This window comes from Amycolatopsis sp. NPDC051061 (genome assembly GCF_040682935.1).
Taxonomy (GTDB): domain Bacteria; phylum Actinomycetota; class Actinomycetes; order Mycobacteriales; family Pseudonocardiaceae; genus Amycolatopsis.
Window position 1 is genome coordinate 65,653 of sequence record NZ_JBFBBZ010000021.1, and the last position, 57,671, is coordinate 123,323.

The 57,671-nt window shown below is 72.1% G+C and carries 51 protein-coding genes and 2 pseudogenes (2 of these 53 only partly in view); 34 read left to right on the forward strand and 19 right to left on the reverse strand.

All coding sequences use genetic code 11. The features are described from left to right. A protein-coding gene (locus AB0N03_RS26975; protein ID WP_364377197.1) for a hypothetical protein crosses the window boundary here: on the forward strand, positions 1–587 show its 3' portion. The gene continues 28 nt to the left of window position 1, outside the view; only the last 587 of its 615 coding nucleotides appear in the window; its start codon lies off the left edge, out of view; it ends in the stop codon at positions 585–587. A 2-nt stretch (positions 588–589) separates the two neighbouring features. Here the strand turns inward: AB0N03_RS26975 and AB0N03_RS26980 are convergent, their stop codons facing one another. Continuing rightward, positions 590–1,609, reverse strand: coding sequence for a DNA polymerase domain-containing protein (locus AB0N03_RS26980; RefSeq protein ID WP_364377199.1), 1,020 nt, complete (start codon positions 1,607–1,609; stop codon positions 590–592). Positions 1,610–1,760: 151 nt separating this feature from the next. On the opposite strand from AB0N03_RS26980, the gene AB0N03_RS26985 reads away from it, so the two are divergent. The 8 genes from AB0N03_RS26985 to AB0N03_RS27020 all read left to right on the forward strand — a co-directional run bounded on the left by AB0N03_RS26985 (position 1,761) and on the right by AB0N03_RS27020 (position 8,107). Next, positions 1,761–2,483 carry a TVP38/TMEM64 family protein gene (locus tag AB0N03_RS26985; protein WP_364377201.1) on the forward strand — a complete coding sequence of 241 codons (723 nt, stop codon included), beginning with the start codon at positions 1,761–1,763 and terminating at the stop codon, positions 2,481–2,483. A gap of 57 nt (positions 2,484–2,540) precedes the next feature. Then, entirely contained in the window at positions 2,541–4,190 is a 1,650-nt protein-coding gene (locus AB0N03_RS26990; RefSeq protein WP_364377364.1) for a protein kinase, read from the forward strand. A gap of 53 nt (positions 4,191–4,243) precedes the next feature. After that, positions 4,244–4,549 (forward strand): hypothetical protein, encoded by a 306-nt coding sequence (locus AB0N03_RS26995; protein ID WP_284745289.1) that lies wholly within the window; start codon positions 4,244–4,246, stop codon positions 4,547–4,549. A 19-nt stretch (positions 4,550–4,568) separates the two neighbouring features. After that, on the forward strand, positions 4,569–4,991 hold the full coding sequence (msrB, locus tag AB0N03_RS27000; protein WP_364377203.1) for a peptide-methionine (R)-S-oxide reductase MsrB: 423 nt from the start codon (positions 4,569–4,571) through the stop codon (positions 4,989–4,991). Between the two features lie 89 nt (positions 4,992–5,080). Next, positions 5,081–5,989, forward strand: a complete 909-nt coding sequence (locus tag AB0N03_RS27005) for a TIGR04222 domain-containing membrane protein (RefSeq protein WP_364377205.1) — start codon at positions 5,081–5,083, stop codon at positions 5,987–5,989. A gap of 66 nt (positions 5,990–6,055) precedes the next feature. Then, complete coding sequence (locus tag AB0N03_RS27010) at positions 6,056–6,979, forward strand: TIGR04222 domain-containing membrane protein (RefSeq protein WP_364377207.1); 924 nt, start codon at positions 6,056–6,058, stop codon at positions 6,977–6,979. Continuing rightward, the gene (locus AB0N03_RS27015) at positions 6,972–7,772 is read left to right on the forward strand and encodes a DUF692 domain-containing protein (RefSeq protein ID WP_364377209.1); all 801 of its coding nucleotides are present in this window, start codon (positions 6,972–6,974) and stop codon (positions 7,770–7,772) included. Before AB0N03_RS27010 ends, AB0N03_RS27015 begins: the two co-directional genes overlap by 8 nt. Continuing rightward, a complete protein-coding gene (locus AB0N03_RS27020) occupies positions 7,769–8,107 on the forward strand; it encodes a hypothetical protein (RefSeq protein WP_364377211.1) in 339 nt (112 codons plus the stop codon). The genes AB0N03_RS27015 and AB0N03_RS27020 overlap by 4 nt, the downstream gene beginning before the upstream one ends. Before the next feature lie 337 nt (positions 8,108–8,444). Here the strand turns inward: AB0N03_RS27020 and AB0N03_RS27025 are convergent, their stop codons facing one another. From AB0N03_RS27025 to hemE, 4 genes are all read right to left on the reverse strand, one after another. Continuing rightward, a complete protein-coding gene (locus AB0N03_RS27025; RefSeq protein ID WP_364377213.1) occupies positions 8,445–9,788 on the reverse strand; it encodes a CoA transferase in 1,344 nt (447 codons plus the stop codon). Then, complete coding sequence (gene hemQ / locus AB0N03_RS27030; protein ID WP_364377215.1) at positions 9,788–10,480, reverse strand: hydrogen peroxide-dependent heme synthase; 693 nt, start codon at positions 10,478–10,480, stop codon at positions 9,788–9,790. Before hemQ ends, AB0N03_RS27025 begins: the two co-directional genes overlap by 1 nt. Positions 10,481–10,630: 150 nt before the next feature. Continuing rightward, positions 10,631–12,031, reverse strand: coding sequence for a protoporphyrinogen oxidase (hemG, locus tag AB0N03_RS27035; protein ID WP_364377217.1), 1,401 nt, complete (start codon positions 12,029–12,031; stop codon positions 10,631–10,633). Beyond that, complete coding sequence (hemE, locus tag AB0N03_RS27040; protein ID WP_364377219.1) at positions 12,028–13,098, reverse strand: uroporphyrinogen decarboxylase; 1,071 nt, start codon at positions 13,096–13,098, stop codon at positions 12,028–12,030. Before hemE ends, hemG begins: the two co-directional genes overlap by 4 nt. Positions 13,099–13,186: 88 nt before the next feature. On the opposite strand from hemE, the gene AB0N03_RS27045 reads away from it, so the two are divergent. The 4 genes from AB0N03_RS27045 (at position 13,187) to AB0N03_RS27060 (ending at position 17,958) form a co-directional block, all read left to right on the forward strand. Then, a complete protein-coding gene (locus AB0N03_RS27045) occupies positions 13,187–13,750 on the forward strand; it encodes a DUF3000 domain-containing protein (protein WP_364377221.1) in 564 nt (187 codons plus the stop codon). A gap of 873 nt (positions 13,751–14,623) precedes the next feature. Next, positions 14,624–15,340, forward strand: coding sequence for a response regulator transcription factor (locus AB0N03_RS27050; protein ID WP_364377222.1), 717 nt, complete (start codon positions 14,624–14,626; stop codon positions 15,338–15,340). Between the two features lie 68 nt (positions 15,341–15,408). Next, positions 15,409–16,659: a ribonuclease D gene (locus tag AB0N03_RS27055; protein ID WP_364377224.1), complete on the forward strand. Its 1,251-nt coding sequence runs from the start codon at positions 15,409–15,411 to the stop codon at positions 16,657–16,659. A gap of 108 nt (positions 16,660–16,767) precedes the next feature. After that, positions 16,768–17,958, forward strand: a complete 1,191-nt coding sequence (locus tag AB0N03_RS27060; RefSeq protein ID WP_364377226.1) for a toll/interleukin-1 receptor domain-containing protein — start codon at positions 16,768–16,770, stop codon at positions 17,956–17,958. Positions 17,959–18,015: 57 nt separating this feature from the next. Here the strand turns inward: AB0N03_RS27060 and AB0N03_RS27065 are convergent, their stop codons facing one another. Beyond that, the gene (locus AB0N03_RS27065; RefSeq protein WP_364377228.1) at positions 18,016–18,681 is read right to left on the reverse strand and encodes a helix-turn-helix domain-containing protein; all 666 of its coding nucleotides are present in this window, start codon (positions 18,679–18,681) and stop codon (positions 18,016–18,018) included. A gap of 180 nt (positions 18,682–18,861) precedes the next feature. Between AB0N03_RS27065 and AB0N03_RS27070 the strand changes: the two genes are divergently transcribed. From AB0N03_RS27070 to AB0N03_RS27105, 8 genes are all read left to right on the forward strand, one after another. Next, entirely contained in the window at positions 18,862–20,331 is a 1,470-nt protein-coding gene (locus AB0N03_RS27070; RefSeq protein ID WP_364377230.1) for an amino acid permease, read from the forward strand. Between the two features lie 10 nt (positions 20,332–20,341). Further along, the gene (locus tag AB0N03_RS27075) at positions 20,342–21,175 is read left to right on the forward strand and encodes an urea amidolyase associated protein UAAP1 (RefSeq protein ID WP_364377232.1); all 834 of its coding nucleotides are present in this window, start codon (positions 20,342–20,344) and stop codon (positions 21,173–21,175) included. After that, complete coding sequence (locus AB0N03_RS27080) at positions 21,172–21,807, forward strand: urea amidolyase associated protein UAAP2 (RefSeq protein ID WP_364377234.1); 636 nt, start codon at positions 21,172–21,174, stop codon at positions 21,805–21,807. The genes AB0N03_RS27075 and AB0N03_RS27080 overlap by 4 nt, the downstream gene beginning before the upstream one ends. After that, positions 21,804–25,331, forward strand: coding sequence for an urea carboxylase (gene uca, locus AB0N03_RS27085; RefSeq protein ID WP_364377236.1), 3,528 nt, complete (start codon positions 21,804–21,806; stop codon positions 25,329–25,331). The genes AB0N03_RS27080 and uca overlap by 4 nt, the downstream gene beginning before the upstream one ends. Next, positions 25,328–26,923, forward strand: coding sequence for an allophanate hydrolase (locus AB0N03_RS27090; RefSeq protein WP_364377238.1), 1,596 nt, complete (start codon positions 25,328–25,330; stop codon positions 26,921–26,923). Before uca ends, AB0N03_RS27090 begins: the two co-directional genes overlap by 4 nt. Before the next feature lie 99 nt (positions 26,924–27,022). Beyond that, complete coding sequence (locus AB0N03_RS27095; RefSeq protein WP_364377240.1) at positions 27,023–27,643, forward strand: DUF998 domain-containing protein; 621 nt, start codon at positions 27,023–27,025, stop codon at positions 27,641–27,643. 166 nt (positions 27,644–27,809) lie between these two features. Continuing rightward, positions 27,810–29,000, forward strand: coding sequence for a thiolase family protein (locus tag AB0N03_RS27100; protein WP_364377366.1), 1,191 nt, complete (start codon positions 27,810–27,812; stop codon positions 28,998–29,000). Further along, positions 29,000–31,111, forward strand: a complete 2,112-nt coding sequence (locus AB0N03_RS27105; protein ID WP_364377242.1) for a 3-hydroxyacyl-CoA dehydrogenase NAD-binding domain-containing protein — start codon at positions 29,000–29,002, stop codon at positions 31,109–31,111. Before AB0N03_RS27100 ends, AB0N03_RS27105 begins: the two co-directional genes overlap by 1 nt. On the opposite strand, the gene AB0N03_RS27110 is transcribed toward AB0N03_RS27105, so the two are convergent. After that, positions 31,108–31,536: a hypothetical protein gene (locus AB0N03_RS27110; RefSeq protein WP_364377244.1), complete on the reverse strand. Its 429-nt coding sequence runs from the start codon at positions 31,534–31,536 to the stop codon at positions 31,108–31,110. The genes AB0N03_RS27105 and AB0N03_RS27110 overlap by 4 nt on opposite strands. 138 nt (positions 31,537–31,674) lie before the next feature. Between AB0N03_RS27110 and AB0N03_RS27115 the strand changes: the two genes are divergently transcribed. Further along, entirely contained in the window at positions 31,675–32,736 is a 1,062-nt protein-coding gene (locus tag AB0N03_RS27115; RefSeq protein ID WP_364377246.1) for an alpha/beta hydrolase, read from the forward strand. Positions 32,737–32,741: 5 nt separating this feature from the next. On the opposite strand, the gene AB0N03_RS27120 is transcribed toward AB0N03_RS27115, so the two are convergent. Genes AB0N03_RS27120 through AB0N03_RS27130 form a run of 3 tightly spaced genes read right to left on the reverse strand, consistent with a single transcriptional unit; the run spans position 32,742 to position 36,075 of the window. Continuing rightward, positions 32,742–33,866 carry a HAMP domain-containing sensor histidine kinase gene (locus AB0N03_RS27120; protein WP_364377248.1) on the reverse strand — a complete coding sequence of 375 codons (1,125 nt, stop codon included), beginning with the start codon at positions 33,864–33,866 and terminating at the stop codon, positions 32,742–32,744. Then, positions 33,863–34,540: a response regulator transcription factor gene (locus AB0N03_RS27125; protein WP_163046732.1), complete on the reverse strand. Its 678-nt coding sequence runs from the start codon at positions 34,538–34,540 to the stop codon at positions 33,863–33,865. Before AB0N03_RS27125 ends, AB0N03_RS27120 begins: the two co-directional genes overlap by 4 nt. Positions 34,541–34,575: 35 nt before the next feature. After that, positions 34,576–36,075, reverse strand: coding sequence for a PucR family transcriptional regulator (locus AB0N03_RS27130; RefSeq protein ID WP_364377250.1), 1,500 nt, complete (start codon positions 36,073–36,075; stop codon positions 34,576–34,578). Between the two features lie 123 nt (positions 36,076–36,198). Between AB0N03_RS27130 and AB0N03_RS27135 the strand changes: the two genes are divergently transcribed. From AB0N03_RS27135 to AB0N03_RS27150, 4 genes and pseudogenes are all read left to right on the forward strand, one after another. Then, positions 36,199–37,644, forward strand: coding sequence for a sodium:solute symporter (locus AB0N03_RS27135; protein ID WP_364377252.1), 1,446 nt, complete (start codon positions 36,199–36,201; stop codon positions 37,642–37,644). After that, the gene (speB, locus tag AB0N03_RS27140) at positions 37,637–38,581 is read left to right on the forward strand and encodes an agmatinase (protein WP_364377253.1); all 945 of its coding nucleotides are present in this window, start codon (positions 37,637–37,639) and stop codon (positions 38,579–38,581) included. The genes AB0N03_RS27135 and speB overlap by 8 nt, the downstream gene beginning before the upstream one ends. After that, positions 38,578–40,230 (forward strand): thiamine pyrophosphate-binding protein, encoded by a 1,653-nt coding sequence (locus AB0N03_RS27145; RefSeq protein WP_364377255.1) that lies wholly within the window; start codon positions 38,578–38,580, stop codon positions 40,228–40,230. The genes speB and AB0N03_RS27145 overlap by 4 nt, the downstream gene beginning before the upstream one ends. Beyond that, a pseudogene (locus AB0N03_RS27150) lies at positions 40,227–40,634 on the forward strand (aldehyde dehydrogenase family protein); the annotation flags it as partial. The gene AB0N03_RS27145 and the pseudogene AB0N03_RS27150, both read left to right, overlap by 4 nt. 22 nt (positions 40,635–40,656) lie before the next feature. Here the strand turns inward: AB0N03_RS27150 and dxs are convergent. After that, entirely contained in the window at positions 40,657–42,570 is a 1,914-nt protein-coding gene (gene dxs, locus AB0N03_RS27155) for a 1-deoxy-D-xylulose-5-phosphate synthase (RefSeq protein ID WP_364377257.1), read from the reverse strand. A gap of 185 nt (positions 42,571–42,755) precedes the next feature. On the opposite strand from dxs, the gene AB0N03_RS27160 reads away from it, so the two are divergent. After that, positions 42,756–44,225, forward strand: a complete 1,470-nt coding sequence (locus AB0N03_RS27160; RefSeq protein WP_364377259.1) for an aldehyde dehydrogenase family protein — start codon at positions 42,756–42,758, stop codon at positions 44,223–44,225. A gap of 158 nt (positions 44,226–44,383) precedes the next feature. Here the strand turns inward: AB0N03_RS27160 and AB0N03_RS27165 are convergent, their stop codons facing one another. Then, positions 44,384–45,571: a TRAM domain-containing protein gene (locus AB0N03_RS27165; protein WP_364377261.1), complete on the reverse strand. Its 1,188-nt coding sequence runs from the start codon at positions 45,569–45,571 to the stop codon at positions 44,384–44,386. Then, the gene (locus AB0N03_RS27170; RefSeq protein ID WP_364377263.1) at positions 45,568–47,601 is read right to left on the reverse strand and encodes an APC family permease; all 2,034 of its coding nucleotides are present in this window, start codon (positions 47,599–47,601) and stop codon (positions 45,568–45,570) included. The genes AB0N03_RS27165 and AB0N03_RS27170 overlap by 4 nt, the downstream gene beginning before the upstream one ends. 84 nt (positions 47,602–47,685) lie before the next feature. Here AB0N03_RS27170 and AB0N03_RS27175 point away from each other — a divergent pair. Both AB0N03_RS27175 and AB0N03_RS27180 read left to right on the forward strand, forming a co-directional pair. Further along, positions 47,686–48,360: pseudogene (locus tag AB0N03_RS27175) on the forward strand (TrkA family potassium uptake protein); the annotation flags it as partial. Beyond that, positions 48,360–49,016, forward strand: a complete 657-nt coding sequence (locus tag AB0N03_RS27180; RefSeq protein WP_364377265.1) for a TrkA family potassium uptake protein — start codon at positions 48,360–48,362, stop codon at positions 49,014–49,016. The pseudogene AB0N03_RS27175 and the gene AB0N03_RS27180, both read left to right, overlap by 1 nt. Positions 49,017–49,472: 456 nt before the next feature. On the opposite strand, the gene AB0N03_RS27185 is transcribed toward AB0N03_RS27180, so the two are convergent. Together AB0N03_RS27185 and AB0N03_RS27190 are read right to left on the reverse strand one after the other, a co-directional pair. Continuing rightward, on the reverse strand, positions 49,473–50,198 hold the full coding sequence (locus tag AB0N03_RS27185; protein ID WP_364377267.1) for a DUF3159 domain-containing protein: 726 nt from the start codon (positions 50,196–50,198) through the stop codon (positions 49,473–49,475). Between the two features lie 9 nt (positions 50,199–50,207). Beyond that, on the reverse strand, positions 50,208–50,588 hold the full coding sequence (locus tag AB0N03_RS27190; RefSeq protein WP_072480405.1) for an OB-fold nucleic acid binding domain-containing protein: 381 nt from the start codon (positions 50,586–50,588) through the stop codon (positions 50,208–50,210). A gap of 134 nt (positions 50,589–50,722) precedes the next feature. On the opposite strand from AB0N03_RS27190, the gene AB0N03_RS27195 reads away from it, so the two are divergent. Then, positions 50,723–51,406, forward strand: coding sequence for an alpha/beta hydrolase (locus tag AB0N03_RS27195; RefSeq protein ID WP_364377368.1), 684 nt, complete (start codon positions 50,723–50,725; stop codon positions 51,404–51,406). Between the two features lie 54 nt (positions 51,407–51,460). On the opposite strand, the gene AB0N03_RS27200 is transcribed toward AB0N03_RS27195, so the two are convergent. Both AB0N03_RS27200 and dut read right to left on the reverse strand, forming a co-directional pair. Beyond that, positions 51,461–52,111, reverse strand: coding sequence for a DUF3710 domain-containing protein (locus AB0N03_RS27200; RefSeq protein WP_364377269.1), 651 nt, complete (start codon positions 52,109–52,111; stop codon positions 51,461–51,463). Beyond that, entirely contained in the window at positions 52,111–52,614 is a 504-nt protein-coding gene (gene dut / locus AB0N03_RS27205) for a dUTP diphosphatase (RefSeq protein ID WP_364377271.1), read from the reverse strand. Before dut ends, AB0N03_RS27200 begins: the two co-directional genes overlap by 1 nt. 24 nt (positions 52,615–52,638) lie before the next feature. Here dut and AB0N03_RS27210 point away from each other — a divergent pair, with 24 nt between their 5' ends. Next, entirely contained in the window at positions 52,639–53,121 is a 483-nt protein-coding gene (locus AB0N03_RS27210; RefSeq protein WP_364377272.1) for a DUF3093 domain-containing protein, read from the forward strand. Between the two features lie 179 nt (positions 53,122–53,300). Here the strand turns inward: AB0N03_RS27210 and AB0N03_RS27215 are convergent, their stop codons facing one another. Further along, a complete protein-coding gene (locus AB0N03_RS27215) occupies positions 53,301–53,609 on the reverse strand; it encodes a DUF4193 domain-containing protein (RefSeq protein ID WP_086676737.1) in 309 nt (102 codons plus the stop codon). 516 nt (positions 53,610–54,125) lie between these two features. On the opposite strand from AB0N03_RS27215, the gene cei reads away from it, so the two are divergent. Further along, the gene (gene cei / locus AB0N03_RS27220; RefSeq protein ID WP_364377274.1) at positions 54,126–54,809 is read left to right on the forward strand and encodes an envelope integrity protein Cei; all 684 of its coding nucleotides are present in this window, start codon (positions 54,126–54,128) and stop codon (positions 54,807–54,809) included. A gap of 125 nt (positions 54,810–54,934) precedes the next feature. Here the strand turns inward: cei and AB0N03_RS27225 are convergent, their stop codons facing one another. After that, complete coding sequence (locus tag AB0N03_RS27225; protein WP_364377276.1) at positions 54,935–55,753, reverse strand: inositol monophosphatase family protein; 819 nt, start codon at positions 55,751–55,753, stop codon at positions 54,935–54,937. A 67-nt stretch (positions 55,754–55,820) separates the two neighbouring features. On the opposite strand from AB0N03_RS27225, the gene ppgK reads away from it, so the two are divergent. Both ppgK and AB0N03_RS27235 read left to right on the forward strand, forming a co-directional pair. Beyond that, complete coding sequence (ppgK, locus tag AB0N03_RS27230; protein ID WP_364377370.1) at positions 55,821–56,585, forward strand: polyphosphate--glucose phosphotransferase; 765 nt, start codon at positions 55,821–55,823, stop codon at positions 56,583–56,585. 198 nt (positions 56,586–56,783) lie between these two features. After that, on the forward strand, positions 56,784–57,671 hold the 5' portion of the coding sequence (locus AB0N03_RS27235; RefSeq protein ID WP_364377278.1) for an RNA polymerase sigma factor. Its footprint extends 507 nt past the window's final position; 888 of the gene's 1,395 nt are visible here — the first part of the coding sequence; it begins with the start codon at positions 56,784–56,786; its stop codon lies off the right edge, out of view.

A 57,671-nucleotide genomic window follows, 5' to 3' on the forward strand; every position in this document is an offset into this window, starting at 1 on the left:
ACCTCCCGCCGGTCACCGCCCCGCCGAAGCGCCGGAAGTGGCCGTGGGTCGTCGGCGTGGCGCTGGTGATCCCCGCCCTCGCGGTGGGCGTCGTGCTGGCGATCGCCTTCGGCAAGGCGACTTCGAGCCCGTGCCTGGACAAGTCCCAAGCAGTCCCCTGCGTCGGCCCCGGCGGGACCTGGGTCGCCGCCGACGGCGGGGTCCGGCCTCGCGACGCCGCCGCGCCCGCCACCAGCAGTCCCTCGATTCCGGCTCTCGTCGCGCCGACCACGACCGTGCCCGCGCTTCCCGAGCCCACGGCGAAGGACTACTCCGTCGATCTGGCGGTCGTCTCCAAGCAGTGCTTCGGTTCGGCGGGGTGCAACGTCGTCGTCGAGCCGAAGCTGGCCTTCCTCGGCGCGAGCACCCTGCTCTGGGAGTGCGACATCACCTACAGCATCTCGGGAGACAGCTCCGGGGAGCTGATCGAGACCGCCTACGCGCAGGGCGGCTCGTCCTACCGCGTCGACCGCACCGTCGTGAGTACCAAAACCACCAAGGTCGCGCCCAAGGCGAGCGTGACAGCGGTCAGCTGCCGGAAGCCGTGAGGTCACTCCTCCGGCCGCGCCTTGCTGGGCTGGACCCGCTTCGGCTCCCCCGGCATCTTCGGATAGTCCGGCGGGTAGGGCATGTCCCCCAGCCCGTGGTCCCGCAGGTCGCGCTCGTACCACTCCAGCGCCTTCTCCAGCCCGAACGCCTCCTCGTCCATCGCCGCGTGCAGGTCGCCGTGCTCGGACAAGAACGCCGGGATCGTCAGCACGTCGAAGTCGTCCGCGTCGACTTCCGGCAGCAGGTCCCACGTCAGGGGCGTCGACACCGTCGCCCGCGGGGTGCCGCGGACCGACCAGCTCGACGCCACCGTGCGGTCGCGCGCCGCCTGGTTGTAGTCCAGGAACACCCGGCCGCCGCGCTCCTCCTTCCACCACGCGATCGTCGCCTTCTCGGGAATCCGCCGCGAAACCTCGCGGCCCAGCGCGATGACCGCGTGGCGGACCTCGACGAAGTCCCACTCCGGCCGGATGCGGACCAGCACGTGCACCCCGCGGCCGCCGGACGTCTTCGGGTAGCCCGTCAGCCCCGCGTCGGCGAGCACCTCGCGGACCACCTGAGCGACCTCGACCGCGTCGGCGAACCCGGCCCGGTCCGGCGGGTCGACGTCGATGCGCAGCTCGTCCGGGTGGTCCACGTCGGCGCGGCGGACCGGCCACGGGTGGAAGTCGAACGTGCCGAGGTTGGCCGCCCAGGCGAAGACGGCGGGCTCGGTCGGGCACACCTCGGCGGCCTTGCGGCCCGACGGGAAGGTGATCTCGGCGGTCTCCAGCCACTCCGGCGCGCCCTTGGGCACGCGCTTGGCGTAGAACCACTCGCCCTCGACGCCGTCGACGTAGCGCTTCAGCGTGGTCGGCCGCTCGCCGATGGCGCGCAGCAGCGGCCCGCCGACGGCGACGTAGTGCTCGACGACCTGCCGCTTGGTGATGCCGCGCTGGGGGAAGTACACCTTGTCCGGGCTCGAGACGCGGACGGTGCGCCCGCCCACCTCGTACTCGACCGGGTCACCGTGCTTGGGCATGCGGCCACGCTAGCGGTGATCGCGCTCCCGGGCCCTCGCGAAACCGCCCGCCGGACGTCATGAACGACTCTTTCACGTCGTCGGACGCGGTGAACGAGTCGTTCACGGCGTCCGGGGAGCCCGCGGCACCCCGGCCGGTAGGCTCGAACAGGTGTCCGGCCGCACCAAGCTGATCGTCGCGCTCGCCGTGGTCGCCCTCTTCGTGGCCGCCGCGGTGCTGCTGCCGATCCCCGGTCCCGCCGATCTCCGGGCCTGGGCCGCCGCCACCGGGCCCGCCACCCCGGTCGTGCTGCTCGTCGCCTACTCGCTGCTCACCGTCGTGCCGATTCCGCGGACCGTCTTCAACCTGGCCGCCGGCCTGCTGGTCGGCACCGCGGCCGGGATCACCATCGGCCTGGTCGCCACCACCATCGCGGCCGGCCTGTCCTTCGGGCTGGCCCGGCTGCTCGGCCGCGACCTGGTCACCCGGCACCTGCACCGGTCCGCCGTCCGGACGGTCAACGACCGGCTCTCCAGCGGCGGCGTCCTCGCCATCACCTCGCTGCGGCTGATCCCGGTGGTGCCGTTCGCGCCGTTCAGCTACCTCTGCGGCGTGTCCTCGGTGCGGCTCGCCCCCTACCTCGCCGGTACGCTCCTCGGCAGCGTGCCCGGCACCGTCGCCGTGGTCGTCCTCGGCGACGCCCTGACCGGCGACACGCCGCCCGCGCTGCTCGCCTGCTACGGCGCGTTCGCGCTGGCCGGGGCGATCGGGCTGGTCAAGGTGTTCAAGAAGCGGGCACCGGCCGGACCCGTCCCGCCGGACCGGCTGGCTGACGCGAACAGCACCGGACCGACCGCTACACTCGATCGGGTGCGCGAAGCGGAAACGCGCTGAGCAGGGCCACCATCACCGGGAATTTCGTCAGGAGCAGTCGCCATCGACACCGGTCAGCTGATCGCGGGGCACTACCGCCTCGTCGAGCACATTGGTAGCGGTGCCATGGGAGTCGTGTGGCGCGCCACTGACGTGCGCCTCGAGCGCGACGTCGCGATCAAGCAGATCCTCCCCCAGCCGGGCGTCTCCGAGACCGAGCGCGACAACATGCGCCAGCGCGCCATGCGCGAGGCGAAGAACGCGGCCCGGTTCCAGCACCCGAACGCGATCGTGGTGTTCGACATCGCCGAGCACAACGGCGACCCGTGCCTGGTGATGGAGTACCTGAACGGGCCCAGCCTCTCCACGATCCTCTCCCAGGACGGCACGCTGCCGCTCGGCCGGATCGCCCGGATCGGCGAGCAGGTCGCGTCCGCGCTGGTGGCCGCGCACCGCGCCGGGATCGTCCACCGCGACGTCAAGCCCGGCAACATCCTCATCGACGAGACCGGCACCGCGAAGATCACCGACTTCGGCATCTCGCGCGCGGCCGGCGACATGACGCTCACGGCGACCGGCCTGATCGGCGGCACCCCCGCCTACCTGGCGCCGGAGCTGGCCCGCGGCGCGGACCCGGTGCCCAGCTCCGACGTCTTCGCCCTCGGCGCGACCCTCTACCAGGCGATCGAGGGCACCACGCCGTACGGCAACACCACCAACCAGCTCGCGCTGCTCTACGCGGCCGCGAACGGCCAGATCAACCCGCCGGTGCAGGCGGGCGCGGCCACCGCGCTGCTGATGAGCCTCCTGCGCAGCGAGCCGGGCGAGCGGCCCAGCATGGCCGAGGCCCGGGAGCGGCTGGCCGCACTGGCCCGCACCGAGCCCGGCGGCGCGATGGCGTCGCCGCCGCTGCTCTCCGGTGGCGGGGGCCGCAAGCCGGCCGGACCCGCCGAGAGCGGCGACCGCCCGCCGTGGCAGCGCACCGACCAGCCCGCACCGCAGTCGCCGCCGGTCGGCACGCCGGTGCCGGCGGCCAAGGCGTCGAACCCGCCGCGCCCGACCGCAGCGTTCATGCCGATGCGGTCCCCGGCCGCGCCGCCGAACACGCCGCCCAGACCGATGCCCGCGGCCGCGCCGACGGCCAGGGCCCCGCAGTACTCGTCGAACCCCCCGAAGCCGGACAACAAGCGCAAGTACGCGATCTTCGCCGGCGCGGGTGCCGCGGTCGTCGTGCTCGCGGTGATCGTGTTCCTGGTGGTCAACTCCGGTGGCGGCGGCGGCAACGGCGGCACCACGAACGCCCAGTCGCCGAGCCGGCCCACCGCCGGGCAGTCGACCCCGAAGACCAGCAGCTCGGACGACGCCCCCGCGTCCGCCGAACTGGGCAAGACGCCGTCCGAGGGCAGGATCACGGACTACGGCCAGGCGGGGCGGCTGCTCACCGACAGCTACTACCCGAACCCGGGCTCCGGCTGGGGTTATCTGACGCCGGCCGCGCAGGCGGTCTACGGCTCGCAGGCCGAGTACCAGTCTTACTGGAACGACCACAAGGGCGACCTCAGCGGCTGGAAGCAGGCCAAGGCGGCGGGCAACGGGAACGACGGTTCGCTGGACATCACGATGGAACTCAACGGCGCCCGCCGGAAGTACCACATCGTGCAGCTGAACGGTCAGCTGATGATCGACAGCAACACCAAGCTCGACGCGAACCCCGACACCGGCCTCTGAGACGTAACGCGCCGCTGGTGGGCTGACGGGCGCCGATGGCCTACCGTGGAGCCATGGCCGACAACGGAGCTTCGCTGCCGGGCCAGAATCCTCGCTTCCACGAGGACCTGGTCGGCCTGGATCCGTACGACCCGGAGGCGCTCGCGTTCGCCGAGCACCTCGACCGGATAGAGCGCTCCGGACCCAACTACACGATCGAGGCCGCGCTGGACGGCGTGTCCGACTTCGCCGACTCCAGCAACCGCCTCGGCGGCCTGCGGTACTGGGTGTCGGCCCTGATCGTGGTCCTCATCGTGCTCGGCGTGATAGTCGCCGCATGGGACATCGTGGTGCACGCCCTGGCGTGGCTCGCGGCGTAACGTGGACCGGGTGAAAGGTATGAAACCCGTTGTCGGCGCCACCCCGCGCGTCGTGAAGTCCGAGCAGGAATGGCGCGAGCAGCTGGGCGCGGAGGAGTACGCCGTGCTCCGCCAGGCCGGCACCGAACGGCCGTTCGTCGGGGAGTACACCGACACCAAGACCACCGGCGTCTACGAGTGCCGCGCCTGCGGTGCCGAGCTGTTCCGCAGCGACACGAAGTTCGAGAGCCACTGCGGCTGGCCGTCGTTCTACGACCCCGCCGACTCCGACGCCGTGCTGCTGCGCGAAGACCGTGCCATGGGCATGAAGCGGATCGAGGTGCTCTGCGGCTCCTGCCACAGCCACCTCGGGCACGTCTTCGAGGGCGAGGGGTACGCGACCCCGACCGACCAGCGCTACTGCATCAACTCGATCTCGCTGAAACTGGTACCCCAGTCGTAGAACTCCCTGGCCTAAATCCTCCTTAAGCCGACAACCCCCCGCCCTTCCTCGAACGTAGTCTCCGCACACGGACGAGGGAGGGCGGCGTCATGACCGACACCTGGGGCATTTCCGGACCGCTGTTCACGGGCCTCTACCTGGCCCTGCTGCTCCTGCCCGCGGGGTACGCCGCGGTGCGGACCCGGCTGCAGCGGCGCGGCCGCGCGGGCGGCGCGCCGGACCGGGGCGAAGAACTCGCCCTGTTGACCGGCGGCCGCACACGTGCCGGCGAATTCGTCGTCGCGCGGCTGCTGGACCGCCAGATCATCCGGATGGACGGCACCGGCCGCGTGCACCGCGTCCGGGGCAGCGCGCCGGACGACCTGGGCCGCGCCGCGCTGGTGCGGATCAGCAAGACCGGCACCGCCGTCGCCTCGGTGAGCCGCGAGGTGTGGCACCACCCGGCGCTGGTCGGCCTGGAGCACGGGCTGATCGCGCGCGGCCTGCTCGTCGACGCCCGGAAAGTCCGCCGGACCTGGGTGTTCACCGCCATCGCCTACTGGGCGCTCGTCGTGCTCGGCGTGGTCCGGCTGATCGCGGGCAGCTCGAGCGGGCACCCCGTCGGCTTCCTGCTGGGCTTGCTGGTACTGGGCACGGTGGCGGCCATCTTCGTCACGACCCGCGCCGCGAACGCGCCCGAGATCAAGGCCACCGCGGCCGGGCGGGCCGCGGCCGGCGAGGCCGAGCGCGCCGGCTCGCTGGCGTCCGGCCCGGCGGGCGCGGTCGCCGCGGGCGGGTTCGCCAGCCACCCCGACAAGGACGTCCGGCTGGCCGTCAGCCGCTCCACGGTGGTGTCGGCCACCCGCACCCACCGCCGCCGAGGCGCGTGGACGGGGGCGAGCGGCGGCGCCGCCGTCGGCTACTACGGCGGCAGCTCGTGCAGTGGCGGCGGCAGCAGCTCCTGCGGGGGCGGGGGCGGCGGCTGCGGAGGTGGCGGCGGCGGGGGCTGCGGCGGTTGAAACGCCGACGCGAGCGCTTGCGTCTCACAGCTACGGTAACCGCAACTCAGTGAGGGGAGACGGGCGATGGACGACCCGTGGGGCATCTCCGGACCGGATTTCGTGGTCCTCTACATCGCACTGCTCGGCGCGGCCCTGCTGATCCGGGTCATCGTGTCCGGGGTCGTCACGAGCCGCGCGCTGCGGGCGGACCACGTCCGGCCCGGGCCGCCGCCGACCGTTTACCAGCTCGCGTTCCTCGCGGGCGGCCCCGACCGGGCCACCGACGCGGCGATCGCGGCGCTGGTGGAGCGCGGTCAGCTGCGCGTCAACAGCTACAAGCAGATCACCCAGGCCGGGACGCGGCCGGGCGAGCCGCTGGAGCAGGCCGTCTTCGACGCGGCGCAGCTGAAGACGACGGCGACGCTGCGGGGCTACGCCCGCCGGTCGGCGGCGATGCGCGCCCTGGAGGACGGTCTCGACCAGCGGGGCCTGCTGGCGTCGGCGGCCGCGAAGCAGCAGGCCCGGACGTTCGGGCTCGTCCTGCAGCTGGCCGTGCTGGTGCTCGGTGTCGTGCGGCTGGTCAACGGCATCTCGCTCGGCCGCCCGGTCGGGGTCCTGGTGTTCCTGGTGCTGATCGCGGCGGTGCTGACGGTCGTGGCCGCGGTCCGGCGGTCGAAGACGGGGGCCCGGCAGCCGTCGGCCGCGGGACACCGCCTGCTCGGTCAGGCGCGGGCCGCGGCCGGCGGCCCGGTACCGGCCGGGATGCTCGCGGGCGGCGTGCTGCTCGGCGGCGCCGTGGCCGCGGTCGCCCTCGGCGGCTGGGCGATGTACCCGGACGAGGAGCTGAGCGCGGCACTGATGCCGCCCGCGGGTTCCTTCGGCGGCGGCGGTTCGTCGTCGGGCGGGTCATCGTGCTCGAGTTCGTCGTGCAGCAGCGGGTCTTCGTGCAGCAGCGGATCTTCCTGTGGCGGCGGCTCGTCGTGCGGCGGAGGTGGGTGCGGTGGGTGAGCTCGGCATCGGGATCGGCTGGCGGCACGAGCTCGACCTGTCCATCGCCCGCCTGCCGGGCGTCGACTGGGTGGAGGTGGTCGCCGAGAACCTGCACGCCGACCACCTCCCCGAGACGCTCGTGGCGTTGCGCAAGCGGGGAATGCCGGTGCTGCCGCACGCCGTCTCGCTGTCCCTCGGCGGCGCGGAACCGCTCGACACCGGGCGCGTCCAGCACCTCGCGGAGATCGCGCGGGCCGTGGACGCGCCGCTGGTCAGCGACCACGTGTGCTTCGTGCGCGCGGGCGGGCTGGACTCGGGTCACCTGATGCCGCTGCCCCGCACCCGCGAGGCCCTGGACGTGCTGGTGGCCAACGTCCGACTCGCGCAGTCCATCGTGGACGTCCCGTTCGCGCTGGAGAACATCGCCGCGGTGCTCGACTGGCCGTCCTCGGAGCTGACCGAAGCGCAGTTCCTCACCGAGCTGACCGAGCGGACGGACTGCCGGCTGATCATCGACGTCGCGAACCTGTACGCGAACGCCCGCAACATCGGCACGGATCCGGAGGCGTTCCTCGACGGGATTCCCTGGGAGCGCCTGGCGTACGTGCACATGGCGGGCGGCATCGAGCGCGACGGCGTCTACCACGACACCCACGCCCACCCGGTGCTGCCGGAGGTCCTTTCGCTGCTCACCGAGTTGCGCCGCCGGACGGATCCGCCCGGCGTGCTGCTGGAACGCGACGACGACTACCCGACGGACGACGAGCTGGCCGCGGAGCTGGCGGCGTTGCGGGCGGCGGTGACGCTGTGAGCCGCTCGGACCTGGCGGCCCAGCAGGCCTCATTGCTCCGGGCGTTGCTGGCCGACGGCCCGGCTCCGGCGGGTTTCGACGCTTCGCGGTTGCGGGTGGAGGCTCAGGTCCTGCGCCGGAAGCACGGACGGGTGCTGGCTCATCAGCGGCCCGAGCTGGCGGAGGCGCTCGGGGACCGGTTCGGGCCGCTGTTCACGGAGTTCAACGCCGGCCGGCCGAAGCGGGACACCGAACGGTCGGGGGCTTATGCGGATGCGTTCGTGGAGTGGTTGATCGCGGGCGGGCAGTTGGCGAAGCCCAAGCGGGGCTTGGTTTCCCGCCTTCGGCGCCGGTAGGCCGAGCGGGGCTTGGTTTCCCGCCTTCGGCGCCGGCAGTCCACAGGGGGCGCCGTGATGTGGACAGGTGGGCTCGGACCAGGCCTTTTGTCGGGGGGCGCCGGTAAACTGGGTGCGGGGGCATCCCCCGGGAAGGGCGGGCTGCGTCCGGGCGAACTGCGCCGGGCAGGCCGCGCCCTGGCTGGGGGTACAAACCGAAGCGGGGCCGGGTTCTCGCCTCCGGCGCCGCTAGTCCACAGGCCCTGCGTGATGTGGACAACCGCGCTCGGGCCAGCCGTTTGTCGGGCACCGCCAGTAAACTGGGTGCGGGGGCATCCCCCGGGAAGGGCGGGCTGCGTCAGGGGGTCCAGGTCGGTTTGTCGACACCCGGCAGTCGCGTCCCGAAGTCCCAGTGCGGTTCCGCTCCCGGCAACCCGCCGGCCATCCGGACCCGCGTCAGCCGGCCGTAGCCGCTATCCGTCTCCTCCAGCAAGTCACTGAAATCGACGGAAGCCGCCGCGGAATCCTTGCGCCCCAGGGAATCCAGCCAGTGGCCCGTGCCCGCGAGGGACAGCCGGACCCGCCACGTGCCGCCGTCCGTCACCTGGCGGCGTAGCGCCGTCATCACCGCCGCCGCCGCTAGCCAGCCCGTTCCGTGGTCCAGCGCCTGGACCGGCAGTGGCGCTGGGTCGCCATCGGCGCCGAAAGCCATGCCGTTCGACATCTGGACCAGGCTGTCGAACCCGCGGCGGCGCGCCCACGGACCCTCCCAGCCGTACGCGCTCAAGTCCGCGATCACGAGCCCCGGCCTCAGCGCGGCCAGCTCCGCAGGTCCGAACCCGATCCGCTCCAAAGCGCCCGGCCGGAACGACTGCACCAGCACGTCCGCCCGGCTGATCAGCTTCTTCAGCCGCGCGCGGCCGCCCTCGGTGTCCAAGGCGACGAACGCCGACCGCTTGCCCTGACCGGTGTCGCGCACCAAAGTCTCGACGCGCGGGAGGTGCGCCGCGCCGACGTGCAGGACGTCGGCGCCGTGCGCGGCCAGGACCCGGCCGGCCACCGGGCCGGCGAGGACGTGCGTCAGCTCCAGGATCCGGATGCCGCCCAGCGGACGGTCCGAGTAGAACAACGTCCGCTTCGACGCCTCGCCGATCGGCGCCAAGTCGACCAGGGGCAGCGAAGCCACCGCTGACCCCTGCGGGTGCGCCGCCCAGTCCTCGGGCGAACGCAGCTGCGCTGCCGCTCCCCCGGCCGATACGACGGCGTGCTCGACCTCGCGCGCGCCGCGCCCGGCGACCGCCTTGGTCACCGCGTCCCGGCTGCCGGGAACGCCGAGCCCCCAGCACACCGCCGCTTCGTGGCGCGGGTAGTTGCAGTGCAGGCGCACCCAGCCGTCGGCCGTGCGGTAGTTGCCCGACAGCGGCGCCCACACCGACTCCGGCGAAGTGCCCTCGACGCGCGAGAGCCCTTCGCTCGCGAAAGCCGCCGCCGCGTGCCGTGTGTCCGCCGTGACGACGCCGGGCTCGATTTCGCGCAGCTTCAGCATTTCGCCGGCCGCCAGGGTCGCGGCCGCGACGGAAGCCTGCGCCGCGGCCGCCACCCGGTACGGGCCGGGCAGCACGTCTTCGGCGCCGGTCAGCTCGACCGGTCCCGGCGCTTCCCCGGTGAGGGCGTGCCAGACGCCGTCCAGGATCTCGGGCACTAGGGCAGGGCCGCGACGAGCTCGGCGGGCGGCACGCGCGTACCGGTGTAGAACGGGACCTCTTCGCGCACGTGCAGCCGCGCCTCGGTGCCGCGCAGGTGGCGCATCAGGTCGACGATCCGGTGCAGCTCGTCGGCCTCGAAGGCGAGGATCCACTCGTAGTCGCCCAGCGCGAACGACGCGACGGTGTTGGCGCGCACGTCCGGGTAGTCGCGGGCTTCCTTGCCGTGGTCGGCGAGCATCTTGCGGCGGTCGGCGTCCGGCAGCAGGTACCACTCGTAGGACCGCACGAACGGGTAGACGCAGATGAACTTGCGCGCCTCTTCACCGGCCATGAAGGCCGGGACGTGGCTCTTGTTGAACTCCGCGGGCCGGTGCAGCGCGGTCTGGCTCCAGACCGGGGTCGACGCGCGGCCGAGCGGGGTCCGGCGGAACCCGGTGTAGGCCGCCTGGACCTGCTCGATCTCCTCGGCGTGCCACCAGATCATGAAGTCGGCGTCGGCGCGCAGCCCGGAGAGGTCGTAGACCCCGCGGACGGTGACGCCCTTGGCCTCGAGGCCATCCAGGTACTCGGTCGTCTCGCGACCCGCGGCCCCGCGATCCTCACCCAGCCGGCCGGGCTCGATCCGGAAGACCGACCAGGTGGTGTAGCGGATGCTGTCGTTGAGCTCGTTGTGATTGACCCGCGCCATGGTTCCATCCTGTCACCGCGCCGGCGCGGCCGCTGCCACGGGTCGGGTGAGAGCACTCACGAAGAGAGCTGCCGACCACGCGGACGTCTTGAATGACTCATTCAGGTTTTCGGAGGTCCTGAATGACATTCAAGACACCTCGGGCGAGCCCTACGCGGTCAGGTGCGCGGCGATCCGCTGGGCGGCGGCCTCGGCCGTCGCCACGCACGCCGGCAGCCCCACACCGTGCAGCGTCGCCCCGGCCACCGCCAGCCCGGGCACCCCGGCGATCGCCTTCTCGATCCGCTCCACGCGCTCGAGGTGGCCCGTGCCGTACTGCGGCAGCCCGCCACCCCAGCGCGTCACCAGTGTCTCGACCGGCGCCGCCGTCACGCCCGTCAGCCGCGCGAGGTCGTCGCGGACCACGCGGACCAGCTCGACGTCGTCCGCCTGCAGCGCCCCCAGCTCGCCGAAGCGCCCGACCGAACCGCGGACCAGCACCGGGCCGGAGCCGAAGTGCGCCCACTTGCGCGAAGAGAACGTGAACGCCTTCGCCGCGTACGGCACGCCCGAAGCGTCCCGTTCGCCCTGACCGATGAGGATCCCCGACGCGTCGGGCAGCCGCGTGCCGGGCGGCAACGCCAGCGCCACCACGGCCATCGACGCCAGCTCGACCTCGCCGAACGCCGCCGACGCCGCGGGCACCAGCTCGGCCAGCAGCCGCCGGGCCGACGGCGCGGGCACCGCGAGCACGACCGCGTCGGCCTCGACCGTGTTGTCCGCGGGCGCGTGCGCGGTCGGGTTCGCGCCGATCCGCAGCCGCCAGCCGGGGCCGTGCCGGGTGATGTCGCAGACCGGCAGCCCGGTCCGCAGCTCGGCGCCGGACAGCTCGGCGAGCCGGTCGACCAGCGTGCCCAGGCCGCCCGGGACCGTGCCGAACACCGGCGCCGAACCGGGCGAAGCGGGCAGCTGTGCCTTCGCCGCCGCCGTCAGCGAGCCGGCACCCGCGGCCACCGCCGCGGCCAGGCCGGGCATGGTCGCGCGCAGGCCGAGGCCGTCGGCGCCGCCGGCGTAGACGCCGCCGAGCAGCGGGTCGACGAGCCGATCGACCAGCTCGTCGCCGAACCGCTCGCGCAGCAGCGGCCCCAGCGGCAGGTCCCCGCCCGGCAGCCGCAGCTCGGGCAGCGACGGCTCGGCCTCGACGGCCCGCCGTCCCGCTTCCGAGAGCACCCCGGCCACCGACTCCGCCGACGCCGGAACGCCCATGACGGTGCCCGGCGGCAGCCCGGTCACGGTGCCGCCGGCGTGGATCTTCGCGCGCGCCTTCGTCGGGTTCACGACGTCGAGGCCGAGCTCGCGGGCCAGCCCGAGCATCTCGGGACGGCGGACGAGGAAGGCCTCCGCGCCGACGTCGTAGGGGACGCCCGCCAGCTCGGCCGTGCGCAGCTTCCCGCCCGGCGTCTTCGTCTTCTCGAACACGACGATCTCGGCGGTTTCGCCGAGCAGCCGCCGCAGCCGGTACGCCGCGGTCAGCCCGGACACGCCCCCGCCGACGACGGCGACGCGCTTCACAGCTCGTGCACCAGCCCGGCCACGCGGGTCAGCACGTCGGGGTCGACGCCCGGCAGCACGCCGTGGCCGAGGTTGAAGATGTGGCCGTCGGCCGCACGCCCTTCTTCGACGATGCGCCGGACCTCGCGTTCGAGGACCGGCCACGACGCGTGCAGCAGCGCGGGATCGAGGTTGCCTTGGACCACCGCGTGGCCGCCGAGCCGCCGCACCGCTTCGTCCAGGGGGATGCGCCAGTCGACGCCGACGACGTCCGCGCCCGCGTCGCGCATGGCGGCGAGGAGCTCGCCGGTGCCGACGCCGAAGTGGATCCGTGGCACGCCGTACGCGGCGACGCCGTCGAGGACCTTCGCCGAGTGCGGCAGCACGAACTCGCGGTAGTCCCGCTCGGAGAGCGCGCCCGCCCAGGAGTCGAACAGCTGGACCGCGTCGACGCCGGCGTCGAGCTGCGCGCGCAGGAACGTCAGCGCGGTGTCGGCCAGGCCGCCGGCCAGCTCGTGCCACAACGCCGGCTCGGAGTACATCAGCGCCTTGGTGTGCTCGTGGTTGCGGCTCGGCCCGCCCTCGATGAGGTAGCTGGCCAGCGTGAACGGTGCGCCGGCGAAGCCGATCAGCGGTGTCCCGCCGAGGCGCTCGACGAGCAGCTTGACGCCGTCGGCCACCTTCGCGACCTGATCCGGCTCCAGCACCGGCAGCGCCTTCACGGCGGCGAGGTCGCGCACCGGCGCCTCGACCACCGGACCGGTGCCGGGGACGATGTCGATGTCGACCCCGGCGGCCTTGAGCGGAACGACGATGTCGCTGAACAGGATGGCCGCGTCGACGTCGTGCCGCCGGACCGGCTGCAGCGTGATCTCGGCGAGCATCTCGGGGTCGAAACAGGCGTCGAGCATCGGCACGCCCTCGCGCAGCGCGCGGTACTCGGGCAGCGAGCGGCCGGCCTGGCGCATGAACCAGACGGGCGTGCGGGCCGGGCGTTCGCCGCGCGCGGCGGCCAGGAACGGGGCTTCGGGCAGCTCGCGGCGGCCGGACGGAGCGGCTCGCTGCGGCAGGGGCGTGGTCGGTGACATCACCGTCAATCGTGCCACGAGCTGGGGACGGTGGTTCCATCGGCGCGCCTGCGCCCGCAACGGGGCGTGCCCGCCCTAAAGTCGAAGAGTGACCGCGATGACGCCAGTGCCCGAACTCTTCCGCGAAGCAGTTGTGGCGCTGCAGTCCGTCCGGCCCCGCCGGGAGGTGCTGCTGGAGCCGATGCGGGCGCCGCAGCGGCTCGCGCCGTGGTCGTACGCGGTCAGCTGCGAGGTCGCCGGGCCCGCGGACGTGCTGGCTTCGGGCCGCCTGGTCCTGCTGCACGACCCGGAGGGTCAGGAAGGCTGGGACGGCGTGCTGCGGCTGGTCCTGTACGTGCGCGCGGAGCTGGACCGGGAGCTGGCGACCGACCCGTTCCTGCCGGGGGTCGGCTGGTCCTGGCTGACGGACGCGCTGGAGGTGTCGGGCGCGAGCTGGACGGCCCTGGGCGGCACGGTGACGGAGACGTCGTCGGCCCGCTTCGGCGACATCTCCGGCCCGGCGCGGACCGACGACTTGGAGCTGCGGGCGTCGTGGACGCCGACGGACGCGGGGCTGCTGCCGCACGGGCAGGCGTTCTGCCAGGTCATGGCGAGTGTCGTGGGCCTGCCGCCGGTCGGCGTGACGCTCTTCGGGCAGCGCCAGAGCTCCTGACCCGGGTTCCCGCGGGTCGCACCACGGGCACCCCTCGCCGAGACCCGGCTGCCGACGTCATGAACGAGTCGTTCATGACGCCCCACGACCTGAACGAGTCGTTCATGACGTGCGCCGAGGCCGGACCCGCGGCCGTCCGGGCGATCATCCGCAACGAATCGGCAACGGCCGCCCTCCCCCTGGCCCCTCCCCACACCGCCCCTTGTACGGATGTGAGCAAATTTCACGTCCGCTGAACGCCGTCCAAACCAACGGGAACACCCGGACGGCCCCCTCGGCGCGCCACTGACGGGCGGAATGGTGAGGACAACAGCCCGAGACCCGGGCCGACCATTCCGACGTTCCTGAGGCCGTTTCACGTCTTCCCCGATGCCCCCGTTAGTGACACACCACGGTCACGCACCGCAACAAGATCAACTTGCGGCACGCGGGCCGGAGATCGCCCGCGAGGGCCACGGACAGTCACCGTTCGGCCGCCCGGAAAGGTCCCTGAAGCCGATTCACGAAGTTGATCAAGCCCCGGCCGGAGCCACATTTCGGCCCTCCGAGGCGCCCATCCGGACCCCCGCCACTACGCGCACCGGCAGCTGCACGCCTCATCTGCACGGCCATTTGGGCGCCGGTAACTTCTTTGCATCGTGATCGCTGGGCTATCCGTTAGCAACCGGCCGTGTACTAGCCCGATCGTGTTACTACGAACCCGCTGAGTGACTGTTCGTTTGAGATAGATACCCATTCGATCCCCCCGTGAAGGGCCCAGGGCGGCTACAGTGCCTTCGACGACACCACTTTCGGTCTAAAGCTGGCGCGGCTGAACGGCCGAAGGTCCCGGTGCCGGTCGGGGGGCACGACCGACTCCAGGGAGGTAGTGACGTGGCTACCGTCGGCATTTCTCAGGCCGTCCGATCCACGCCAGCCGGCACTTTGCCGGCGAGCATGGTTCCGCACCCGCGGGAAGAGCTTTTTTCGGTACTGGTGGTCGATGACCACCCGCTGTTGAGGGAGGCAATCGCAGCAAGACTCGCACAGATGGGTGCGGGGACCGTCCACGAAGCCGCCACGGTGGCCGAAGCGAGGGCGCGAGCACAGGCCACTGGGCCTTGTGACCTGGCGATCCTCGATCTCGGACTGCCGGACGGCAGCGGCATCGAGCTGGTTACGGAACTCCGTAGCCACGGCTGGCCGCGCGTGGTCGTACTCGCATCCTCGGACGACCCGTACGCGGTCCGCTCGGCCTTCCAGGCCGGGGCCCAGGCGTACCTGCTGAAGTCCGCGTCACCGGTCGTCGTGACCGATGGCGTGCGGCGTGTGCTCGAGGGCGGCGTTTACGCCGACCCGAGCGTGGCTCCGGTGCTGGCCACCGGGACCCGCGTCGCGGGCACCGACAACACCCCGCGCGAGCTTTCCGCTCGTGAGGTGGAGGTGCTCCAGCTGGTCGCCGACGGACAGTCCAACAAGGAGATCGGCGAGGAGCTTTCGCTCTCCGCTCTCACCGTCAAGTCCCACCTGTCCCGGATCGGGCGCAAGCTCGGCACGGGCGACCGGGCTCAGATGGTGGCGCTGGCCATGCGGGCCGGCGTGATCCGCTGACACAGGCGAACCTCCCTGCGGGGCGGGCGGACCAGGCGCGGTACGCCCGTCCCGTAGGGTCGTCGCTTATGGGAAGTGCAGAGGCCGAGGACACCGGGATGGAGATCGAGTCCACGGGCGGCCCTGTGCTGCTACGCGAGCCCGTAGAGGGCACACCTCCGGTGGTCGCAGACCAGTCCGCGCTGGCCGAAGCCTGCGCGCGGCTCGCCGCGGGCACCGGCGCCGTCGCCGTCGACACCGAGCGCGCGTCCGGCTACCGGTACTGGCCCAGGGCCTACCTCGTCCAGCTGCGGCGCGAGGGTTCCGGCACGGTCCTGATCGACCCGACCGAGCTGGACGACCTCACCCCGCTGCGCAACGTCCTCAACTCCCTGGAGTGGGTGCTGCACGCCGCCTCCCAGGACCTCCCCTGCCTCGCCGAGCTGGACCTGCACCCGGCGGCGCTCTTCGACACCGAGCTGGCCGGCCGGCTGGCGGGCTACGAGCGCGTCGCGCTGGGGACGCTCGTCGAGCTGCTGCTCGGCTACACCCTCGAGAAGGGGCACAGCGCGGCCGACTGGTCGAAGCGGCCGCTGCCCGTCGACTGGCTCAACTACGCGGCCCTCGACGTCGAGCTGCTCATCCAGCTGCGCGAAAAGCTGGAAGCGGAGCTGGGCGCCCAGGACAAGCTGGAGTGGGCGCAGCAGGAGTTCGAGTTCGTGCGGACGGCCCCGCCGCCGGGCCCGCGGGCCGAGCCGTGGCGCCGGACGTCCGGCGTGCACAAGATCCGCAACCCGCGCGGCCTCGCGGCGGTTCGCGAGCTGTGGCAGGCGCGCGACGAGCTGGCCCGCAAACGCGACCGCGCGCCCAGCCGGATCCTGCCGGACAGCGCGATCATCAACGCCGTGACGGCGGACCCGAAGACGGTCGAGGAGCTCCAGGCGCTGCCGGTGTTCAGCGGCCGCGTCCAGCGCAAGTACACGGCGAGCTGGCTGCGGCACCTGCAGGCGGCCAAGGCGCTGCCGGCGAGCGAGCTGCCGTCCCCGTCCCAGCCGACGGACGGCCCGCCCCCGGTGAACCGCTGGGCGGACAAGGATCCGGACGCGGCGGCCCGGTTGTCGGCCGCGCGCGCGGCGCTGACGGCGATCGCCGAGGACCGGCGGCTGCCGGTGGAGAACCTGCTGCTGCCGGACCTGGTGCGCCGCACGTGCTGGCGTCCCCCGGCGGAGACGGACGAAGAGTCGGTGGCCGAAGTCCTCCGCGCGGGCGGCGCGCGGCCGTGGCAGATCGGGTTGACGGCCGCGGCGTTGAGCAAGGCTCTCCAGACGACGGCTTCCTGAACGGACAGATCCAGGACACTTCCGGAGCACCTGCCGAAAGGGCCCGGGCCCGGTCTCCCCCTGCTCTAGGCTGCGCCGGAAAACGCCGCGACGCCGCCGAAGGTACCGATGACCGATTTCCTGGCCGATCAGCCCGCCGTCCAGTGCTTCCTCAGTTTCACGCACGAAGACGACAGTTTCCTCAATTTCGTCACGCCGCTGAAGAATTCGCTGGAGAAGTTCTGCGCCTCCGCGCACGGGCGCAAGATCGAAGTGTTCGTGGACCGCGAGAGCATCGGCTGGGGCGAGGACTGGCGGACCAAGATCCAGGACGGCATCAACGCCGCGATGGTGTTCATCCCGGTTATTTCGATGAACTACTTCTACGAGAGCGCCGACTGCCGCGAAGAGCTCACCGCGTTCTACGCCAAGGCCAACGAACTCGGCCTCACGCAACTGATCCTGCCTCTGATCGTGCTGGGCCACGAGCTCATCACCGGACAGAGCGACGACGCCAACATCCGGATCATCGAGAAGCTCCAGTACCTCGACATCAAGGACGCCGTCCTCGCCGGATCCGGGACCGCCGAGTGGCGGCGGGCGATGGCCGCGGTCGCGGACAAGCTGATCAAGGCGATCCGTTCCGCGGAGGCCGCCCTGGAACAGCTGAAGAAATGCGACCAGCTCCTCCTCGACGGTTTCGCGCCGGACGAGGACGGGCCCGGACTGCAGGAATACAAAGAAAACCTCACGAAGATCGGCGAGCTCCTGGAACGGCAGTTCGACGCGATCAGCCACTCGCTGGACGAACTGGCGGAGGAAATGCGCCACGTGACCGGGGAGGTGGCCGGCATGACGCCCGAAGCCCTCAAAGCGCGGGTCGTCCGGGCGGCCGACACCATCAAACCGATGGCGGTCAAGATCCAGCAGGTCGGCACCGACTTCGAAGCCACCGTCGCCGAAACCGATTCCACGATCCGCTCGTACATGCGCCTGATGGACTCACACATGACGGCGGAGCTGCTGGACCGGGCCCGCCGGGAATACGACGAGTTCGTCGAAATGCTGAGCGGCCTGATGGAGCTGGAATCCCGGATCACCGAGTTCCTCACCCAGATCCGGCCCCTGGAAGCGTTCAACGCACCCCTGCGCGCGGCGATCCGGCCGCTGCGCGTCGGTGCCCAGTCGATCCAGCTGGGGATGCGCACGATGCGCGAGCTGTCCCGGATCATCAGCAGCCTGCTGGCCAACAGCCCGGTCCAGCCGGTGCCCGGCGAACGTCCACAGTGCGAGCGCGGATGTCTCCACGGTCGCGAATGACTCATTCGCGACGCCGGAGGTCCCCAATGACTCATTCGCGACGCGCGAGGCCCGCGTCTAGGCGGTGAGCGTCGCCAACAGCGTGTGCGCCTCGGCGCGCAGCTCCTCCGTCGGCTCCGGCAGCCCCACCAGGCGGACGACGCCGTCCGCGCCTTCGCGGACATGGGCCTCGACGTCCAGCCGGGGGTCGTCACGGCGGATGACCGCGATGCTCTCCACCAGGCCGAACACCAGGTCCGCGCGGATCGCCACCGCCTCCGGCGCGACACCGGACGCCGCCACCAGCCGGCCGTACGCCGCCTTCAGTTCCGCGCGCTCGGCGCGGAAGCGGGCCAGGTTCGCCGAACCGACCTCCGGCAGCAGGTACAGCGCGCCCAGGTTGTGGCGGGCGCCGCCGAGGAGGCCGATGTCCGCGTACGCCAGCGCCCACAACCGGACCGCCGCCGCGGACGGATCCGCGACGAGCCGGGCGGCCAGGTCCAGTGACGGGCGGACCGTCTCGGCCAGCAGCGCCGCGAGGATGTCTTCCTTCGCCGGGAAGTGGTAGTAGAGCGACGCCTGGCGCAGCCCCGCGCGTTCGGCGATGGCCCGCGTCGTCGTTGCCGCGTAGCCGGCTCCGGTGAACAGCTCGCCCGCCGCGTCGAGCACGGCCTGACGCGCGTCCGGCCGGTTCGCCGCCGCGCCGCTCGCCCTGGGCCTGCCGACCCCCGCCCCTTTGACCACGCCGGTGATCTTGCCAGGTCCGCGGTCCGGGCGCCCGCACCGAGGTGCGGTTACCCCCACATGTCGCCGTTGACAGGCTGTCGGCCCGGCCGTTAACGAGCCGCTAACGCGCCGGAGATCATCACGTCGTGCCCGGCACCTAGTTTCTGTCAAGCGATCGAAACCAGGTCAGGAGCGCGCATGCCCCCATCCGACGAACTCGCCGCCTTCGGTTACCGCCAAGAGCTTCGCCGGTCGCTGGGCGGGTTTTCCGCCTTCGCCGCCGGCTTCTCGTTCGTCTCGATCCTCACGACCGTCTTCCAGCTGTTCGGCTTCGGCTACACCTTCGGCGGCCCGCTCTTCTTCTGGACGTGGCCGGTGGTCCTCGCCGGCCAGCTGCTCGTGGCCCTGACCTTCGCCGAGCTCGCCGCGCGCTACCCGCTCGCCGGATCCGTGTACCAGTGGGCGAAACAGCTCACCAAGGGCTTCCTCGGCTGGCTCGCCGGCTGGATGATGCTGCTCGGCTGCGTCGTCGCCCTCGCCGCCGCGGCGATCGCGCTGCAGATCGTGCTGCCGTCGGTGTGGGACGGCTTCCAGCTCGTCGGCGGCGACCCCGCGGTGACGTCGCCGTCGGGTGCGGCCAACGCCGTAGTGCTCGGCGCCCTGCTGCTGGTCTTCACCACCGCGGTCAACGCCGGCGGGGTCCGGCTGATCGCGCGGATCAACGACGTCGGGGTCGCGGCCGAGCTGCTCGGCGTCGTCGTCCTGATCTCCGGCCTCGCCCTGTTCGCGGTCCGCGGGCCGCAGGTGGTGCTGCACGACGCTCCCGGCACGAGCGCCGGCATCGGCGGTGTGCTCGCGTCGGCGCTCATGGCCGCGTACGTCCTCTACGGCTTCGACACCGCCGCGTCGGTCGCGGAGGAGACGAAGAACGCGCGAAGGACGGCTCCGCGCGCGGTGTTGCGAGCCGTGCTCGTGTCCGGGATCGGCGGGCTGGCCGTGGTCCTCACGGCGCTGATGGCCGCGCCGAGCCTGACCGACGGGCAGCTCGCCGGCCACGGCCTGCCGTACGTGATCACCGCCGTCTTCGGCGACACCCTCGGCCGCGTCTTCCTCGCGGACGTCGCGATCGCCGTGGTCGTCTGCACCCTCACGATCCAGACCGGCACCGTCCGGCTGATCTACGCGATGGCCCGCGACCGCGCGCTCCCGGCGTCCACCCGACTTTCGTCCGTGAGTTCGCGCACGGGGACACCGGTCGCGCCCGCCCTGCTCTCGGGCGGGCTCGCGATCGGGCTGCTGCTGCTCAACCTCGGCAACCCGACGCTGTTCAGCACGATCACCGGGACGTCGGTGGTCGTCGTCTACCTGGCGTACCTGCTGGTCACCGGACCCTTGCTGGTGAACCGGCTGCGCGGGCGCTTCCCCGCCGAGCCCGGGCGGTTCTCCCTCGGCCGCTGGGGCGTTCCGGTGAACGGAGCGGCCGTCGTCTACGGCGCCGCCATGATCGTGAACATCGCTTGGCCACGCCCGGAGGTGTACGACGTGACCGGTTCGGGCGCCCCCTGGATGCTCTTGTTCCCGATAGAGTTCATCGGCGGCGCACTGGTGATCGGCCGGCTCTGCTGGCTGCGCCTGCGCCCCGCTCCCGCCCTCGAACCCGCGATCTGAGAGGACGTTCATGAGCACCACCGCCACCACCCACGGCGCCCGCGACCACGCCCGGGCCCAGGCCGGCACCGTGGTCGAAACGATGCCGTCGATCCCGGCGAGCACGTGGCCGGCACCGCCGCCCGAAGTCGCGCCCGAGGCGCTGACCTGGGCCGAGACGGTGGCCGGGGGCGGCTACACGCACAAGGTGCTCGCCCGGGGCACGCGGCTGCGGCTCACCGACGTCGACGGCGACGCCTGCGCGCACCTGCTGCTCTTCAACGCCGAGGGGCCGTGGGAGCGGCTGAACGTCGCGGACACGGTGAAGGTGCAGTGGAACGCCTACCTCGGCGCGAAGGTGGCACTGCTGTCGGACCAGGCCCGGGTGCTCGCGACGATCGTCGCGGACTCGAGCGGGCGGCACGACGCCCTGTGCGGGACGTCCACTGTGGACGGCAACGTCGAGCGCTACGGCGACGGCGCCCCGCAGGGCCCCTCCCCCGCCGGGCTGCCGTTGTTCACCTTGGCGGCGGCCAAGAACGGCCTCGGGCCGCGGGACCTGCCACCGAGCCTGTCGTTCTTCCAGGGAGTGCGCGTCCAGTCCGGCGGTGGCCTGGACTTCACCGGGTCGGCGGGCGCGGGCCGGGCCGTCGAGCTCCGGATCGAGCTCCCGGCGATCGTGCTCATCGCCAACGTCGCGCACCCGGTCGACCCGCGGCCGGACTACACCGTGACGAACCTCGAAGTCCTCGCCTGGCGCGACCGCCCGTCCACTCCGGACAGTCCGGAGTGGACGCACTCGCCGGAGGCGCAGCGGGCCTTCGAGAACACCGCCGACTACCTGACCGCCCGGGGGATCGCATGAGCACGGCGTACCAGTCCCAGCTGACGCTGACGTTCGACGTCGCCGCGCGCGCGCCGTTCTCGACCGTACTCCAGCGCGGGCAGGAGCTGGCGATCATCGACCTCGGCGGCAACCAGGCCGTCGACTTCCTCTGCTACGACGCGAACGACACAGCGAAGCGCTACAGCGCGGCGGCAACGGTCGCGGCGCAGCGCAGCATCTTCTTGACCACGGGGAGTGTGCTGCGCACCCAGGAAGGCGCGCCGCTGCTGACCGTCGTCGCCGACACGTGCGGGCGCCACGACACGCTCGGCGGCGCGTGCAGCAAGGAGTCCAACAGCCTCCGCTACGGCCAGCACACCCGCTTTCAGCACGCCTGCGTCGAGAACTTCCTCACCGAGGGCGCGAAGTGGGGGCTGGGCAAGCGCGACCTGGTCAGCAACGTCAACTGGTACATGAACGTGCCGGTCGAGGAGGACGGCACCCTCGGCATCGTCGACGGGATTTCCGCGCCGGGCCTCGAAGTCCGGCTGCGCGCCGAGACCGACGTCCTCGTGCTCGTGTCGAACTGCCCGCAGATCAACAACCCCTGCAACGGGTTCGACCCGACGCCGGTGCGCCTGGTCGTGACCTCCCCCGGAGGCGGCGCGTGAGGCTGCTCGTCGCCAACCGCGGCGAGATCGCGGTCCGGATCCTGCGCACCGCCAAGGAACTGGGTCTCGAGACCGTCGCGGTGTACTCCGACGCCGACCGCCTCGCCCCGCACGTGCGGCTCGCCGACCGGGCCGTGCGGCTCGGCCCGGCGCCCGCCGCGGAGAGCTACCTGCGGGCCGGCGCGATCGTGGCGGCCGCGCTCGACACCAGCTGTGACGCGGTCCACCCCGGCTACGGGTTCCTCTCCGAGGACGCGGCGTTCGCGCGGGCCTGCGAGGACGCCGGCCTCGCGTTCGCCGGGCCGTCGCCCGGGCACCTGGAAGTGTTCGGCAGCAAGCACACCGCCCGCGAGGCGGCGGTCTCCGCGGGCGTGCCGCTGCTGGCCGGCACCGGCCTGCTGGCCGATGTGGACGAAGCGGTGGCCCGCGCCGCGGAAATCGGCTACCCGGTGATGCTGAAGGCGACCGGGGGCGGCGGCGGGATCGGGATGCGCGCGTGTGCGTCGCCAGGCGAGCTGCGCGACGCGTGGGAGACCGTGCGGAGTGTCGCGGCCAAGAGCTTCGCGAATTCCGGGGTGTTCCTGGAGCGGCTGGTGCGCCGGGCCCGGCACGTCGAGGTCCAGGTGTTCGGCGACGGCTTCGGCGAGGTCCTGGCCCTGGGCACCCGCGACTGCTCGCTGCAGCGGCGCAACCAGAAGGTCGTGGAGGAGTGCCCGGCGCCGGACCTGCCCGAGGCCGTCCGGAAGCAGCTGGTCGACTCGGCCGTCGCGCTCTGCTCGTCGGTGCGGTACCGCTCGGCGGGCACGGTCGAGTACGTCTACGATCCCGAACGCGAAGAGGCGGCGTTCCTCGAGGTCAACACCCGGCTGCAGGTCGAGCACCCGGTGACCGAAGCGGTGTACGGCGTCGACCTGGTCGCCTGGATGCTCCGGCTCGCGCAAGGCGACCGCGCGATGTTCCGCGCGGTGCCGATCGCCCGGGGGCACGCCGTGGAAGCACGGGTGTACGCCGAGGACCCGAGCGCCGGGCACCGGCCGAGCGCCGGACTCGTCACCCGGGTCACGCTGCCCCCGGCCGCGCGCGTGGACACCTGGGTCGAGCCGGGCACGACCGTCACCACGCACTACGACCCGTTGCTGGCCAAGGTGATCTGCACCGGCACCGACCGCACCGAGGCGCTCACGCACCTGCGGGACGCGCTCGCCACCACCCGCGTCGACGGGGTGCGCACCAACCTCGGGCAGCTGCGGGCGGCGGCGGCCGACGCGGCGTTCGGCACGGTCACCCACGACACGTCCACTTTGGACGGAATCGATGACGGGGAGCCCCGGATCGAGGTCGTGCGCGGCGGGACGATGACGACCGTGCAGGACTGGCCGGGCCGCACCGGCTTCTGGCACGTCGGCGTGCCGCCGAGCGGGCCGATGGACGACCTGTCGCTGCGGCTGGGCAACGTCGCCCTCGGCAACCCCGAAGGCGCGCCCGGCCTGGAGTGCACTGTGGACGGTGTGACGCTGCGGTTCTCCCACGCCACCGAGGTGTGCGTCACCGGCGCACCGACGGCCGTGCTCGTCGACGGCGCCGAAGTTCCCTTGTGGACACCGGTCGAAGTACCCGCCGGATCCACCCTGGACGTCCGCGCGTGCACGGCCGGGCTGCGCAGCTACGTGCTCGTCCGCGGCGGCGTCGACGTCCCGGCGTTCCTCGGCAGCGCGGCGACCTTCACCCTGGGCCGGTTCGGCGGGCACGCCGGCCGCGCGCTGGCGGCCGGCGACGTCCTGGCTCCGGGCCCGCTGCCCGCGGACCCCGTCGTCGGCCCGGTGACCGACCGTCCGGGCTTCGGGTCGCACTGGACGATCGGAGCACTCGAAGGACCCCATGCGGCACCGGAGTTCTTCACGCCCGAAGACGTCGACACGTTCTACGCCACCGACTGGCAGGTGCACTTCAACTCCGCCCGCACCGGCGTCCGGCTCGTCGGGCCGCGACCGGCGTGGGCGCGCGCAGACGGCGGCGAGGCGGGCCTGCACCCGTCGAACATCCACGACACGCCGTATGCGATCGGCGCCGTCGACTACACCGGCGACCTGCCGATCCTGCTCGGCCCGGACGGCCCCAGCCTGGGCGGGTTCGTCTGCCCGGCGACGGTCGCCACCGGCGAGCGCTGGAAGCTCGGGCAGCTGCGCCCGGGCGACACCGTGCGGTTCGTGCCGATCGACACCGACCACGCGGCCGTGCTGCGACGGCGACCGGCCACCGCGGTGACGTCCACGAGGGACGCCCGGCACGACGGCGGTGTCCTCGGGCGACAGTCCTCTTCGGACGAAGAGCCGTCCGTCACGTACCGGCGCAGCGGGGACGACAACCTGCTCGTCGAGTACGGCGAGATGAAGCTCGACCTGGCGCTGCGGATGCGGGTGCACGCGCTCGGGGAACGGCTCGCCGCCGAGGGCGTACCGGGGATCGTCGACCTGACGCCGGGCATCCGGTCGCTGCAGGTGCACGTCGACCCGGACGCGCTGCCCGTCGAAAAGGCGCTCGGCCTGGTGCGCGAGCTGGAGCGGGCCCTGCCGCCGACCGCCGACCTCGAGGTGCCGAGCCGCAGCGTCCGGCTGCCGCTGTCGTGGGACGACCCGGCCACGCGCGAAGCGATCGAGCGGTACATGACCGGCGTGCGCGACGACGCGCCGTGGTGCCCGTGGAACATCGAGTTCATCCGGCGCGTCAACGGCCTGGCAGGCGTGGACGACGTCTACCGCACGGTGTTCGACGCCGAGTACCTCGTGCTCGGGCTCGGCGACGTCTACCTGGGCGCGCCGGTCGCGACGCCCCTGGATCCGCGCCACCGGCTGGTGACGACGAAGTACAACCCGGCGCGGACGTGGACCGCGGAGAACTCCGTCGGCATCGGCGGCGCCTACCTCTGCATCTACGGCATGGAGGGGCCGGGCGGCTACCAGTTCGTCGGCCGGACCGTGCAGGTGTGGAACAGCTGGCACGGCGGGGACAAGCCGTGGTGCCTGCGGTTCTTCGACCGGATCTCGTGGTACCCCGTGTCCGCGGACGAACTGCTGGAGCTGCGGGCGCAGAGCTCGTCCGGGCAGCTGCGACTCGACACGACCGACGGCACCTTCAAGCTGGCCGAGTACCAGGAGTTCCTGGCGGACAACGCGGACGGCATCGCCGGGTTCCGGGCGACGCAGGCGGCGGCGTTCGAGGCGGAACGCCGGGCGTGGGCCGCGGCGGGCGAGTTCGACCCGAAGCCGGAACCGGTGACGCGGCCGCCGAAGCGGGTCGAGGCGCCGCCGGGCGGGCACGTCGTCGAGGCGCCGTTCGCGGCGACGGTGTGGCGAGTCGACGTCGCGGCGGGCGAGCGCGTCGAGGACGCGCAGTCGCTGGTGACGCTGGAAGCGATGAAGACGGAGGCGCGGATCCCCGCGCCGGCCGGCGGCGAGGTGGTCGAAGTGCTCGTGTCCCCCGGCGACCAGGTCGCCCCGGGCACACCGCTGGTGGTGCTGGGATGAGCGCGGTCGTGGAACGAGTACGGGCCGCGTACCGGCGGATCGAGCAGGTCGACCGGCCGGAGATCTGGATCGACCTGCGGCCGGAAGCCGAGGTGCTGGCCGAAGCCGAAGCGTTGGTGGAACGCGGGTTGCCGCTCTACGGCAAGCTCGTCGCGGTCAAGGGCAACATCGACGTCGCGGGACTGCCGACGACCGCGGGCTGCCCGGCGTACGCGTACCGGCCCGAGGCCGACGCGCCGGTCGTCGCGCGGTTGCGGGCGGCCGGGGCGCTGGTGCTCGGCACGACCAACCTCGACCAGTTCGCGACCGGGCTGGTCGGGACGCGCAGCCCGTACGGCGCGGTGCGGGGCGCCCTCGACCCGGCGTACGTCTCCGGCGGCTCCAGCTCGGGTTCGGCGGTAGCTGTCGCTTTGGGGATCGTCGATCTGGCGCTGGGCACGGACACCGCGGGCTCCGGACGGGTGCCGGCGGCGTTCAACGGGATCGTCGGGCTCAAGCCGACGCCCGGGCTGCTGCCGACCGAGGGCGTCGTCCCCGCGTGCGCGAGCATCGACTGCGTCTCGCTGTTCGCGCGGACGGTCGAGGAGGCGACGTTCGCGTTGACCTGCCTGGCCGAACCCGCGCAAGTCCACCCGGGACGGTTCCGGCTCGGCGTGCCCGATCAGCTGGGCCCGCTGGCGCCCGGCTGGGCGGCGGCGTTCGAGGCCACCGTCGAGGAGTACGCCGCGGCCGGCGCCGAAGTGACCACTGTGGACATGTCGGCTTTCCTGGAAGCGGCGCGGCTGCTCTACGGCGGCGCGTTCGTCGCCGAGCGCTACACCGCCGTCGGCGAGTTCCTGGACGCGCACCCGGACGCCGTGGACCCGGTGGTGCACTCGATCATCACCGGTGCCCGCGACATCCCCGCGCACCGCCTGTTCGCCGACCAGCGGACCCTGGCCGGGCTCCGGACCGAGGCCCTCGCGGTGCTGGCCGGCGTCGACGCGCTCCTGACGCCGACGACGACCGAGCACCCCACGATCGCCGCGGTGGCCGCGGATCCGGTCGCGGTCAACGCGCGCCTGGGGCGGTTCACCAACTCCACCAACCTGTTCGGGTTGTCGGCGCTGGCGGTCCCGGCGGGCACGGTGGCCGGGCGCCCGTTCGGCGTGATGCTGGTCGGCGCCCCGCACGACGACCTGAAGCTGGCCGCGCTGGCCGGGTTGCGCGGCGAGCGGGTTCAGCTCGTGGTCGTCGGCGCGCACCTGCGGGGGCAGCCGCTGAACCACGAGCTGACGTCCCGGGGCGGACGCTTCGTCTCTTCGGTCTCCACGTCGGCGTCCTACCGGTTGTACGCGCTGGACACGGTGCCCCCGAAGCCCGGACTGGTCCGGGTCGCGTCCGGGGGTGTGGCGATCGCGGCGGAGGTGTGGGACCTGCCGGTGCGCGGGTTCGGGGAGTTCGTGGCGCGGGTGCCGGCGCCGCTGGCGATCGGCAAGGTCGAGCTGGCGGACGGCTCTTCGGTGCCGGGCTTCCTGTGCGAACCGGCGGCGACCGACGGCGCGACGGACATCTCGGCGAAGGGTGGCTGGCTGGCGCACGTCGGCGCATAACGATCAGTCGAGGATCTGGGCACCTCTCGGATAACAAGACTCGAAAGTGGGCACTGAACCGCCGATGACCTTGGTGAGGAACCCTCCCGGAGGCGGCCCATGACCACGGCGACCCGTGCCCCACTCGTCCATTCGTACCTCTACCTCCGGCGCGCGATCGGGCTCATCGGCCTGGCGTTGCCGGTGGTGCTGATCGTCGGCAAGCAGATCGTCCAGGGCGGCGACCTCATCGGGTCGCTCAGCGGCTACTACTACACCGAACTCGGGAACGTCTTCGTCGGCGCGATGTGCGCGGCGGGGGTGTTCCTGCTGGCGTACTACGGCCACGACTTCATCGACAACGTGGCGAGCACGGTGGCCGGCCTCGGCGCGATCGGGCTGGCGCTGTTCCCGACGACCCCGGACCGCGACGTGTCTTCGGGGGCCCGGACGTCCGGCGTGCTGCACCTGGTGTTCGCGGCGATGTTCTTCCTGATGCTGGCGTACTTCTGCCTGCGCCTGTTCCCGCACGACGGCGAGCAGCCGCCCGGAACGGGTGTCGTCTACCGCGTGTGCGGCGTGGTGATCCTGGCCTCGCTCGTGCTCATCGCGCTGGCGAGCTGGCTGCGGCTGGTCCCGGAATGGCACCCGGCGCTGTGGCTGGAGAGCGTCGCGGTGTGGGCGTTCGGCGTCGCCTGGCTGATGAAGGGGCAGACGCTGACGCCCAAGAGTGTGCCGTAGCCCACTCGACCGGGCCACACCACTGGTTACCGACGGGTAACAAGGGCTATCGTGCGGCTAGCAGTAACAACCTGGGGGCTCCGCCACCCGGAACCCCCGAAAACGCCGACTTCATGGAGCATTCGTGGCCGCACCAGCAACGCCGCTCGCGCCGAACGCGCGGGGCGTGCGCACCGTCGCCTTCGTCGAGGGGGTACGGACCCCCTTCGGCAAGGCCGGCGACAAGGGCATCTACGCCGGGACCCGCGCCGACGACCTCGTCGTCAACGCCATCCGTGAGCTGCTGCGGCGGCACCCGGAGCTGCCCCCCGAGCGCGTCGACGAGGTGGCCATCGCCGCCACCACCCAGATCGGCGACCAGGGCCTGACCATCGGCCGCACCGCCGCGCTGCTCGCCGGGCTGCCGAAGTCGGTCCCCGGCTTCGCGATCGACCGGATGTGCGCCGGCGCGATGACCGCCGTCACGACCACCGCGTCCGGCATCGGCTTCGGCGCCTACGACATCGCCATCGCCGGCGGCGTCGAGCACATGGGCCGCCACCCGATGGGCGAGGGCGTCGACCCGAACCCGCGGATCATCGCCGACAAGCTCGTCGACCCGACCGCGCTCGTCATGGGCCAGACCGCCGAGAACCTGCACGACCGGTTCCCCGCGATCACCAAGCAGCGCACCGACGCGTACGCAGCGCGCAGCCAGGAGCGCTACGCCGAGGCCGTCAAGACCGGCAAGATCGGGCCCGAGCTGGTCCCGGTCGCCACCCGTTCCAAGGAGCTGGGCTGGGGCCTGGCCACCGAGGACGAGCCGCCGCGCCCCGGCACCACGCTGGAAACGCTTGCCGGGCTGAAGACGCCGTTCCGCCCGCACGGCCGGATCACCGCCGGCAACGCCGCGGGCCTCAACGACGGCGCCACCGCCTCGATCCTCGCCGACGAGGACACCGCTCGCGAGCTGGGCCTGCCCGTCGCGATGCGGCTGGTCGGCTACTCCTTCGCCGGCGTCGAGCCGGAGGTCATGGGCATCGGCCCGGTGCCGGCCACCGAGAAGCTCTTCAAGCGCACCGGCCTGTCCATCGACGACATCGGCCTCTTCGAGATCAACGAGGCCTTCGCCGTGCAGGTGCTGGCCTTCCTCGACCACTTCGGCATCGACGACGAAGACCCGCGCGTCAACCAGTGGGGCGGCGCGATCGCGTGCGGCCACCCGCTGGCGTCGTCCGGCGTCCGGCTGATGACGCAGCTGGCCCGCCAGTTCGCCGAGCGGCCCGACGTTCAGTACGGCATGACGACGATGTGCATCGGCATCGGCATGGGCGGCACCGTGATCTGGGAAAACCCGGCCTTCGAGGGGGCGAAGTAATGACTTTCACCGCAGAAGAAGCGAAGGCCGCGTTCCGCGACGAGGTCGTCACCAACGCCGTCACACGGCTGGTCAAAGTGCCCGGGCTCGAGAAGCCGGTCGCGCTGATCACGCTCGACAACGGCCACGACCACACCCGGCCGAACACCTTCGGCCCGCAGGGGCTCGTGTCCCTGAACGCCGCACTGGACAAGGCGTTCGAGGCCGCGCCGGCCGCGATCGCCGTCACCGGCAAGCCGTTCATCTTCGCCGTCGGCGCGGACCTCTCGGGCGTCGAGTCCGTGAGCGACCCGAAGCTGGCGCGCGAAATCGCCCAGACCGGCCACGACGTGTTCCGCCGCCTCACCGAGACGAAGATCCCGACGTTCGGGTTCATCAACGGCGCGGTCATGGGCGGCGGCCTCGAGCTGGCGCTGTCCTGCCACTACCGGACGCTGTCGGAGAACACCGCGGCGATCGCGTTCCCCGAGGTCTTCCTCGGCCTGTTCCCGGGCTGGGGCGGCACGCAGCTGCTGCCGAACCTCATCGGCCCGGACGCCGCCGTCACCGTGATCATCGAGAACGCGCTGGCGCAGAACAAGATGCTCAACGTCAAGAAGACGGCGGAGCTCGGCATCGTCGACGCGGTCTTCGGCTCGGCCGACTACCTCGAGCAGTCGCTGTTGTGGCTGGCTCGCGTGGTCAACGGCGAGATCACCCCCGCCCGCCGCGAGATCGACCGCGGCGCGGAGTGGGACGCCGCCATCGCGCGGGCCAAGTCCCTTGTGGACGGTCGAACGCACGGCGCGTCGCCGGGTGCGACCAAGGCCGTCGAGCTGCTGGAGCTGGCCCGCGAAAACGATCTCGACCGCGGGTACGCCGCCGAGACCGACGGCCTCGCCGAGCTGCTCATGTCCGACGTCCTGCGCGCCGGGCTGTACTCGTTCAACCTGGTCAACAAGCGCGCCAAGCGCCCGGCCGGCGCGCCGGACAAGTCCCTGGCGCGCAAGGTGAACAAGGTCGGCATCGTCGGCGCCGGCCTGATGGCCAGCCAGCTCGCGCTGCTGTTCGTGCGGCGGTTGAAGGTGCCGGTCGTGCTGACCGACGTCGACCAGGAGCGCGTCGACAAGGGCGTCGGGTACGTCCACGACGAGATCGACAAGCTCCTCGCCAAGAAGCGCGTCTCCCCCGACGGCGCCAACCGGCTGAAGGCCCTGGTCTCCGGCTCGCTCGACAAAGCCGCGTTCGCCGACGCCGACTTCGTCATCGAGGCCGTGTTCGAGGAGCTGGGCGTCAAGCAGCAGGTGTTCGCCGAGCTGGAGCAGCACGTCTCCCCCGAGGCGATCCTCGCGACGAACACCTCGTCGCTGTCGATCACCGCGATGGCGTCGAAGCTGCAGCACCCCGAGCGCGTGGTCGGCTTCCACTTCTTCAACCCGGTCGCCGTGCTGCCGCTGCTGGAGATCGTCCGCGGCGAGCGGACCGACGACGCGTCGCTCGCGACGGCGTTCTCGGTCGGCAAGCAGCTGAAGAAGTCCAGCGTGCTGGTGAAGGACGCTTCGGCGTTCGTCGTCAACCGGCTCCTGCTGCGCTTCCTCGGCGAAGTGCTGGTCACCGTCGACGAGGGCACGCCGTTCGAGGTCGCCGACGGGGCCCTGGAACCGCTCGGCCTGCCGATGACCCCGCTGACGCTGATGCAGCTCGTCGGCCCGGCCATCGCGCTGCACGTCGGCGAGACGCTGCACGAGGCGTTCCCGGACCGCTTCACCGTGTCCGACAACCTCGCCAAGTTCGTCAAGGCGGGCAAGAAGGGCGTCTGGACCTGGGACGCGCAGGGCAACCAGTCCGCCGATCCCGAGGTCGTCGAGCTGTGGACGCAGGGCGACCAGCCGTCCACTTCGGAGCAGGTGCGCGAGCGGGCGCTCGCGGCCATCGCCGAGGAGATCCAGATCATGCTCGACGAGGGCGTGGTCGCCGAGGCGCAGGACATCGACCTGTGCCTGATCCTCGGCGCGGGCTGGCCGTTCTGGAACGGCGGCATCACGCCGTACCTGGACCGGTCGGGAGTGTCCGAGCGGGTAAACGGCAAGCCGTTCCTCGCCCCGGGTGTCGCCTCGGTCCCGGCTTCCTAGTACTCGCCCTCACGAGGGCACTTCGGCGGCGGCGCGGTGAGTTTCAGCTGCGCCGCCGCCGCGTCGGAGTCGATCACCGTCACGCGCTCGGCGGTCCGGAAGCGGGCGTGCAGCTCCTGCGCCCAGGCCTTCAGGTCGGTGCCCGGGACGGCGAGCAGGGAGACCGACGGCGAGTCCACGAACACCCGCCGCGCCTTCGCGTCATCGCGCAGGAACGGCGTGGCCTCCTGCATCTCGGCGCCGGTCGGGAAGACCAGGACGACCGCCGCGCACAGCTCGTGACCGGCCAGCGGCGCCGGGTTCGTGTCCACCGGCAGGTCCGGCGGGCGCTTCAGGGCCGCGACGCCGAAGGCCAGCCCCACCCCGGCCGCCAGTGCCAGCGCGAAGACCGGGACCACCACGCGGACCAGCGGTTTTTCCGTCACGCCGAAGATCACAGCACACGCCGGCCGCCGGGACAGCGCCCGTTCACCAGGATGGCTCAGGTGCCCGAAGGTACCTGATCGGGCAGACAAGCCGTTCGAGGTCTTGCGCTTGTGCGCGAAGCCCCATTTGGTGGACGTGTGCTGAACGGAAGAGTCCTGCTCGTACGGGCGGTCATGATCGGATTGCGGTCGCTGCTGAGCCTGCCTTCGCCGGTGCTGCGTGTGCTGGCCGGCCGTCCGGTGGTGGTGGACGAACGGCAGCCGCTGCCGACCGCGCGGATGCTGATGCGGGTGTCGCGCTTCGCGCCGTTCGACGCACCGCACCGGAACGGCAGCCTCGCCCGGGCCCGGGCCGAGCTGAACCTGGCCGGCGCGCTCGCCGGCGCCGGGATCAGCCCGGGCGTGCGGACTCGCGATTCGTCGTGGCCCGGGCCCGGCGGGCCGTTGCCGCTGCGGCTCTACGAACCGGCGGGGGCCCCGTCGCCCGGGCCGGCGCTGGTGTACTTCCACGGCGGCGGGTTCGTGCTCGGCAGCCTGGACACGCACGAGGGGGCGTGCCGGCTGCTGGCCGACGAGGCCGGGGTGCGGGTGGTGTCGATCGGCTACCGGCTGGCACCGGAGCACCCGTTCCCGGCGGCGGCTTCGGACGCGGTGGCGGCGTTCGCCCACGTGCACTCGCATGCGGGGGACTTCGGCGTCGATCCCGCGCGGCTCGCGGTGGGCGGGGACAGCAGCGGCGGCAACCTCGCGGCGGTGGTCGCCCACGCGGCGGCCCGCGGCGAACTACCTCGGCCGGCGTTCAGCCTCCTGCTGACCCCGGCGACCGACGCGCTCGGGGAGTCGTTGTCGCACAAGCAGTTCGGGACGGGCTTCCGCCTCGACCGGGACGAGTGGGCCTGGTACCGCGACCAGTACATGCGCGACCCCGCCTGCTACACCGATCCGCGGGCGTCGGTGCTGTACGACGGCGCCCTCGACGGCGTCCCGCCGACGTACGTGGCCACGTGCGGCTTCGACCTGCTCCGCGACGAAGGCGAGGCCTACGCCGCCCGGCTGGCGTCGGCCGGAGTCCCGGTGGTGCACCGCCGGCACGAGGGCCAGCTGCACGGCTTCGCCAACCGGGTGGGCATCGACCCGGACGCCCGAGCGGCGATGCTCCACGCGGCCGGCGTCCTCCGAGCCGGCCTCGCGCTGGCCTGAACCACCTACCGGACGGGGAGGTGGACGGTCACCCCGAGGCCGCCGCCCACGATCGGTTCCGCCGTCACGCTCCCGCCGTGTGCCGCGACCGCCGCCCGCACGATCGACAACCCCAGCCCGGCTCCATGACGAGCGGTCCGGGCCACGCCCGCGCGACGGAACGGCTCGAACAGCTCCGGCACCGCCGCCGGGTCCACCAGGCCGCCCGACGAGCGCACCCGCAGCGTCGACCACTGCGGCCCCGGCTGGGTCACGACCTCCAGCCAGCCGCCCTCGACGTTGTGGCGGACCGCGTTCTCCAGCAGGTTGCCCGCGATCCGTTCCAGCAGCGCCGGGTCGCCGAACGCCGGCGCCGGGACCACCGCGAACGAGGCCCGGATCCCGCGCTTCTCGGCTTCGAGCCGCACCGCGCGCCAGGCCCGGTCGACGACGACCATCAGATCGACCGGCTCGCGCACCCCGAGCCCGGCGCCGTCGGTGCGGGCCAGCAGCAGCAACGAGTTCACCAGCAGCCCGGCGCGCTCGGTCGCGTCGCGGACCACCCCGCCCATCCGGCGCAGCTCGGCGACGTCGGCGTCTTCGTCGGCGAGGGTGACGTCGAGCTCAGTGCGGATCACCGACAACGGCGTCCGCAGCTCGTGGCTCGCGTTCGCGACGAAGTGGCGCTGCGCGTCGAACGCGGCCTGGAGCCGGTCGAGCATGTCGTCGAACGTGCCCGCCAGCTCGGCCAGCTCGTCGCGCGAGCGCACCTCGCCGATCCGCTCCCCCATCGACTCGACCGACAGCCGCCGCGCGGTACCGGTGATCTCGCGCAGTGGCAGCAGCACGCGCGAGGTGAACGTCCAGGCGAGGATCGCCGCGGCCGCGACCACCAGCAGGAACGCGACCGACCCGAACAGCAGCATCCGGTTGCGGGCGTGCACGCGCAGGTGCTCGGCGAGCGTCGACGCGTCGACCTGGACGCCGTCGACGACCACCACGCTGCCCGGCGGCATCCGCGGGACGGCGTCGAGCGAGTCCCGGACCAGCGTCCAGGCCAGCCAGAGCAGCAGCAGGCTGACGGCGGCGACCAGCACGGTCGCCAGCAGGGTGATCCGGGCGCGGAGGCTGCGCGTGCCCGGCAGGTTCACGCGCGCGGCGCGCCGGGCTCCGGCACCCGGTACCCGGAGCCGACAACGGTCTCGATGATCCCCGGCTCGCCGAGCTTCTTGCGCAGCGTCATGACGGTGACCCGGACGGTCGTGGTGAACGGGTCGGCGTTCTCGTCCCACACCCGTTCCAGCAGCTCTTCGCTGCTGACGACCGACCCGGCGGCCGACAGCAGGACCTCGAGGACGCCGAACTCCTTGCGCGTCAGCTCGACCGGCCCGCTCGCGCGCCGCACGGTGCGCTTGGCCGGGTCCAGCTCGACGTCGCCGGCGGTCAGCAGCGGCGGCGCGGCCGGCGTGGCGCGCCGGCCCAGCGCCCGCACCCGCGCGACGAGCTCGGGGAAGGCGAACGGCTTCGCGAGGTAGTCGTCGGCGCCGAGCGACAGCCCCTCGACGCGATCGGACACCGAGCTGCTCGCGGTGAGCATCAGCACCCGGGTCAGTTCTCCGGACGCGACGATCTCCCGGCACAGCTCGTCCCCGGACATCCCGGGCAGGTCCCGGTCCAGCAGCACGACGTCGTACCGCGTGACGGCGGCCTTTTCGTGCCCGTCGTCACCCGTGAGCGCGACGTCCACCGCCATGCCCTCGCGGCGCAAGCCGCGGGCGATCGCGTCGGCCAGGGGTTCTTCGTCCTCGACTACCAAAACTCGCACGAGACCACAATTCCATATTTTCCTGAGAGTGCCCTTTAAGGACGATGTGCGTCGGGTGTGGCCCACCGGAGGGCGAACCACAGCCGCATCCGGGTCTCGGGGTCCGCCAGATCCACGTCCAGGGCCTTCTCCACCTGGGCGATCCGGTGCCGGACGCTGTTGCGGTGCACGCCCAGCTCGGCGGCCGTCGGCTCCCAGCCGCCGTGGTGAGCGAGCCACGTCCGCAGCGTCGGCACCAGCGCACGGTCCCCCGTCCGGTCCAGCTCCACCAACGGTTCCAAGGTTTTCTCCGCGAAGCCCCGCGAAGCGTCCGGAGCCACCAACGCGTCGAAGTCCAGGCCGCCCCCCGCGATCATCGGGCGGCCGAGCGCGCGGGCCCGGGACAGCAGCAGCTCGACCTCGGCCGATGCCGCTGCCAGCCGGGCCGCGGGGACCGGCGAGCCCACCGCCGCCAGCCAGCCGTGGGCACGCAGGTCTTCCAGCACCGGAAGCGACGGCGAAGACCCGGCGATGGCCACGAAAGACGGGCCGGGAAGCACCGAAACCAGCGGTGTGTCGAGCCGCGCCCGCAGCCAGTCCGGCCGCTGCGCCACCTCGCCGGGTCCGCGCCGGTACGCCGCCCCGGCGACCAGCCGGACGACGTCCGATCCCAGCAACGACCGCGCCACCCCGCCGGCCGACTCCCGGCCCACCAGGAGCCCGGTCGCCGCCGCGCCCAGCTCGGCCGCGTCCGAGCCGGCGCGCCCGATCAGGCCCAGCAGCGCCGCGCCGACCGCGAGGATCGCCCGGTCGGCGCCGTCGAAGCGCCGGGACCGGCCGACGACCACCAGGTGCGACGCCGTCGCCTGCGGGTACACCGGCTGGACCACGACGAACTCGGCGCCGAGCTCGGTGGTCGCGCTGCGGATCCCGCGGCCCGCCCGCACGGTCGCCATCAGCTCCCGCACCTGCGGCGGCAGCGGCGCGGGCGCGTCGTGCGCCGAGGCCAGGACGTCCCCGGCGCCGACCAGCGCGACCCAGGACCGCAGCCGCGCCGCGAGCGACGACGTCAGCTCGCCCAGCCCGCCGCCGGCGGCTCGCGTCAGCGCCTCCCGCGCCGCCGTGATCCGCCGCTGCTCCCGCTGGCCCGCCTCGGTCAGCGCGACCGACACCGCCTGGTTGACCGCCAGGAACGGCGTCCGCGACGGCACCACCAGCAACGGCAGCCCGTGCCGCGCGCACGCCCGGCGCAGCGGTTCCGGCAGCGTCTCGTACACCGTCGGGGTGAGCCCGAACCCCAGCGCCGTCACGCCGGCGTCGCGCAGCCCGCGCACGTACCGGTCGACCTCGGCCGCCTCCGCGGGCAGGTTCACCCCCGCGGTGAGGATCAGCTCGGCCCCCACCAGGTACGGCGCGGGGTCGCGCAGCTCGCTGACGTGGGCCCAGCGAACCGGCGCGTCCAGTGCGCCCGGCCGCAGGGTCTCGCGGACGGCGTGCAGCGCCAGCTCCCGGTGGCCGACCACCGCCCGTAACGGGACATTCACTTCCGTGGACATCGGATCGACGTTCTGGGTCATCTCGTCCCCATCCGTGTCGACATGGGGACGAATCATCCCATGCCGGAGGGGTGGTGGCCGAACCTACGGTGACCCGAACACCACCAAGGCAAGGAGGACGCCGTGACCGGGGATTACGTGGTCATCGCCCTGTACATCGCAGGCATGCTCGGGGTCGGCTGGTACGGCCTCCGACTCGCGAAGACGAAGTCCGACTACCTCGTCGCCGGGCGGCGGCTGGGCTGGTTCATGTACTCCGGCACGATGTCGGCGGTCGTCCTGGGCGGCGCGTCCACCGTCGGCGGCGTGAAGCTCGGCTACACCTACGGCATCTCCGGCATGTGGCTGGTCGTCAGCATCGGTGTCGGCATCCTCGTGCTGCACGCGCTGTTCGCGCGACGGCTGGTGCGGCTGAAGGTCTACACCGTCGGCGAGATGCTCGACCTGCGCTACGGCGGCCGCACCAGCGCGGTGTCCGGCGTCGTCATGTGGGGCTACACCCTGATGCTCACGGTCACCTCGACGCTGGCCTTCGCGACCATTTTCAAGGTGCTCTTCGACCTGCCGAACTGGGCCGGGATCGCGATCGGCGGCTCGATCGTCGTGCTCTACTCGGTGCTCGGCGGCATGTGGTCGATCACGCTCACCGACATCGCGCAGTTCGTCATCAAGACCATCGGCATCCTGGCGATCCTGCTGCCGGTCGCGATCAGCTCGGCCGGCGGTTTCTCCGGCATGAGCGAAAAGCTCGACGCGAGCTTCTTCAGCTTCACCTCGATCGGCACCGACACGATCATCACGTACTTCGTCATCTACACCTTCGGCCTGCTGATCGGCCAGGACATCTGGCAGCGCGTGTTCACCGCCCGCACCCCGGGGATCGCGACGTCCGGCGGCATCACCTCCGGCGTCTACTGCCTGGTCTACGGCCTGGCCGGCGCCCTGATCGGCACGGCGGCCCACACGCTCTACCCGGACCTCGCGAGCGCGCAGGACGCGTTCGCGACGATCGTCGAGCGCCTGCTGCCGACCGGCGTCCGCGGCCTGGTGCTGGCCGCCGCGCTCTCGGCGATGATGTCGACCGCGAGCGGCGCGCTGATCGCCTGCTCCACCACGACGACGTCGGACCTGCTCACCAAGCTGGGCCTCAAGAAGGGCGGTGAGGTCCGCCGCAACCGGATCGCCACGCTCGTGCTCGGGCTGATCGCGATCGGCATCGCGATGATCGTCGACGACGTCGTCAACGCCCTCACCATCGCGTACGACATCCTGGTCGGCGGCCTGCTGGTGGCGATCATCGGCGCGTTGTTCTGGAAGCGCGGCACGCGGCAAGGCGCGTACGCGTCGATGGTCGCCGGCACGGTCTCCGTGATCGCCTTCATGATCGTCGACGGCGTCGACGCCAACACCCCGATCTACTGGGGCCTCGGCGCGAGCCTGGTCGTCTACCTGGTGGTCAGCTTCGCCACGCCCCGCACGTCCGACTCGATCCTTTCCGTCTGGACCCGCCGTCTCAACGGCGAAGAAACGCACACCTCGTCCCGGGAACAGGAGCCCAGCAGTGTCTGACATCGGACCCCTCGACTCGTCGCGCGTCCCCCGGTTCGCCGGCTTCGCGACCTTCGCGCGGCTGCCGCGGATCGACCAGGTCGACCACGCCGACATCGCCGTCGTCGGGGTGCCCTTCGACTCCGGCGTGTCCTACCGGCCCGGCGCGCGGTTCGGCCCGGCCGCGGTGCGCGAGGCGAGCCGGCTGCTGCGGCCGTACCACCCGGAGCTGGACGTCTCGCCGTTCGCCGAGCAGCAGGTCGTCGACGCCGGGGACATCGTGGTCAACCCGTTCGACATCGGCGAAGCGATCGAGACGCTGCAGCAGGAAGCCGAGGCGCTGCAAGCGAACGGGACGCGGCTGGTGACCGTCGGCGGCGACCACACGATCGCGCTCCCGCTCCTGCGCGCGGCGGCGAAGAAGCACGGACCCGTTGCCCTGCTGCACTTCGACGCGCACCTCGACACCTGGGACACCTACTTCGGCGAGCCGTACACCCACGGCACCCCGTTCCGGCGGGCGTCGGAGGAAGGCATCCTCGACACGAGCGCGCTCTCGCACGTCGGCACGCGCGGGCCGCTCTACGGCAAGCGGGACCTCGAGGAGGACCGGCGGCTCGGCTTCGGCATCGTCACCTCCGGCGACGTGCTGCGCCGCGGCGTCGCCGAGACCGTCGACGCGCTGCGGCAGCGCATCGGCGACCGGCCGCTCTACGTCTCGGTCGACATCGACGTGCTCGACCCGGCCCACGCGCCCGGCACCGGCACCCCGGAGGCGGGCGGGATGACCAGCCGCGAGCTCCTCGAAATCCTGCGCGGGCTGCGCGATCTGAACCTGATCGGGGCCGACGTCGTCGAGCTGGCCCCGGCTTACGATCACGCCGAGATCACCGCCATCGCGGTCTCCCACGTCGCCTACGACCTGGTGAGCCTGCTGTCCTTGGGAAAGAGCGCATGACCGATTCCGACCGCATCGGGGGCGACGTCGTCGTCGAAACCCTCCGCGCGCTGGGCGCCGACACCGTGTTCGGCCTGCCGGGGCAGCACGCGCTGGGCCTGTTCGAAGCATTGCGACGCGCCGACGACCTGCGCGTGATCAGCGGGCGCGTCGAGAACAACCTCGCGTTCGCCGCCGACGGACACGCCCGCGCGCGGCTCGCGGCGGACCCCGACGGCCCGGTGCCGGTGACGCCGCTCGTGGTCTCGACGGGTCCGGGCGCGTTGCTCACGTTGGCTTCCCTGCAGGAGTCCCGGGCCGCGTCGGTGCCGGTGCTCGGGATCTCCAGCCAGGTCCCGGTCGCCGGGCTGGGCGGTGGCCGCCACGGTTACCTGCACGAGCTGCCCGACCAGCAGGCGAGTTTCCGGGACGTCGTGAAGTCGGTGCACGTGGTGCGGCGCGCGAGCCAGCTCCCGACGGCTTTGCGCGAAGCTTGGACGTCCGCCGCGACCGCGCCGTACGGGCCGGTCTGGGTCGAGATCCCGCAAGACGTCCTGCTCGGGCCGGCCGGGATCCCGCCGATCACGTCGGTTTCGGCCACTCCCCCGCTGTTGGAACCGCTGCCCGAGCTGGTCACCGCGGCCGCCGATCTGCTGGCCGCGGCCTCGAACCCGGTGATCCTCGCTGGTGGCGGCGCGTTGCGGTCCGGCGCGCACGCCGAGCTGACGGCCCTGGCCGAGGCCCTGCGCGCCCCGGTGATCTCGACCTTCGGCGGCAAGGGCGTCTTCGGCTGGGACCACGAGCTGTCCGGGCAGTCCTGGATGGAGGACTGGCACACCACGGAGTTCCTCGCCTCCGCGGATGTCCTGCTCGTGCTCGGCTCCGGGCTCGGCGAGCTGTCCAGCAACTACCGTGAGTTCTCCCCGCGCGGCCGCGTGATCCAGGTGGAGGCCGACCTGGGCAAGCTGGAGTCGAACTACCCGGGCCTCGGCATCCACGCCGACGTCCGGCTCACGCTGCAGGCGCTGCTGGAGTGGGTGCCGATGCGGTCGTCCGACGGCCGGGCCGAGTCTGCCGTCGCCGGGCTGCTTTCGCGCGTCGAGTCGCGTTTGGACGGTCAGGACGTGGCCGTCGAGCGCCGGCTGATCGACGACATCCGCACCGCGCTGCCCGACGGCACACAGACGTACTGGGACATGACGATCGCCGCGTACTGGGCCTGGTCGGCGTGGAACCCGGAGGGCGCGCCGATCCACACGGCACAGGGCGCGGGCGGCCTGGGCTACGGCCTGCCGGGCGCGCTCGGCGGCGCGGTCACCGGTGGCCCGACGCTCGCCGTGTCCGGTGACGGCGGCGCGATGTACGGCATCGCCGAGCTGGCCACCGCGGTGCAACACGGCCTCGACGTCACGTGGCTGATCGTCGACGACGGCGGCTACGGCGTCCTGCGCGAGTACCTCACCGGCGCTTTCGGCCACACGACGGCCACCGAGCTGGCGCGGCCGGACTTCGTCGCGCTGGCCCAGTCGTTCGGCGTGCCCGCGAGTCTGTCTACTTTGGACGGCCTCAGCGCGGACCTGGCGAAGGCACTGCGCACCCCCGGGCCGTCCGTGGTCGTCCTCCCCGCCCTGCTGAAGCTGTTCGCGCCGACCCACCTGGAGCAGGCATGACCCGCACGCTCGACCTGACCGACCCGGCGACCGGCGAGGTGTCCGGCACCAGCCCGATCGCCGGACAGTCCGATGTGGACGGGGCCTTGTCGGCCGCGGCGCAAGCGTTTGCGGTGTGGCGTCGCAGCACTCCGACGCGGCGCCAGCTGGCGCTGTTGAAGATCGCCGACGCCGTGGAGGCGCGGGCTTCGGAGTTCGCGGATCTGGAGGTCCGCGAAACCGGCAAGATCCGCTCGGTCGTGCTCGAAGAAGAGATCCCCGAGTGCGTCAGCGCGCTGCGGTTCTTCGCGGGCGCCGCGCGGCACCTCGAGGGCACGGCGGCCGGGGAGTACGCGCCGGGTCACACGTCGGTGATCCGTCGCGAGCCGGTGGGCGTCTGCGCGCAGATCGCGCCGTGGAACTACCAAGGCCGCCTTGGGGCGCTGGTCAGCTGCGGTTCGCGTCCTTGCGCTCGGGCTCCGAAGGTGAGCCGAGGCGGCCCGAGGCCCACTCCGTCACGCGGCGGGCGACATCCTGGGCCGTCAGGCCGATCCGCCCCAAAACCTCGTCCCGGCTGCCCAGGTCGTGGAACGTCTGCGGCACCGCCAGGTCCCTCAGCGGGACGTCGCACTCCGCGTCGCGGAACATCGCCGCCAGCGCCGAGCCGAAGCCGCCGTGGCGGCCGCTGTCCTCCACCGTCACCACCAGCTTGTGCTGGGACGCCAGGGCCACCAGCTCGGCCGGCACCGGCAGCACCCAGCGCGGGTCGACCACCGTCACGCCGATGCCCTGGTCGGCGAGCCGGTCCGCGGCCGCCAAGCCCAGCGTCGCGAACGGGCCGACCGTCACCAGCAGGACGTCCGCCCCTTCCTTCGGGCGGCGCAGCACGTCGACCGTGCCCATCCGCTCGACCGCCGCGACGTCCGTGCCGACCTTGCCCTTCGAGAAGCGCAGCGCCGTCGGGCCGTCGGACACCGCCACGGCTTCGCGCAGCTCCTCCCGCAGCGTCGCCGGGTCGCGCGGGGCGGCGACGCGCATGCCCGGCACCATGCCCAGCAGCGAGAGGTCCCACATGCCGTGGTGGCTCGGGCCGTCCGGGCCGGTGATGCCGGCGCGGTCCAGCACCAGCGTCACCGGCTGGCGGTGCAGCGCGACGTCCATCAGCACCTGGTCGAACGCGCGGTTGAGGAACGTCGAGTAGATCGCGACCACCGGGTGCCGGCCGCCCATCGCCAGCCCGGCCGCCGACGTCACCGCGTGCTGCTCGGCGATGCCGACGTCGTACCAGCGGTCCGGGAACGCCTCGGCGAACTTGTCGAGGCCGGTCGAGCGCAGCATCGCCGCCGTGATCGCGACGACGTCCTCGCGCTCGGCGCCGATCTTCGCCAGCTCGTCACCGAACACGCCGGTCCAGCTCGGGCCCTTCACCGGCGGCAGGCCGGTCTCCGGGTCGATCGGGTCGGTCTGGTGCATCTGGTCGTGCTCGTTGTTGACCGCGGGCGCGTAGCCGTGGCCCTTCTCGGTCACCACGTGCACGATCACCGCGCCGCCGAACGTCTTCGCGCTGTGCAGGGCCTTCTCGAGCGCCACCTGGTCGTGGCCGTCGACCGGGCCGAGGTACTTCAGGCCGAGGTCGGAGAACATCGCCTGCGGGCTCAGCGCGTCCTTCAGCCCGGCCTTCGCGGCGTGCAGCGCGGCGTAGATCGGCTTGCCGACGACCGGGGTGTGCTTGAGGATCTCGCGGCCGCCGTCGAGGAGCCGCTCGTAACCGGGCTGCAGGCGCAGCGCCGCGAGGTGGTCGGCGAGGCCGCCGATGGTCGGCGAGTAGGAGCGGCCGTTGTCGTTGATGACGATGACGACCGGGCGCTCGCGGTGCGCGGCGATGTTGTTGAGCGCCTCCCAGCACATGCCGCCGGTGAGCGCGCCGTCGCCGACGACGGCGACCGCGTGCCGCTCGCCGCCGTCCAGGGTGAACGCCTTCGCCAGTCCGTCCACATAGGACAGTGCGGAGGAGGCGTGGCTGCTCTCGACCCAGTCGTGGTCACTCTCCGCGCGCGACGGGTAGCCGGTGACGCCGCCGGTCTGGCGCAGCCGGTCGAAGCCGTCCGCGCGGCCGGTGACGATCTTGTGCACGTAGGCCTGGTGCCCGACGTCCCAGACGATCGCGTCGCGCGGCGAGTCGAACACGCGGTGCAACGCGAGGGTCAGCTCGACGACGCCGAGGTTCGGCCCCAGGTGCCCGCCGGCGCGGCGGACCTTGTCGACGAGGAAGTCCCGGATCTCGGCGGACAGTTCGCCGAGGTCCTCGACACTCATGCGCTTCAGGTCCGCCGGTCCGTTGACGGACTCCAGCAACGTCACTCGTCTCCACCTCACTAGTTCGGCACGCCCCGCGTCCGGCCAGTCTACGGAGGACGGCCACCGCCCTTCCGCCCGCCGCGTCCGGCGTCACAGGCGGAGCGCGATCACCCGTCATCTCCCGGGGTGAACCTCGTCTCCCGGTCGTGCTGTGGCGGTCACGCGGTGTGGCCATGAGAATGGGGTTCATGGCGGATTTCTTCATCGGCGGCGACTGGGTGGACGCGATCGGCGGCGGCCGGCGGGAGATCCGCTGCCCGGCCGACGGCTCCCTGGTCGCGACGGTCGCCGAGGGCACCGCCAAGGACACCGAGGCCGCGATCGCGGCGGCGCGCCGGGCGTTCGACACCGGCCCGTGGCCCGGCACGCCCGCCCACCTGCGCGGCGACCTGCTGCTGCGCACCGCGGACCTGCTGGACCGCGACGCGGAGGCGTTCGCCCGCGCCGAGTCGCTCGACACCGGCAAGCGCCTGGTCGAGAGCCGCTACGACATGGCCGACATCGCCGCCTGCCTGCGCTACTTCGGCAAGCTCGCGGCCCAGGACGCGGGCCGCGTCGTCGACACCGGCAACCCGGACGCGTTCAGCCGGATCGTGCACGAACCGGTCGGCGTCTGCGGGCTGATCACGCCGTGGAACTACCCGCTGCTGCAGACCGTGTGGAAGATCGCGCCGGCGCTGGCCGCGGGCAACACGTTCGTGCTCAAGCCCAGCGAGCTGACGCCGCACACCTCGATCCTGTTCTTGAAGCTGCTCACCGAGGCGGGCCTGTCCGCGGGCGTCGGGAACCTGGTGCTGGGCGCGGGCGCGGAGGTGGGCGCGCCGCTTTCGGAGCACCCGGACGTCGACCTCGTGTCGTTCACCGGTGGGCTCGCGACCGGTCGCGTCATTGCCGCCGCGGCGGCCGCGACGGTCAAGAAAGTGGCGCTGGAGCTGGGCGGGAAGAACCCGAACGTGGTCTTCGCCGACGCCGACTTCGAGACGGCGGTCGACTACGCGCTGACGGCGGTGTTCCTGCACTCCGGCCAGGTGTGCTCGGCGGGCGCGCGGCTGATCGTGCAGCGGGAGTGGCACGACGAGTTCGTCGATGAGCTGGTGCGCCGGGCCGAGCGGATCCGCCTCGGCGGCCCGTTCGACACCCACGCGGAAACCGGGCCGCTGATCTCGGCGGCGCACCGGTCGAAGATCGAGGCCTACGTCGCCGCGGCGCTGGCCGAGGGAGCGGTGCTGCGCACGGGCGGCCGCCGACCGGACGACCCGGCGCTGGCCGATGGCTTCTACTACCTGCCGACCATCCTGGACCAGGTGAAACAGGGTTCGTCGGCGGTCGTCGACGAGTCGTTCGGGCCGGTGCTGACGGTCGAGACGTTCACCGACGAGGACGACGCGGTCCGCATCGCCAACGACACCCACTACGGCCTGGCCGGGGCGGTGTTCACGAACGACGCTTCGCGGGCGCAGCGCGTGGCCGGGCGGTTGCGCCACGGCACGATCTGGATCAACGACTTCCACCCGTACCTGCCGCAGGCCGAGTGGGGCGGCTACAAGCAGTCCGGGTTCGGCCGCGAGCTGGGCCCGACGGGGCTCGGCGAGTACACCGAGGTCAAGCACATCTACCAGAACCTGCGGCCGGCGCCGCAGCGCTGGTTCGCTGGCTGAGCGGTGTCCCTCGATCGGGATCCACCGATCGGCCCAGTGCGGAAAACGTGCTCGGAAAGCCGTTTGCGGCGTTTTATGCTGCGGGGCGTGACGCGAGCTTGGCAGATTCCCCGAGCGGTGGCGGCTGCCCGCAGTGTGACGGTCATCACCGACAAAACTCAGGACAGCAGCGCCACGCACTCCACGTGGTGGGTCATCGGGAAGGCGTCGAACGCCCGCAGGTCCGTCAAGCCGTAACCGTGCGAAGTGAAGGTCGCCAGGTCGCGGGCCAGAGCCGCGGGGTCGCACGCCACGTAGACGATCCGGTCCGGCGCACCCGCCACGATCGACTCCACCACCGCCTTGCCCGCCCCCTTGCGCGGCGGGTCCAGCACCACGACGTCCACCGGCTTCGCGGCGTCCGCCAGCATGTGCTCGACACGCCCGGCCTGCCAGGACACCTGCGGCAGGTCGGCCAGGTTCTTTTCGCCGTCGGCGACCGCGCGCCGGCCGGACTCGATCGCCAGCACCCGCCCCGAGGGGCCGACCTGCGAAGCCAGCACCGACGCGAACAGCCCGACCCCGGCGTAGAGGTCCCAGGCGGATCCGCCCACGGGCGCCTCCGCCCACTCCGCCACGACCGCGGCCAGCGTCGACGCCGCCGCCGGGTGGACCTGCCAGAAGCCGTGCGCGTCGAGCTGCCAGTCGCGGCCCGCCGCGTGCTGGACCGCCACGCCGCCGGCCAGCTGGCGCGCGCGGACCTTGCCCCGGACCGTCGACAGCTCCCGCACGTGCACACCGCCGTCGCCGTCGCCGGTGACCTCGATCTCGCTGCCGGGCCGCCAGCGCCGCGCCAGGACGTCGTCGAGCTCGCCCGGGAGCGCGATCGGGCAGTCTTCGAGGGCCACCACCCGGTGGCTGTGGTGGGCGCGCAGGCCCGCGCGCCCGTCGCGGTCGGCGACCAGCCGGACGCGGCTGCGCCAGTCCAGCGGACCGCCTTCGAGGGCCTCCACGACGACCTCGCGCTCGATGCCGGCCAGCCGCTGGAGCTGCTCCGCCACGACGGCAGCCTTCAAGTCACGTTGGTACGCGGGGGCCGCGTGCTGCCAGTCGCAGCCGCCACAGCCGCCCGGCACCGCCAGGGGGCACGGCGGCTCGACCCGGAATTCCGACGCCGAAAGCACCTCGATCGCGTCGCCGCGGCAGAACGAACCGCCGTTGTCCTCGGTGACCTCGACGCGGACCTGCTCGCCCGGCAGCGCGTGCCGGACGAACACCACGCGGCCGTCGGCGCGCGCGACGCAGTGGCCGCCGTGCGCCACCGCTCCGACCTCGACCTCGAGGACCCGGCCCAACCAGCTCGTCATTCGGCCGGCTCCTTCGGCTTCGGTGCCGTGACCGGCTTCCCGTTGGGCGAGAAGCCACGGCGGACGTCGCCGGCCGCGGGCCGCTCGTTGCGGACGCGCGCGGCCGCCTTGGCCGAGGACTCCAGCTGCCACGGCACGCTCGCCACGATCACGCCGGACTGGAACAGCAGGCGGCCCTTGAGCCGCAGCGCGCTCTGGTTGTGCAGCACCTGTTCCCACCAGTGCCCGACCACGTACTCCGGGATGAACACCGTGACCACGTTGCGCGGGTTGTCCCCGCGCACGCGCTTCACGTAGTCCAGCACCGGTTTCGTGATCTCGCGGTAGGGCGACTCGACGACCTTCAGCGGCACCTTGAAGTTGTGGGCGTCCCATTCGGCGGTCAAGCGCCGGGTGTCCGCATCGTCCACATTGACCGTGACGGCTTCGAGGACGTCCGGGCGCATCGCCTTGGCGTAGGCCAGCGCGCGCAGCGTCGGACGGTGCAGTTTGGACACCAGCACGATCGCGTGGTTGCGCGACGGCAGCACGGTCGGGGTGTCGCCGAGATCCTTCAGCTCGTCGGCGACGCGGTCGTAGTGCTTCCGGATCGCCGTCATGAGCACGAAGATCGCGATCATCGCCGCGATCGCGATCCACGCGCCGAGCAGGAACTTGGTGATGAGGACGATCACCAGCACGATGCCGGTCATGGTCAGGCCGACCGCGTTGACCGTCTGCGAGCGCCGCATCCGCCGCCGCTTGCCGGGGTCGGTTTCCCTGGCCAGCAACCGGTTCCAGTGCCGGATCATGCCGGCCTGGCTCACCGTGAACGACACGAACACGCCCACGATGTAGAGCTGGATGAGCCGGGTCACCTCGGCGTCGAACGCGATGATCAGCACCAGCGCGAACGCCGACAGGAACAGGATCCCGTTGGAGAAGGCCAGCCGGTCGCCGCGGGTGTGCAGCTGCCGCGGCAGGTAGCGGTCCTGCGCGAGGATCGAGCCCAGCACCGGGAAGCCGTTGAACGCGGTGTTCGCGGCCAGCAGCAGGATGATGCCGGTGGAGAAGGAGATGTAGTAGAACGCCGGCGGGAAGTCGGCGAACACCGCGTGCGCGATCTGCGCGACGATCGTCTTCTGCTCGTAGCCGGCCGGCGCGCCCGCGAGCTGCTTCGCCGGGTCCTCGGCGAACTTGACGTCGGTGATCGTGGCCAGCGTGATGATGCCGACCAGCATGGTCACCGCGAGCAGGCCCATCATCAGCAGCGTCGTCGCCGCGTTCTTCGACTTGGGCTTCTGGAACGCCGGGACGCCGTTGCTGATCGCCTCGACCCCGGTCAGCGCCGCTGCGCCGGAGGAGAACGCCCGCAGCACCAGGAACGCGTACGCGACGCCTGCGAAGGTCCCCTCGGCGTTCAGCGTGAACCCGGCGCTCTCGGCCTTCATCTCGGTCCCGGTGGCCGCCTGGACGAGGCCCCACACGACCATGATCATGATGCCCGCGATGAACCCGTATGTCGGGATCGCGAAGGCCTTCCCCGACTCCCGGATGCCGCGCAGGTTCAGCGAGGTCAGCACGACCACGATGACGATCGAGGCGAGCACTTTGTGCTGCGCCACCCACGGGACGGCGGACCCGATGTTGGCCACACCGGACGAAGTGGACACCGCGACCGTCAGCACGTAGTCGACGAGCAGCGCGCTCGCCACGGTCAGCCCGAACTTCCCGCCCAGGTTCGTGTTGGCGACCTCGTAGTCACCGCCGCCGCTCGGGTACGCGTGCACGTTCTGCCGGTAGGACGCGACGACGACCAGCATGACCAGGGCGACCATGATGCCGATCCACGGCGCCAGCGCGTAGGCGGACAGGCCCGCGACGCTCAGCGTCAGGAAAATCTCTTCCGGCGCGTACGCCACGCTCGAGAGCGCGTCGGACGCGAAAATCGGCAGCGCGATGCGCTTGGGCAGGAGCGTGTGAGCGAGCCTGTCACTGCGGAACGGACGTCCGAGGACCAGGCGTTTCAGCACGGTCGGGAACTTCGACACCACGGAAGCCTAACGGGCGGCCCGCAGGGTAGGTTCGGCGCTGGCATGTCGGGGTAGGTACGGACGGGTTAACCGCCGAAGAGGAGGCAGGGCGTGCACGTGGTGATCATGGGATGCGGCCGGGTAGGCGCGTCCCTGGCCGCTGCGCTGGAGCGGCTCGGCCACGAGGTGGCCGTCATCGACAAGAGCCAGCAGGCGTTCCGCCGGCTCGGCAGCGACTTCCACGGCCAGCAGGTCGTCGGGGTCGGGTTCGACCGCAAGGTGCTGATCGAAGCGGGTATCGAGCGGGCCGGCGCGTTCGCCGCGGTGTCCAGCGGCGACAACTCGAACATCATCTCCGCGCGGGTCGCGCGCGAGAACTTCGACATCGAGCACGTCGTCGCGCGGATCTACGACCACAAGCGCGCGGCCGTGTACGAGCGGCTGGGCATCCCGACGGTGGCGACCGTGCCGTGGACCACCGACCGGTTCCTGCGCACGCTGCTGCCGGACGGCGTCGCGTCGGCGTGGCGGGACCCGTCGGGCAACGTCGCGCTGCTGCAGCTGCCGCTGCACGAGGGCTGGGTCGGGCACTCCGTCCGGTCCCTGCAGGAGGCGTCCGGCGCGCGGGTGGCGTTCATCATGCGCTTCGGCACCGCCGTGCTGCCGGACACGAAGACCGTGGTGCAGGCCGACGACGATGTCTGGGTGGCCGCCCGGTCGGGCACCGTCAGCGACGTCACGAGCGTGGCGCAGCGCGAACCGGAGGACGAGGACTGATGCGGGTCGCGATTGCCGGCGCGGGCGCGGTGGGGCGCTCGATCGCCAACGAGCTGATCGACGGCAGGCACCAGGTGATGCTCATCGAGCGGGAGGCCGACCAGTTCGAGCCGCAGAGCGTCGAGCAGGCCGACTGGGTGCTGGGCGACGCCTGCGAGGTGTCGATCCTGGAGGAGTCCGGGATCGAGCAGTGCGACGTCGTGATCGCCGCCACCGGCGACGACAAGGCGAACCTCGTCGTATCGCTGCTGGCCAAGACGGAGTTCGCGGTGCGCCGGGTGGTGGCGCGGGTGAACAACCCGGCCAACGAGTGGCTGTTCACCGACGCCTGGGGCGTCGACGTCGCCGTGTCGACCCCGCGGATGCTCGCGGCGATGGTCGAGGAGGCGGTCAGCGTCGGCGACCTGGTCCGGCTGATGACGTTCCGGCAGAGCAACGCGAACCTCGTCGAGCTGACCCTGCCGGCGGAAACCCCCCTGGCCGGCAAGCCGGTGAGCGACTTGACGCTGCCCCGCGACGCGGCCTTGGTGACCATCCTGCGCGGCGACCGCGTGATCGTGCCGCAGCCGGAGGACCCCCTGGAACCGGGCGACGAGCTGCTGTTCGTCGCGACAGCGGACGTCGAGCCGGAGATCCGGACGGCTTTGGGTTACTGAGTTCGCTCACGGAGAAGGCCCCCGGCTCGCGTGCCGGGGGCCTTTCTCGTGGTCTGGTGCCGGGGGTGAGACGACTTCAAAGGGTCGTTCATGTCGTCGGGCGGCAGGGGTCCGGCAAAGTCGTCACGGTTCGGTGCCCGTGGTTCGCCAAAGGTCGCGCCCACCGACTCCGCGGCGAACCGAACGTCGCGAATGAGTCATTGGCGGCGTCGGATGTCCCCCATGACTCATTCGCGACGCGGGGCCTCAGGAAACGCCGAAGCTCGCGCCTTCTTCGTGGTCTGGTGCCGCGGGCGAGACGACAGGAAAGGGTCGTTCAGGTCGTCGGACGAGGTGAAAGAGTCGTTCACGGCGTCGCAGCCGCCCGACCCCACTCCGCGGCGCGCAAAACTGTCGGTGCTCGCCGGTAGAGTGGAAAACGGGGGCGCCCCCACGCGCGGGGGTTGCGGCCGCGGGTCAGGCCTCGGGGGCCTGGGCGTACTTCTCGCGCAGCCGGGCCTCGACCTCGGCGTCGGTCTCCGGCTGGGGCTCGTCCTCCGCCTGCGCCTTCAGCCGCTTGTCCGACCGGCGCACCGCCCAGACCACCACCAGCAGCCCCAGCGCGTACAGCGGGTACCCCATCGCGATCTTCGCGAAGGCCAGCCAGCCGGTGTAGTCCTCCTGGTAGAGCCACCGCTGGACGATGAACCGGGCGGCGAACACCAGCGCCAGGGCCAGGGTCGCGATGTCGTAGCCGTAGCGGGACGGCTTGTCCTTGCGCCACGCCTGCCCGGTGCCGTTCAGCACGTTCCAGACGACGCCCGCGATCGGCCAGCGCACGACCACCGACAGCACGAAGATGCCGCAATACACCAGACTCGCGTAGATCCCGAAGAGGAAAAACCCCTTCGCGGACCCGGTGCGGTAGGCGATGAACGCCGCGATCGCGACGCCGAAGAAACCGGAGATCGCCGGCTGCAGGGGCTCCTTGCGGACCACCCGCAGCACGGTGATCGCCACGGCGCTCCCCACCGACGTCCAGATGGCGGCGGTCAGGCCGAAGAAAGCGTTCGCCAGGACGAAGACGATCACCGGCACCGACGAGTAGATCAGGCCGGAGACGCCGCCCATCTGCTCGAGCAGGGTCGGCTGCGGTTCTTCTTCCGCGTCGGTCTTCTTCTCGCTCGGGGCGGGTTCAGTCACGATGGGTGATCAACTCACTGGGCTCTGGAGCTCGTAATAGGGGTTGTACAGCACCTTCTGGCCGTCACGCTCGGCCATCCGGCCGCGCACCTTGATCGTCCGGCCAGGCTCGATGCCCGGGATCCGGCGGCGGCCGAGCCAGATTAGCGTCACGCCCTGTGTCCCGTCGAACAGCTCCGCCTCCAGCGTGGCGGCTTCGTTCGTCGGGCAGAGCTCCACGCTGCGGAGTCTCCCCATCACGGTGACCTCTTCGCCGGACCGGCAGTCGCAGGCCCGCTGCGCGCCCTCGGCGCCGGACCTCATCGACATCTCATCGGCGTCGAGTTCGTCGACGTCGCTGGTCAGCTTGCGTACCAGCCGGCTGAAGTAGCCGCCGTCTTTGGCGGACATAGGTGCTCCTGTGCTCCGGGGCCCCGACAAACTGCTTGCGGCCCGTGCCATTCCAGCGTACTGCGGTCCCCGCCAGGGAAACGCCTTTGCGCAAAGATCGCAACGTGACGTCCGCGATCAGAGTTCCCGCCGCGGTGCTGCTGCCCGGCACCGGCTCGGACGAGGTGTTCGTCCGGGCGGTCTTCGCCGGCCCGCTGCGCGCCCTCGGTGTCCCGCTCATCGCGCCACCGCCGCCGCCCGGTGCGGCCGTGGCCGACGGCTCCCTGGCGACGCTGGACGCGCTGGCGGACGAATACGGCGAACTGCTCGTAGGCGGCATTTCGTTCGGCGCCCACCTCGCCGCGGAGTGGGCGGTGGCCAATCCGGGCCGTTGCGGGGGCCTGCTGGCCGCCCTCCCGGCCTGGAACGGCCGTCCGGACCAAGCACCCGCATCGCTGGCCGCGACGCTGTCGGCGGATCTGGTGGCCGGCTCCGGGGTCGGCGCGGCGCTGGCGCAGACGGCGGGCAGCCCGGACTGGCTGCGGGCGGAACTGGACCGGGCGTGGCGCCGCCACGGCGACGGGCTGGCGGCCGGTCTGCGCGTCGCCGCGGGCCGGCCCTCCCCCACCCTCGGCGAACTGGCGGCCCTCGACGTCCCGGCCGGGATCGGCACGTGCACCGACGACCCGATCCACCCGACGAAAGTCGCGTCGGAGTGGGCCCGGGCCCTCCCCCGCGCGGCGCTCGGCGAGACGACGCTCACGGCGCTGGGCGCGGACCGCGAATCCCTCGGCCGGGCGACCGTCCTCGCCTTCCTGACGGCCCGCCAAAAGCCGTGAAGGCCCCCTTACCGGCCATAAGAGCCGGTAAGGGGGCCTTCACGGCCTTGAGCGTCAGCCCTGTTGCTGCTGGGCCGCGATGTGCTCGGCGACGGCTTCGGGCAGCGTGATCGTGAGCGGGGTGCGGACCGGCATCGGCGCGTCACCGCGGTCGACGATCGTGCGCCGCACGATCCCCCGCAGCACCTCGACCGCCGCCGCGGCCTCCGACTGCGGCCCGGCGATGACGCCGCGCAGCATCCAGCGCGGCCGGTCGATGCCGACGAAGCGCAGCGAGACGTCGCCGACGATGGCCGAGATCTCCAGGCCCCACACGCCGCGGCCGATGTTGACCTTGGCGCCGTCGGCCCGCAGCTGCTCGGCGAGCTCGGTGCTCACCTCGCGCCAGAGGCCGCCCGAGCGTGGCGCGGCGTAGGCGCTGACCGTGATCTGGCCCTGCTCGGTGACGACGTGCACAGCGCGCACGCCCCCGGTCTCGGGGTCCATCTCGACCTGCACCTGGGATCCGTCGGGCACCGGCACCTTCACCGAGCCGAGGTCGATCCGCGGGACGCCGTCGTCCTCGAAGTCCGCGACGTCGAACGGGCCGTCGGAGACGTCCGACAGCTCCTCGTCCTCGTCCTCGATCGTGTCGTCGGCTCCGGGCGCGGCGTGCCGTCCGGCGGGCCCGTCCTCGGTCCGCCGCTTGCGTCCGAAAATCCCCACTACTTCTCCGTTCCTTCCCCAGCCCCGGCGCTCGCCGCGAGCGCGTGTGCTCCCAGTGTGGCGTGTCCGCCCGTGGAGCCGTAGCCGCCGGCACCCCGTTCGGTGGCGTCGAGCTCGGCGACCTCGACGAACTCGGCGTGCTCGACCCGCTGCACGACCAGCTGGGCGATGCGGTCGCCGCGCGCGAGCTTCACCTGGTGCACCGGATCGTGGTTGATCAGGCAGACCTTGATCTCCCCGCGGTACCCCGCGTCGATCGTGCCCGGCGTGTTCACCACCGAGAGGCCGACCCGGGCCGCCAGGCCCGACCGCGGGTGGACGAACCCCGCGTAACCCGGGGGCAGCGCGATCGCGACACCGGTGCCGACCACCCCGCGTTCCCCGGGCTCGAGGACGATATCCGAGGTGGTGACGAGGTCGGCGCCCGCGTCGCCCGGCCGGGCGTAGGCGGGCAGCGGGACATCCGGGTCGAGCCGGGAGAGGAGTACCTGAACGCTGGACACGGGCGGCGAGATTACTCTCTACCCGTGGGTGAATCTGCGAAGACGGCCTCGAGTGCCGCGGTCCGGCACTCCGAACGGCTCTACGTGCCGTGGTGGGGCTGGCCGCTGCCGGTGCTGGGCGCGATCCTGCTCGCGGCCGAGGTCGACATGGGCTACCCGGGCGTCCGGGCGTGGCTGCCGTACGTGATCGCGCTGCCGGTCGTCGTGGGGCTGATGCTGTCGCTGGGCCGGGCGAAGGTCCGCGTCACCGGCGGTGACGAGCCGGAGCTGTGGGTGGGCGACGCGCACCTGCCGCTGCGCTACGCCGGGCAGGTCGAGATCTTCGACAAGGACGCCAAGCGCAAGGCGCTGGGCCGCGACGGCGACCCGGCCGCCTACGTGCTGCACCGGGGATGGGTGGGTCCGGTCGTGCGGATCACGCTCACCGATCCCGCCGACCCGACGCCGTACTGGCTGTTCAGCACCCGGCACCCCGAGCGCGTCGCCGAGCTGGTCAAGGGCGCCTGACCCCGGCTCCGGCCCCAGGACATGGGAAGGGGGCCGGCCTGCCGGCCGGCCCCCTTGTCCCCAGCGCGCTTCGAGCCTCCCCCTTCACTGCTTTTCGAATACCGCCTGTCGAGCACTGCCCTCGAGGCTCTCCGTCGCGTCTGTTCGTCCCCTGAATCCCTGTCCGAGATCCCGCGCGGTCAGGCGCAGTCGCGGCAGATCAGGCGTCCGCCGCTCTCCTCGGCCAGCCGGCTGCGGTGGTGCACCAGGAAGCACACGGAGCAGGTGAATTCATCAGCCTGCTTCGGCACCACCTTCACGGTCATGTCCTCACCGGAAAGCCCGGAGAGGTCCGCACCCGGCAGCTCGAAGTTCTCGGCGGTCGCGTCCTCGTCGACGTCGACGACGCCGGACTGGTTCTCGTTGCGCCGGGCCTTGAGCTCCTCCAACGAGTCTTCGGCCAGCTCGTCGGCTTCGCTGCGGCGCGGAGCGTCGTAGTCGGTAGCCATGTGTCCCTCACCCCTGCGATCAGCTTGTGTAGTCGTTTTCCCGGACCCCCGGGTGCGCCCGTGAGTCCGCCGTGCCGCTGGTCAACGTTCCAGGGCCGCTGTTTGTGCCCGACGGCCGAAGTGACCGAGGTCTCTTCTTTATGGTCCTCTTCCTGCGGCCGGAGCCCGGGAAGGGTAGCTCACGCCCGCGACGGTTCTGCAACGAGTCAGACATTGCCCTGGAATCGTCACCCGACAGGGGGAACCCGCAGGTAAGACGTGTCGTCGTCCATTCGGGTTGCCCGCGGGTGGAGAACTTCACCGGCGGCCTGTGTCCGCTTGCCCCCGCCGACCCCGCCGTGGTGCGATCGCCGCACGGGGAACTGGCGCGGGCGGGGCCCGCGGCCACGCGCGCGGCACGGCAAAACCGGCGGGGTGACCCGGGACGGCGGGTGCCGGCCGCAGCGCCTAGGCTCATCGGCCACGACGGTGCCGGGTTCGCCCGGTCGGTTTCGGTGTTCGGGAAGGGACGGGCAGGTGGCGTCGGGGAACGGCAGCGAGGACCGTGGGGCGCGGCCGTATCGCAAGCACAAGCCGCTGCCGGCGCTGATCGTCATCGGGGTGCTCGCGCTGGGCGCGATCGTCGTCTGGATCAACGCAGCCGTCGGAAAGGGCGACGTCGACGAGGCCGTCCGCTGCGACCCGGCCGCGAGCCCGCCGCCGGGTGTCACGTTCAGCACCCTCCCCCACAACGCCCTCGACGATCGCGCGCCGGTGCCGCCGGACAAGGTCGCCGTGAAGGTGCTCAACGCCTCCGGCACCCGCGGCCAGGGCGGCATCACCACCACTTCGCTCAAGGAGCTGGGCTTCACGGGCACCGGGGAACCGGCCAACGACCCCGCCTACGAAGGCCGCGAGGCCAAGTGCCGCGGCCAGATCCGCTTCGGCGAGAGCGGCATCACCGCCGCCCGGACGCTCAGCCTCGTGGCCCCCTGCGTCGAGCTGGTCCAGGACAACCGCAAGGACGCGAGCGTCGACCTGGTCACGGGGACGCTCTTCGGGGACCTCCGGCCCCGCGCGGAGGCCCGCCAGATCCTCACCCAGCTCGCCGACTGGTCCAAGACCCACCAGGGCGGCGGGTCGAACGAGCAGTCGGCGGGAGCGAAGGCCCCGGTCATCGACCAGACGCTGCTGGCCTCGGCCCGCGACGTCGCCTGCTGACCCAAGCGCCCCAATGTGGCCTTCGGTGCGTTCAACGCACCCAAGGGGCCCTTCGGTGCGTTGAACGCAACCAAGGCCACATTGGGGCGCTCGAGCCGACCCGGGCCGAAAGCCGTGAGGTCGCCTCAGACCTCCGCCGCGCCGCAGTCCGCCAGGACCTTCCGCAGCGGGTCGGCGATCGACGGCGCCGCCGCGTACGTCGCGTCCGCGCCCAGCTCCGGCGCCGACCCCGGCAGGTGCACCTCCGCGCCCGCCTCCGCCGCAATCAGCGCCCCCGCCGCCCAATCCCAGCGGTGCAGCCCGTGCTCCACGTACGCGTCGAGCCAGCCCGCGGCCACCGCGCACAGGTCCAGCGACGCCGCCCCGTTGCGCCGGATGTCCCGGACCCGCCCCAGCAGCTCCGCCGCGAACCGCGACTGCCGCCTCCGCCGCTGGGCCGAATACGCGAAACCGGTCCCGACGAGCGTCAGCTCCAGCCGCGCGGGCGCCGACACCGCCAGCCGGCGGCCGTCCAGGAACGCGCCCTGCCCGCGCGCGGCCGACCAGACGCGGCCGCTCGCCGGCTCCACCACCGCGCCGGCCACCGACTCGCCGCCGACCTGCGCCGCCACCGACACCCCGAACCACGGGAGCCCGTAGAGGAAGTTGACCGTCCCGTCGATCGGGTCGACGACCCAGGTCACGCCGTCGCCGGCAGTCCCGCCGCCTTCCTCGCCGAGCACCGGCTCCCCCGGCCGCAACGAAGCGAGCCGCGCGCGCACCAGCCGCTCCGACTCGTGGTCCACCGCGGTCACCACATCGGTGTCGGCGGACTTCGTGTCCACGGCCACCGACCGCCCCCGCGCCATCCCCTCCCAGGCCTCGCGGACCAGCTCGGCGGCGTCCGTCGCGACCTGCACCGCGACGCCTTTCAGCAACGACTCGTCAACTCCCACGTCCGACATGTCACCACATCCGGTTAAAGTCTCCGAGGCAGGCTTCTGAATCGTGCGAGAAGGGACCACGTCCGTGGTGGAGGCGACCCGCCGAGGTTTCGGCATCGACATCGGCGGCAGCGGGATCAAGGGGGCGTTGGTCGACCTGGACAAGGGGCAGCTCATCGGCGACCGGATCCGGATCGAGACGCCGAAGCCGTCCACCCCGTCGGCGGTGGCGGACGTCGTCGCCGAGATCGTGACGGAGGCGGGCTGGGACGGCCCGGTGGGCGTGACGCTCCCGGCGGTCGTCAAGAAGGGCGTCGCGCACACCGCGGCCAACATCGACAAGCAGTGGATCGGCACCGACGCCGACGCCCTCTTCGCCAAGCGCCTCGGCCGCGGCGTCGACCAGGTCGCGATGCTCAACGACGCCGACGCGGCGGGCATGGCGGAGATCCGCTTCGGCGACCCGGTCGCGCGCAAGGGCGTCACCGCCCTGCTCACCTTCGGCACCGGTATCGGCAGCGCGGTGTTCCAGGACGGCAAGCTCGTCCCGAACACCGAGTTCGGCCACCTGGAGATCGACGGCCACGACGCGGAGAAGCGCGCGGCCGCCTCGGTGAAGGACAACGAGGGCCTCTCGTACCCCGAATGGTCCAAGCGCGTGCACCGTTATCTGACCGTGCTCGAAAACCTGATCTGGCCCGATCTGTTCATCGTCGGCGGCGGGGTCAGCAAGAAGGCCGAGAAATGGGTGCCGCTGCTGGACATCCGCACTCCGGTGCTGGTGGCCACGCTGCAGAACAACGCCGGGATCGTGGGTGCCGCGGCGGCCGCGAGCGAGGGCATCCAGCACTAGATCCGGAGCCGGGCTCCGGCGCCGGAACAGGCCGGAGGGTGATCGCTTCGCGACGCATGCGCGTACCGTCGTTACAATGGAACACGGCCCACGGCTGCGGAGGCGAAAACCGCAGGCCGAGGCGTGTTCCCCGAATGTGAGGCAGCAGTGGCCCCCGTGCCGTTGCTCGTCGTGATCGACCGCTGCGAAAGGGCGTAAGTGGCAGCCGCAAGAACCGCAACCCGAGGCGGGACGAAGACAGCGACCGCAGCCGGCGAGCCGGCCGAAGAGGCAGCCACCGGGACGGCGAAGCCTGCGGCCCGCAAGACCACCACGGCCAAGAAGGCTCCGGCCAAGAAGGGTCCGGCGAAGAAGCCCGCGACCAAGGGCGCAGACGGCGACCCCGAAGGCCCCGAGGGTCTCGAGGAAGGCGAGCTCGACTCGCCCGACCTGGCGGACCTGGAAGAGGTCGAGGTCGAGGTCGTCGAGGAAACGGTCACCGACGAGCCGGACGCCGGCTCGGCGGATGACGACGACGATGACGATGACGACGAAGAGACCCCGGCGCAGCGCCGTCGTGGTGCCGCGGCCGACAAGGCGGCGGCCGCCAAGAGCCCCGACAACCCGGACTTCGTCTGGGACGAGGAAGAGTCGGAGGCCCTGCGCCAGGCGCGCAAGGACGCCGAGCTCACCGCGTCGGCCGACTCCGTGCGTGCCTACCTCAAGCAGATCGGCAAGGTCGCGCTGCTGAACGCGGAGGAGGAGGTGGAGCTGGCCAAGCGGATCGAGGCCGGGCTCTACGCCGCCGAGCGCGTGCGCACCGCCGAAGAGGAGGGCGAGAAGCTCGTCACCCAGATGCGCCGCGATCTCAAGTGGATCGTGCGCGACGGCGAGCGCGCCAAGAACCACCTGCTGGAGGCGAACCTCCGGCTCGTGGTGTCGCTGGCCAAGCGCTACACCGGCCGCGGCATGGCGTTCCTGGACCTGATCCAGGAGGGCAACCTCGGCCTGATCCGCGCGGTGGAGAAGTTCGACTACACCAAGGGCTACAAGTTCTCGACGTACGCCACGTGGTGGATCCGCCAGGCGATCACCCGCGCGATGGCC

Excerpts from the sequence above, each read along its gene's own strand:
- AB0N03_RS27165 (WP_364377261.1), bottom strand. The coding sequence starts at position 45,571 with ATGACGAGCTGGTTGGGCCGGGTCCTCGAGGTCGAGGTCGGAGCGGTG.
- AB0N03_RS27080 (WP_364377234.1), top strand. The coding sequence starts at position 21,172 with ATGAGCACGGCGTACCAGTCCCAGCTGACGCTGACGTTCGACGTCGCC.
- AB0N03_RS27055 (WP_364377224.1), top strand. The coding sequence starts at position 15,409 with ATGGGAAGTGCAGAGGCCGAGGACACCGGGATGGAGATCGAGTCCACG.
- hemQ (WP_364377215.1), bottom strand. The coding sequence starts at position 10,480 with ATGGCGCGGGTCAATCACAACGAGCTCAACGACAGCATCCGCTACACC.
- AB0N03_RS27010 (WP_364377207.1), top strand. The coding sequence starts at position 6,056 with ATGGACGACCCGTGGGGCATCTCCGGACCGGATTTCGTGGTCCTCTAC.
- AB0N03_RS27105 (WP_364377242.1), top strand. The coding sequence starts at position 29,000 with ATGACTTTCACCGCAGAAGAAGCGAAGGCCGCGTTCCGCGACGAGGTC.
- AB0N03_RS27070 (WP_364377230.1), top strand. The coding sequence starts at position 18,862 with ATGCCCCCATCCGACGAACTCGCCGCCTTCGGTTACCGCCAAGAGCTT.
- hemE (WP_364377219.1), bottom strand. The coding sequence starts at position 13,098 with ATGTCACCGACCACGCCCCTGCCGCAGCGAGCCGCTCCGTCCGGCCGC.
- AB0N03_RS27215 (WP_086676737.1), bottom strand. The coding sequence starts at position 53,609 with ATGGCTACCGACTACGACGCTCCGCGCCGCAGCGAAGCCGACGAGCTG.
- AB0N03_RS27180 (WP_364377265.1), top strand. The coding sequence starts at position 48,360 with ATGCGGGTCGCGATTGCCGGCGCGGGCGCGGTGGGGCGCTCGATCGCC.
- msrB (WP_364377203.1), top strand. The coding sequence starts at position 4,569 with ATGAAACCCGTTGTCGGCGCCACCCCGCGCGTCGTGAAGTCCGAGCAG.
- AB0N03_RS26995 (WP_284745289.1), top strand. The coding sequence starts at position 4,244 with ATGGCCGACAACGGAGCTTCGCTGCCGGGCCAGAATCCTCGCTTCCAC.
- AB0N03_RS27190 (WP_072480405.1), bottom strand. The coding sequence starts at position 50,588 with ATGTCCGCCAAAGACGGCGGCTACTTCAGCCGGCTGGTACGCAAGCTG.
- AB0N03_RS27130 (WP_364377250.1), bottom strand. The coding sequence starts at position 36,075 with ATGTCCACGGAAGTGAATGTCCCGTTACGGGCGGTGGTCGGCCACCGG.
- AB0N03_RS27090 (WP_364377238.1), top strand. The coding sequence starts at position 25,328 with ATGAGCGCGGTCGTGGAACGAGTACGGGCCGCGTACCGGCGGATCGAG.
- AB0N03_RS27075 (WP_364377232.1), top strand. The coding sequence starts at position 20,342 with ATGAGCACCACCGCCACCACCCACGGCGCCCGCGACCACGCCCGGGCC.
- AB0N03_RS26980 (WP_364377199.1), bottom strand. The coding sequence starts at position 1,609 with ATGCCCAAGCACGGTGACCCGGTCGAGTACGAGGTGGGCGGGCGCACC.
- AB0N03_RS27095 (WP_364377240.1), top strand. The coding sequence starts at position 27,023 with ATGACCACGGCGACCCGTGCCCCACTCGTCCATTCGTACCTCTACCTC.
- AB0N03_RS27160 (WP_364377259.1), top strand. The coding sequence starts at position 42,756 with ATGGCGGATTTCTTCATCGGCGGCGACTGGGTGGACGCGATCGGCGGC.
- AB0N03_RS27005 (WP_364377205.1), top strand. The coding sequence starts at position 5,081 with ATGACCGACACCTGGGGCATTTCCGGACCGCTGTTCACGGGCCTCTAC.
- AB0N03_RS27060 (WP_364377226.1), top strand. The coding sequence starts at position 16,768 with ATGACCGATTTCCTGGCCGATCAGCCCGCCGTCCAGTGCTTCCTCAGT.
- AB0N03_RS27225 (WP_364377276.1), bottom strand. The coding sequence starts at position 55,753 with ATGTCGGACGTGGGAGTTGACGAGTCGTTGCTGAAAGGCGTCGCGGTG.
- AB0N03_RS27145 (WP_364377255.1), top strand. The coding sequence starts at position 38,578 with ATGACCGATTCCGACCGCATCGGGGGCGACGTCGTCGTCGAAACCCTC.